Origin of the sequence: Zhihengliuella sp. (assembly GCF_031178195.1) — a bacterium.
Taxonomy (GTDB): Bacteria; Actinomycetota; Actinomycetes; order Actinomycetales; family Micrococcaceae; genus Zhihengliuella.
Window position 1 is genome coordinate 113,631 of record NZ_JAPSJL010000008.1, and the last position, 46,178, is coordinate 159,808.

46 protein-coding genes and 1 riboswitch (1 of these 47 only partly in view) are annotated in these 46,178 nt (G+C 70.5%); of the genes, 30 read left to right on the plus strand and 16 right to left on the minus strand.

Going from position 1 to position 46,178, the window contains the following annotated elements:
• Positions 1–1,406: the 5' portion of a chromosomal replication initiator protein DnaA gene (dnaA, locus tag RIN46_RS11855; protein WP_309081851.1), read on the minus strand. It extends 46 nt beyond the left edge of the window; 1,406 of the gene's 1,452 nt are visible here — the first part of the coding sequence; its start codon is at positions 1,404–1,406; its stop codon lies beyond the left edge, outside the window.
• Between the two features lie 700 nt (positions 1,407–2,106).
• Between dnaA and rpmH the strand changes: the two genes are divergently transcribed.
• From rpmH to RIN46_RS11895, 8 genes are all read left to right on the plus strand, one after another.
• Positions 2,107–2,244, plus strand: a complete 138-nt coding sequence (gene rpmH / locus RIN46_RS11860; RefSeq protein ID WP_309081787.1) for a 50S ribosomal protein L34 — start codon at positions 2,107–2,109, stop codon at positions 2,242–2,244.
• 51 nt (positions 2,245–2,295) lie between these two features.
• Entirely contained in the window at positions 2,296–2,694 is a 399-nt protein-coding gene (gene rnpA / locus RIN46_RS11865) for a ribonuclease P protein component (protein WP_309081788.1), read from the plus strand.
• Positions 2,687–3,088: a membrane protein insertion efficiency factor YidD gene (yidD, locus tag RIN46_RS11870; protein ID WP_309081789.1), complete on the plus strand. Its 402-nt coding sequence runs from the start codon at positions 2,687–2,689 to the stop codon at positions 3,086–3,088. Before rnpA ends, yidD begins: the two co-directional genes overlap by 8 nt.
• Before the next feature lie 5 nt (positions 3,089–3,093).
• Positions 3,094–4,065, plus strand: coding sequence for a membrane protein insertase YidC (gene yidC / locus RIN46_RS11875; RefSeq protein WP_309081790.1), 972 nt, complete (start codon positions 3,094–3,096; stop codon positions 4,063–4,065).
• 2 nt (positions 4,066–4,067) lie between these two features.
• Entirely contained in the window at positions 4,068–4,583 is a 516-nt protein-coding gene (locus tag RIN46_RS11880) for a R3H domain-containing nucleic acid-binding protein (RefSeq protein ID WP_309081791.1), read from the plus strand.
• Positions 4,584–4,685: 102 nt separating this feature from the next.
• Positions 4,686–5,333 (plus strand): 16S rRNA (guanine(527)-N(7))-methyltransferase RsmG, encoded by a 648-nt coding sequence (gene rsmG / locus RIN46_RS11885; RefSeq protein WP_309081792.1) that lies wholly within the window; start codon positions 4,686–4,688, stop codon positions 5,331–5,333.
• Between the two features lie 80 nt (positions 5,334–5,413).
• Complete coding sequence (locus tag RIN46_RS11890; RefSeq protein ID WP_309081793.1) at positions 5,414–6,310, plus strand: ParA family protein; 897 nt, start codon at positions 5,414–5,416, stop codon at positions 6,308–6,310.
• Positions 6,311–8,506: 2,196 nt separating this feature from the next.
• On the plus strand, positions 8,507–9,859 hold the full coding sequence (locus RIN46_RS11895) for a ParB/RepB/Spo0J family partition protein (RefSeq protein WP_309081794.1): 1,353 nt from the start codon (positions 8,507–8,509) through the stop codon (positions 9,857–9,859).
• Between the two features lie 200 nt (positions 9,860–10,059).
• Here RIN46_RS11895 and trxA read toward each other — a convergent pair whose 3' ends face one another.
• From trxA to RIN46_RS11920, 5 genes are all read right to left on the minus strand, one after another.
• A complete protein-coding gene (gene trxA / locus RIN46_RS11900; protein WP_309109467.1) occupies positions 10,060–10,383 on the minus strand; it encodes a thioredoxin in 324 nt (107 codons plus the stop codon).
• A 32-nt stretch (positions 10,384–10,415) separates the two neighbouring features.
• The gene (gene trxB / locus RIN46_RS11905; protein WP_309081796.1) at positions 10,416–11,420 is read right to left on the minus strand and encodes a thioredoxin-disulfide reductase; all 1,005 of its coding nucleotides are present in this window, start codon (positions 11,418–11,420) and stop codon (positions 10,416–10,418) included.
• Between the two features lie 188 nt (positions 11,421–11,608).
• Positions 11,609–13,594: a hypothetical protein gene (locus RIN46_RS11910; protein WP_309081797.1), complete on the minus strand. Its 1,986-nt coding sequence runs from the start codon at positions 13,592–13,594 to the stop codon at positions 11,609–11,611.
• A gap of 108 nt (positions 13,595–13,702) precedes the next feature.
• Positions 13,703–15,421 (minus strand): murein biosynthesis integral membrane protein MurJ, encoded by a 1,719-nt coding sequence (gene murJ / locus RIN46_RS11915; protein WP_309081798.1) that lies wholly within the window; start codon positions 15,419–15,421, stop codon positions 13,703–13,705.
• Entirely contained in the window at positions 15,411–15,896 is a 486-nt protein-coding gene (locus RIN46_RS11920) for an NUDIX hydrolase (RefSeq protein WP_309081799.1), read from the minus strand. The genes murJ and RIN46_RS11920 overlap by 11 nt, the downstream gene beginning before the upstream one ends.
• Positions 15,897–16,059: 163 nt before the next feature.
• Between RIN46_RS11920 and RIN46_RS11925 the strand changes: the two genes are divergently transcribed.
• Together RIN46_RS11925 and RIN46_RS11930 are read left to right on the plus strand one after the other, a co-directional pair.
• The gene (locus RIN46_RS11925; RefSeq protein ID WP_309081800.1) at positions 16,060–17,505 is read left to right on the plus strand and encodes a CCA tRNA nucleotidyltransferase; all 1,446 of its coding nucleotides are present in this window, start codon (positions 16,060–16,062) and stop codon (positions 17,503–17,505) included.
• Positions 17,506–17,649: 144 nt separating this feature from the next.
• The gene (locus RIN46_RS11930) at positions 17,650–18,231 is read left to right on the plus strand and encodes a histidine phosphatase family protein (RefSeq protein WP_309081801.1); all 582 of its coding nucleotides are present in this window, start codon (positions 17,650–17,652) and stop codon (positions 18,229–18,231) included.
• Here the strand turns inward: RIN46_RS11930 and RIN46_RS11935 are convergent.
• Complete coding sequence (locus RIN46_RS11935) at positions 18,228–19,574, minus strand: DUF418 domain-containing protein (RefSeq protein WP_309081802.1); 1,347 nt, start codon at positions 19,572–19,574, stop codon at positions 18,228–18,230. The two genes, RIN46_RS11930 and RIN46_RS11935, sit on opposite strands and share 4 nt — an antisense overlap.
• A 290-nt stretch (positions 19,575–19,864) precedes the next feature.
• On the opposite strand from RIN46_RS11935, the gene RIN46_RS11940 reads away from it, so the two are divergent.
• The 5 genes from RIN46_RS11940 (at position 19,865) to RIN46_RS11960 (ending at position 23,036) form a co-directional block, all read left to right on the plus strand.
• The gene (locus tag RIN46_RS11940; RefSeq protein ID WP_309081803.1) at positions 19,865–20,014 is read left to right on the plus strand and encodes a hypothetical protein; all 150 of its coding nucleotides are present in this window, start codon (positions 19,865–19,867) and stop codon (positions 20,012–20,014) included.
• 63 nt (positions 20,015–20,077) lie between these two features.
• A complete protein-coding gene (locus RIN46_RS11945) occupies positions 20,078–20,263 on the plus strand; it encodes a hypothetical protein (RefSeq protein WP_309081804.1) in 186 nt (61 codons plus the stop codon).
• Positions 20,263–20,400, plus strand: a complete 138-nt coding sequence (locus RIN46_RS11950) for a hypothetical protein (RefSeq protein ID WP_309081805.1) — start codon at positions 20,263–20,265, stop codon at positions 20,398–20,400. Before RIN46_RS11945 ends, RIN46_RS11950 begins: the two co-directional genes overlap by 1 nt.
• A gap of 379 nt (positions 20,401–20,779) precedes the next feature.
• The gene (locus RIN46_RS11955; RefSeq protein ID WP_309081806.1) at positions 20,780–21,301 is read left to right on the plus strand and encodes a hypothetical protein; all 522 of its coding nucleotides are present in this window, start codon (positions 20,780–20,782) and stop codon (positions 21,299–21,301) included.
• A 67-nt stretch (positions 21,302–21,368) separates the two neighbouring features.
• Positions 21,369–23,036 (plus strand): formate--tetrahydrofolate ligase, encoded by a 1,668-nt coding sequence (locus RIN46_RS11960; RefSeq protein ID WP_309081807.1) that lies wholly within the window; start codon positions 21,369–21,371, stop codon positions 23,034–23,036.
• 103 nt (positions 23,037–23,139) lie between these two features.
• Here the strand turns inward: RIN46_RS11960 and RIN46_RS11965 are convergent, their stop codons facing one another.
• On the minus strand, positions 23,140–24,225 hold the full coding sequence (locus RIN46_RS11965; protein WP_309081808.1) for an inositol-3-phosphate synthase: 1,086 nt from the start codon (positions 24,223–24,225) through the stop codon (positions 23,140–23,142).
• 157 nt (positions 24,226–24,382) lie between these two features.
• Between RIN46_RS11965 and RIN46_RS11970 the strand changes: the two genes are divergently transcribed.
• The 12 genes from RIN46_RS11970 (at position 24,383) to rplI (ending at position 35,641) form a co-directional block, all read left to right on the plus strand.
• Positions 24,383–25,408: an ROK family protein gene (locus tag RIN46_RS11970; protein ID WP_309081809.1), complete on the plus strand. Its 1,026-nt coding sequence runs from the start codon at positions 24,383–24,385 to the stop codon at positions 25,406–25,408.
• Positions 25,409–25,448: 40 nt separating this feature from the next.
• On the plus strand, positions 25,449–26,960 hold the full coding sequence (locus tag RIN46_RS11975) for a glycosyltransferase 87 family protein (RefSeq protein WP_309081810.1): 1,512 nt from the start codon (positions 25,449–25,451) through the stop codon (positions 26,958–26,960).
• A gap of 74 nt (positions 26,961–27,034) precedes the next feature.
• On the plus strand, positions 27,035–28,621 hold the full coding sequence (locus RIN46_RS11980) for an NAD(P)/FAD-dependent oxidoreductase (RefSeq protein WP_309081811.1): 1,587 nt from the start codon (positions 27,035–27,037) through the stop codon (positions 28,619–28,621).
• A gap of 195 nt (positions 28,622–28,816) precedes the next feature.
• On the plus strand, positions 28,817–30,211 hold the full coding sequence (locus RIN46_RS11985; protein WP_309081812.1) for a histidine kinase: 1,395 nt from the start codon (positions 28,817–28,819) through the stop codon (positions 30,209–30,211).
• Positions 30,201–30,863, plus strand: coding sequence for a response regulator transcription factor (locus RIN46_RS11990; RefSeq protein WP_309081813.1), 663 nt, complete (start codon positions 30,201–30,203; stop codon positions 30,861–30,863). The genes RIN46_RS11985 and RIN46_RS11990 overlap by 11 nt, the downstream gene beginning before the upstream one ends.
• A 10-nt stretch (positions 30,864–30,873) precedes the next feature.
• On the plus strand, positions 30,874–31,035 hold the full coding sequence (locus tag RIN46_RS11995; RefSeq protein WP_309081814.1) for a hypothetical protein: 162 nt from the start codon (positions 30,874–30,876) through the stop codon (positions 31,033–31,035).
• 63 nt (positions 31,036–31,098) lie between these two features.
• Positions 31,099–32,448 carry a M18 family aminopeptidase gene (locus RIN46_RS12000; RefSeq protein ID WP_309081815.1) on the plus strand — a complete coding sequence of 450 codons (1,350 nt, stop codon included), beginning with the start codon at positions 31,099–31,101 and terminating at the stop codon, positions 32,446–32,448.
• A gap of 362 nt (positions 32,449–32,810) precedes the next feature.
• The gene (locus RIN46_RS12005) at positions 32,811–33,575 is read left to right on the plus strand and encodes a transglycosylase family protein (RefSeq protein ID WP_309081816.1); all 765 of its coding nucleotides are present in this window, start codon (positions 32,811–32,813) and stop codon (positions 33,573–33,575) included.
• A 324-nt stretch (positions 33,576–33,899) separates the two neighbouring features.
• On the plus strand, positions 33,900–34,205 hold the full coding sequence (gene rpsF, locus RIN46_RS12010; RefSeq protein WP_309081817.1) for a 30S ribosomal protein S6: 306 nt from the start codon (positions 33,900–33,902) through the stop codon (positions 34,203–34,205).
• 45 nt (positions 34,206–34,250) lie between these two features.
• Complete coding sequence (locus RIN46_RS12015) at positions 34,251–34,859, plus strand: single-stranded DNA-binding protein (protein ID WP_309081818.1); 609 nt, start codon at positions 34,251–34,253, stop codon at positions 34,857–34,859.
• A gap of 63 nt (positions 34,860–34,922) precedes the next feature.
• Positions 34,923–35,162 (plus strand): 30S ribosomal protein S18, encoded by a 240-nt coding sequence (gene rpsR / locus RIN46_RS12020; RefSeq protein WP_309081819.1) that lies wholly within the window; start codon positions 34,923–34,925, stop codon positions 35,160–35,162.
• Between the two features lie 17 nt (positions 35,163–35,179).
• Positions 35,180–35,641: a 50S ribosomal protein L9 gene (rplI, locus tag RIN46_RS12025; protein ID WP_309081820.1), complete on the plus strand. Its 462-nt coding sequence runs from the start codon at positions 35,180–35,182 to the stop codon at positions 35,639–35,641.
• A gap of 169 nt (positions 35,642–35,810) precedes the next feature.
• Here rplI and RIN46_RS12030 read toward each other — a convergent pair whose 3' ends face one another.
• Positions 35,811–36,164, minus strand: a complete 354-nt coding sequence (locus RIN46_RS12030; RefSeq protein WP_309081821.1) for a hypothetical protein — start codon at positions 36,162–36,164, stop codon at positions 35,811–35,813.
• A gap of 185 nt (positions 36,165–36,349) precedes the next feature.
• Positions 36,350–36,468, plus strand: a riboswitch (SAM riboswitch).
• A gap of 51 nt (positions 36,469–36,519) precedes the next feature.
• Here RIN46_RS12030 and RIN46_RS12035 point away from each other — a divergent pair.
• Complete coding sequence (locus RIN46_RS12035) at positions 36,520–37,041, plus strand: flavin reductase family protein (RefSeq protein ID WP_309081822.1); 522 nt, start codon at positions 36,520–36,522, stop codon at positions 37,039–37,041.
• Positions 37,042–37,059: 18 nt separating this feature from the next.
• Here RIN46_RS12035 and RIN46_RS12040 read toward each other — a convergent pair whose 3' ends face one another.
• A complete protein-coding gene (locus RIN46_RS12040; protein WP_309081823.1) occupies positions 37,060–37,497 on the minus strand; it encodes a hypothetical protein in 438 nt (145 codons plus the stop codon).
• A 10-nt stretch (positions 37,498–37,507) separates the two neighbouring features.
• Positions 37,508–37,828: a hypothetical protein gene (locus RIN46_RS12045; protein WP_309081824.1), complete on the minus strand. Its 321-nt coding sequence runs from the start codon at positions 37,826–37,828 to the stop codon at positions 37,508–37,510.
• Between the two features lie 449 nt (positions 37,829–38,277).
• Here RIN46_RS12045 and dnaB point away from each other — a divergent pair, with 449 nt between their 5' ends.
• Entirely contained in the window at positions 38,278–39,648 is a 1,371-nt protein-coding gene (gene dnaB, locus RIN46_RS12050) for a replicative DNA helicase (protein WP_309081825.1), read from the plus strand.
• Between the two features lie 10 nt (positions 39,649–39,658).
• Here dnaB and epsC read toward each other — a convergent pair whose 3' ends face one another.
• From epsC to RIN46_RS12075, 5 genes are all read right to left on the minus strand, one after another.
• A complete protein-coding gene (gene epsC, locus RIN46_RS12055) occupies positions 39,659–40,234 on the minus strand; it encodes a serine O-acetyltransferase EpsC (RefSeq protein ID WP_309081826.1) in 576 nt (191 codons plus the stop codon).
• Positions 40,235–40,251: 17 nt separating this feature from the next.
• Positions 40,252–40,782 carry a GyrI-like domain-containing protein gene (locus RIN46_RS12060; protein ID WP_309081827.1) on the minus strand — a complete coding sequence of 177 codons (531 nt, stop codon included), beginning with the start codon at positions 40,780–40,782 and terminating at the stop codon, positions 40,252–40,254.
• Positions 40,783–40,894: 112 nt separating this feature from the next.
• Complete coding sequence (locus tag RIN46_RS12065) at positions 40,895–41,191, minus strand: MoaD/ThiS family protein (RefSeq protein ID WP_309081828.1); 297 nt, start codon at positions 41,189–41,191, stop codon at positions 40,895–40,897.
• 3 nt (positions 41,192–41,194) lie between these two features.
• Entirely contained in the window at positions 41,195–42,361 is a 1,167-nt protein-coding gene (locus RIN46_RS12070) for an exo-alpha-sialidase (protein ID WP_309081829.1), read from the minus strand.
• A 53-nt stretch (positions 42,362–42,414) separates the two neighbouring features.
• A complete protein-coding gene (locus RIN46_RS12075) occupies positions 42,415–43,209 on the minus strand; it encodes an SDR family oxidoreductase (protein ID WP_309081830.1) in 795 nt (264 codons plus the stop codon).
• A 164-nt stretch (positions 43,210–43,373) separates the two neighbouring features.
• Here RIN46_RS12075 and aceE point away from each other — a divergent pair, with 164 nt between their 5' ends.
• Positions 43,374–46,094: a pyruvate dehydrogenase (acetyl-transferring), homodimeric type gene (aceE, locus tag RIN46_RS12080; RefSeq protein WP_309081831.1), complete on the plus strand. Its 2,721-nt coding sequence runs from the start codon at positions 43,374–43,376 to the stop codon at positions 46,092–46,094.
• The last annotated feature ends 84 nt before the right edge of the window (positions 46,095–46,178 follow it).

The following is a 46,178-nucleotide window of genomic DNA, read 5'->3' on the forward strand; positions in this document are numbered from 1 at the left end:
ACCTGGTTGAACACGGAGCGCCGCTCGGCCATGAGCTCGCGGATCTTGCGGTCGGCGTGGATGACCGTGGTGTGATCGCGGCCGCCCAGCACGGCGCCGATCTTCGGCAGCGACATGTCCGTGAGCTCGCGGAGCAGGTACATCGCGATCTGCCGTGCCGTGACCAGGGTTCGTGTGCGCGACTTGCTGTTGAGCTCCTCGATCGTGAGGCTGAAGTACTCGGCGGTCTGGGCGATGATCGCCTGCGGTGTGATCTCCTGTGCGTCCTCGTCGGTGATGAGGTCCTTGAGCACGGTCTCGGCCAGGGCCATGTCCACGGCCTGGTTGTTGAGGGAGGCGAAGGCCGTCACACGGATCAGCGCGCCCTCGAGCTCGCGGATATTGGTCGAGATCTTCGACGCGATGTACTCCATCACGTCGTCGGGCGCGCGCAACCCCTCCGCCTCCGCCTTCTTGCGGAGGATCGCGATGCGCGTCTCCAGCTCCGGCGGCTGGATGTCCGTGATCAGGCCCCACTCGAACCGCGAGCGCATGCGGTCCTCGAACCCGGCGAGCTGCTTCGGGGGCAGGTCGGAAGTGATGACCACCTGCTTGGTGTCGTTGTACAACGCATTGAACGTGTGGAAGAACTCCTCCTGGGTCGCATCCTTGTTCGCCAGGAACTGGATGTCGTCGATCAGCAGGATGTCGACGTTGCGGTACGTCTGCTTGAAGCTCGTTCCCTCGTCGTCACGGATGGAGTTGATGAAGTCGTTGGTGAACTCCTCCGAGTTCACGTAGCGGACGCGGATCCCGTTGAACAAGTGCCGGGCGTAGTGGCCGATCGCGTGCAGCAGGTGCGTCTTGCCCAGTCCGGAGTCGCCGTAGATGAACAGCGGATTGTAGGCCTTGGCCGGCCCCTCGGCCACGGCCGCGGCCGCGGCATGGGCGAACCGGTTGGAGGCTCCGATGACGAACGTGTCGAAGATGTACTTGGGGTTCAGCCGCCCCATCTCCTGGGAGTTCGACGGCGGCGTCGGCATGGGGGTCGGACCCGTCCGGGGCCGTGAGCCCTCGGCGCGGTACTCCGCGACGTTCTGCAGCACCCGGTTCTGGTCCGCCGCGTTGGCGATGCCGCGATTCTCCTCCGGCTGGTTTTCGGTGCTCGCCACTGCGGCGCGGACCGGCTCCGGGTCCGGGTCCCGCTGCTCGCGCAGCGAGGAGTCGACGCTGAACGCGCAGCGGATATCGGCCTCGAAGACCTGCTGCAGAGCGCTGGAGAGCGGCTCCGAGAGCTGCGTCTGGAGTACATCGCGGGTGAGGTCGTCCGGCACGGCGACCAGAAGGGTGGTGTCGATCAGCCCCTGCGGCTGGGCGAAGGTCACGAACGCCCGCTGGCGTGGGCTGACCCGGTCGTTCTGCTCCATGAGGTAGACGACCTGGCGCCACTGAGAGCCGAGATCGTTGGAGGCGTCCGAAGTCACGTGCCTGAGTTCCCTTCGAAGAAGTACGTCGAGCTGGCGAGGCGCCACCGGGGGCGTCCTCCCGGCACTGGTGGTGCTCGGGCCGGAGCACCCACTGTAGTCGATATCCACAGTCTTATTCACAGCCGTGGATAACTCTTGAGGTGAGCTGCGGCTGCGTCGGCCGTCCGCTCCTACCTACTTACACGCGTGTCATTCCGGTGGCGGAGGCGTGATCCACAGAATCCACAGGCGGTGTGGACAGGCTGTGGACAACGGCGCGCCGTCCACACCTGTGGACTTCGGATCCACACATTGTGGAGCGCCCCCAGGGACTCTCGCTCTGGGCGGTTCTCATGGCTGCCCCCCGTCGGTCAGAGGCGCGGCTGAGGGAGACGCCGGGGTCCCCCACGGCGCTCACCGGCGGGTCCATTTGACGGGCCGGCGCGGCGTCCCCTATCGTTGTTTAGTCCTGTGTGTCCGCTTTTGGTGGATTCTCATGCCCACGCTCGCAGCGGGGAGGACCGGGGGAACCCGGACCATCCGCCCGGCCGACGGGGCAGGGGAGCCCGAGAAGTCGGCACCGAATACGAGCGTCAGCCTGTTCTTCCCCCCTGTAGCAACGGGTTAAGGCGCATCAAATGATCGTCTTGGAGTTACTACTGTGAGCAAGCGGACTTTTCAGCCGAATAACCGCCGTCGTGCCAAGAAGCACGGCTTCCGTCTTCGTATGCGCACCCGTGCCGGCCGCGCCATCCTGGCCGCCCGCCGTGGCAAGGGCCGCAGCGACCTCGCTGCCTAAATCCGAGCAGTCCTCGCCGGCGCACCGATAGAACCGGACAGGTCGACAGACATGTTGCCGAAGGTTCACCGCGTGCGCACCGCGCGAGACTTCTCCACCACCGTACGTTCCGGCGCCCGCTCTGGGCGCCGGAACGTCGTGCTATATGCACACCGTCACGAGGGCGCCACGCGGTTCGGCTTCATCGTCTCCAAGGCGGTGGGGAACGCGGTCACCCGCAACCTCGTCAAGCGGAGGCTGCGCGCCATCGCGGCCGAGCTCCTGCACGAGTACCCTGACGGCTACGACGTCGTGGTACGCGCCCTGCCCGCAGCGGCCGACGCCGGTTGGGCCGAGCTCCGCGACGGCGTGCGCGCGGCCCTGCGCTCCGGCGTGAAGTCCGCTGCCCAGCGGGCGTCCCACACCGGGGCCGGAGGGAGAGCTCGACATGAGCGGGCAGCAGATGAGTAAGGACCGTGGGCCGGCCGACGCCGTCGTCCCCGGTCCCCCTCGGCCCGGACCGCTGGCACTGCTGCTGGACCTGCCGCGTCTGGCGCTGATCGGCCTGCTCAAGGCCTACCGCGCCGTGATCTCCCCGGTCTACGGCGACGTCTGCAAGTACTTCCCCAGCTGCTCCGCCTATGCTCTGGAGGCCGTGACGGTCCATGGAGCGGTGCGCGGACTGTACCTGGCGGTGCGACGCATCGGCCGGTGCAACCCCTTCAGCCACGGCGGGATCGACCACGTGCCGCCCGGCCGCCGGATTTGGCCGGAGGGCCGCACCCCCAAGATCATGGTGTTGAATCATCCACCGATTCCCGCCGACGATGAAGATGACGCCGCGAGCGCGGCACGAGGAGCTTGAGAGTAATGGGATTCTTCGACACGATCCTGTGGCCGTTCCGTATGGCCGTTTCCTGGGTCCTGCGTGTCTGCCACGAGGGCTTGGGCTTCCTGGGTCTGGACCCGCAGTCGGGCTGGAACTGGGCGCTGTCGATCGTGCTCCTGGTGATCGTCATCCGGTCCGCGCTCATTCCGGTCTTCGTCAAGCAGATCAAGGCCCAGCGGGCCATGCAGGCGCTCCAGCCGGAGCTGCGCAAGCTGCAGGCCAAGTACAAGGGCAAGAAGGACCAGCTCTCGCAGCAGGCGATGATCGCCGAGCAGCGCGAGCTGTTCAAGAAGCACAAGACGAACCCGCTCTCGTCGTGCCTGCCGCTGCTGATCCAGATGCCGTTCTTCTTCGCGCTGTTCACGGTGCTGAACAACGCGCACGTCGCCTCCGATGCCGGCGAGGGCATCGGTGCTCTCACGGCGGAGCAGACGCACAACTTCGCCGTCTCCTCGATCTTCGGTGCGGGCCTCTCCGAGACCTTCCTGGGCACCTTCAACTCCGGGTCGCCGCAGGTCCAGGTCATCGTCCTGTCGGTCGTCATGATCATCGCCATGGTGGCGTCGCAGTTCATCACGCAGCGCCAGATCATGACGAAGAACATGACCAAGGAGGCCCTCGAAGGCCCCTTCATGCAGCAGCAGAAGATGATGCTCTACATCCTGCCGCTCGTCTTCGGCATCGGTGGCATCAACTTCCCGATCGGCGTCCTCATCTACTGGACCGCCACCAACGTGTGGACGCTCGCCCAGCAGTACTACATCATCCGGCGCAACCCGACGCCCGGTTCCCAGGCCGAGCGCGAGCTCAACGAGCGCCGGGCCGCCAAGGGCCTGCCGCCCATCGGGCAGAAGCGCAAAGACGAGGCCGAGGCGGCCCAGGCACGGGCCGTCGCCATCGAGGCCAAGGGCCAGCGCGCGCAGCCGCAGCGCAAGAACCGTAGGAAGAAGTAGCCATGACCGAGGCCCAGGAAGTCCTGCCCGACGAGGAGTCGAGCGGCTCGCGTCTCGAGGAGGAGGGCGACGTCGCGGCGGACTACCTCGAGGAGCTGCTCGACATCGCCGACATCGACGGCGATATCGACATCGAGATCCGCAGCGGACGCACCTACATCTCGATCGTCCAGGAGGACGGCGACGAGTCGGCCCTCCGGGAGCTGCTCGGCCGCAACGGCGAGGGGCTCGAGGCCCTGCAGGAGCTCGTGCGGCTCGCGGTGCTCACCACCACGGGGAACCGCTCGCGGCTCGTGCTGGACATCCTCGGCTACCGCCGCGGCCGGACCGCCGAGCTGACCAAGCTGGCGGAGAACGCCGTGGCCCAGGCGAAGGACTCCGGCGAGGAGGTGGCGCTCGAGCCGATGTCGGCCTACGAGCGGAAGATCGTGCACGACGTCGTTGCGGATCTGGGCCTGCAGAGCGCGTCCGATGGCGAGGGGCCGGGGCGTCACGTCGTCGTCTCGGTCGAGGCGTAGCACCGACGTCGCGTCGGAACGAGCACGCCCACGGGCCGCGTGCCCGCATGCAGCGGGGGAGCGACGAGTTCCCGCGCGGAGACCGGCTGGAAGGAAACACGAGTGGTTGAGAATTTCACGCCGACGGACGCCGAGCGCGTTGCGGCCCAGACCGTCTTCGGCGACCGGCTGGAGCTGGCGGAGCGGTACGTGGAGCATCTGGCGACGTCCGGTATCGAGCGCGGCCTCCTCGGGCCCCGTGAGGTGCCACGGCTGTGGGGACGGCATGTGCTGAACTGCGCGGTCGTCACTGAGCTCATCGCTCCGGACGCCACCGTGGCGGACGTCGGCAGCGGTGCCGGTCTTCCAGGTCTGACCTTCGCCTTGGCCCGCCCCGACCTCGACATCACACTGATCGAGCCGTTGGAGCGCCGGTGCATCTGGCTCAACGAAGTCATCGATGACCTCGGTCTCTCGAACGTGAGAGTCCTGCGGGGCCGCTCGGAGCAGTTCTTCGACGACGTCGAGGTCGACGTCGTGACCGCGCGCGCCGTGTCGGCCCTGGCGAAGCTGGCCGGTCTCACTATCCCGCTGCTCGGTGGCCGGGGAGAACTCCTGGCACTCAAGGGTCGCAGCGCCGCCGAGGAAATCGAGAAGGCCGCGAAGGTCATCCGCAGACTCGGCGGTCGCGACGCCGAGGTGCTGACGACGGGTGCGGCCGTTCTGGACGAGCCGACCACGGTCGTCCGTGTCCCGGTGGGCGCGGCCTGAACCGATAGTCTGTATGCGCGTCCGCGTACGCCGCACACGGAAGTGAACCCCTTCTGGAAGAGTCTCGAGTTCGGAACAAGATGGACACCATGGATGACAGCACCCCGCTAGCCAGCCAGCTGCTCAACGAGAGCAAGCGGCGCGAGCGCCTCAAGGGTCGTGCGTTGCCAGAGCCGGATCGGACCCGCTTCTTCACCATCAGCAATCAGAAGGGTGGCGTCGGCAAGACGACGACGACGGTTAACGTCGCGGCTGCGCTCGCTCAGGCCGGTTTGAACGTCCTCGTGGTTGATATCGACCCTCAGGGCAATGCTTCGACGGCTCTTGGCATCGAGCACCATGCCGAGGTGGAGAGCATCTACGACGTTCTGATCAACGACGTCCCGCTCGAAGAGGTCATCGCCCCGTGCCCCGACTTCGAGACGCTCTGCGTGGCTCCAGCGACCATTCACCTGGCAGGTGCCGAGATCGAACTGGTCTCCCTCGTCGCACGCGAGCAGCGTCTGCGCCGCGCACTGGACGAGTACGCCAAGTACCGCGAGAAGCAGGGCATGCCGCGGCTCGACTACGTGTTCATCGATTGTCCACCGAGTCTGGGACTGCTCACGGTGAATGCGTTCGTCGCCGCTCGTGAGGTCCTCATCCCCATCCAGTGCGAGTACTACGCACTCGAGGGACTGAGCCAGCTGCTGAAGAACATCGAGATGATCCAGAAGCATCTCAATGGCGAACTGGTGGTCTCCACCATCCTGCTGACGATGTACGACGGCCGTACCAACTTGGCGGCACAGGTTGCGCAGGAGGTGCGTGAGCACTTCCCGAACGAGGTGCTCGAGGCCGTGATCCCGCGCAGCGTGCGCATCTCGGAGGCGCCCAGCTACCAGCAGACGGTCATCACCTACGACAAGAGCTCGACGGGTGCACTTTCCTACATGGAGGCCGCGGCTGAGATCGCTGATCGGGGCGTTACGGCCTAGCCGTAGAGGCTTGGTCAAGGCCCGCCCGGCATCGTGCCTGGCGGGCCTTGTCGTGGGCTGTAGGTCAGAAGCGTGGAGAGTCTGCCCCCTGCGCCCTGTTCCGTAGGTCGTTTCACGTGAAACGGAGAGCAGCTCGTGAGCGCTAGCTGTCACCCTGAAATGCACGCGCATCTCTCGTGGGCGCCGGTGTAGAAGGCGTCGTGTGGGATCACTGCGTCTTTACGGGAGTTCCCCGGTGCTGCCCTTCAAGGAATGCGTTTCACGTGAAACGATGCCTCGGGACGCGCACCTGCTCCTCCTGCGGCGCCGCCCTCTGAGCAGTCTAATGATGTGCGAGACGTCCGTAGCTTGTCTACGGGCTTGCGGCTGCGTGCTGAAGGGCCTGATCCGCCCGGCCTATCGGCCCGGTCGCGGGACGTGAGGGCCGCACCTGGGGAGCCCCAAACCAACCCACTGACTCTGCACGGAACCAGTGGCACGGCCACGGTCAGGGCGGAAGCGGCGAGCTGCTCGCCTCCGACGCAATGCGAGTTGCTTCGAGAGAGCCTATGGAGACGTAGCGTCGTTTCACGTGAAACGACATCTTCTCCGGGGAGAACGCGGAGGACGACCGTCAGAAATCGGTCTGAGTCGACCGCGCAGGGGTGGGTCGAGGGCGGGCACTGCGGACCCGGCGTCTGCGAACTCGGTCGGATCCGGATTGAGTCCGCGGCCAGCGGCCCAACACCGGGTCGGGATCGGGAATCGCTGTTGTCGTCCCGGTCTCGCCTGGCTGACAGAGCGCTCCGACAGCGCCGGTCGCGGGGCTGGGAGAGCTTCGCCCCCTGAGATTGCGGCCCGGACCGAGGATGCGCGAGCTCGTACTCAGAGGCAGCGGGGGAGATGTTCGCCATTGGGTCCGTTTCGCTTTGATGTGCCGGTCCTGTGACTTCTCGGCCGAGCTCTACCATCACCGTTGGATGGTGCCTCTGACGCTCGCGATGAGGCGCTGGAGGTGTTTCACGTGGAACCGATTCTCGCTGGGGACGTATGAGATGAGTTCGGCGAGTGCGGGCGCGGTTGATGTGGCCGGGGGACTGACGCACGGTGGATGCGGGGATCGCTCCGGTTTGACCAAGTACGGGAGGCGGTGTGCTGGCGCTAGGGGCGCATCGGAAGGCGCCTGGGAGCGTGCCTCCGCCGAGGGAACACGGGACGGCACCTCGTCCGCGAAGAAGCAGACGAGACGTGAATTGACAACTGTCGCTGGGCGAAAGCCAGAGTGGCTGAGCCTAGCGAGCCAGGTACCGCGCGGCAAGCAGACACGTCAAGTCCCCACTCGCTGAGCATGCACGCCGGAAGTGTGCTCTGTAGGTTGCGCCCTGTGAGAACCAAGTCGATCTCGTAGCGATTCACTGGGGGTGAGCGACCGGATGAGGGTCGGGGGGAGGGGGCGAACACCGGAGCGACATTCATTGGTACGCACTGGGGCTTCGGGCTGCATCGCTCCTTAAATGAACTGTGCGTGGTGGGCCGTCGTGCGCCGACGACCCGTACTGAATGGAGTACCTGTCACCGGTGGCTGGAATCTGCTCCGGTCGGCCCCTTGCGCGTGTTTCACGTGAAACGAGAGATGCCGAGCTGGACACCGACGCGGCGGTCGTAGGTCGTTGCCCAGCGAATGGGGTAGAAGGCACCAAGGGGATGGAGTCCCACCGGGAGCCGAACGCCTCGAGCACACCATCGAGGCAGTCACCGAACACAGACTGGCTGTACCTCAAGCTCGCGCGAACGCTTCGAGGGAGTATCAAGACCTGCTTCCTCGCAGACCGTCGTTTCACGTGAAACGATCGATGCCTCATGATCGGCCGCGCGAGAACGGAACCCGCAGCCGCTCATCGCACACATCCATACCGGGGCGCACCGACGAGACCACAGCTCGCTACCCCGATCATCGCGCCAGCGGCCTCCCAGGAACTCCGACGGGGCGCGGCGTCTACGAGTCGGCAACCAGGCCGATACGCGATGCGATCACCAGCGTTTCACGTGAAACCAGCGGCCGGGCCGGTGCCGCGCCGCTTCGTGCTCGGCCGCGGCGCCCTGCGCCCCTGGATAGGGGACCGGTATGTCCACAGGTTCGACTCGCGGGCCAGTAAACTAGGCGAAGGGCTGGGGCGGACTTTCCGCCCGCGGTGGTGCACTTCGAGAGGGAGTTGAATGACTGAGAAGCGACGGGGTCTAGGACGGGGTTTGGGAGCGTTGATCTCGAGCACGCCTCCGGCCGACCAGGAGGGCGAGGACACAGGGGTTGCCCTGTCGACGTCGCGTGCCGGCGAGCCGAAGGCCGAGAGTACCGATGTCATCGTCGGCGAATCGACGGCTCTGCGGGCCAAGCCCGCTGAGAAAGCCCTGAAGGCCCCTCAGAAGGACTCAAAGAACCCCGGCGGGACCCCGGCCGCGGGAGACCCCAAGACATCCCAGAATGGCCGCCGCAGGGCTCGGCCCGTCGATATGTTTTTCACCCCGGGGCCGGCCGCAGCGCCTGGAGTCGAGGCGTCCCCACCGAGCAAGAAGTCCACCGGCAAGGCCTCCGGAAAGCGTCCCGCCATGCCGGACGTGATCGGACAGGCCCGTGCGCGGTCGGCGTCGTCGGCCCCTGAAGCGGACCCGGTGCAGAATGTAGCGCCCGATGCGGTCGCCGAGGAGCTGGGCGACGACGTCAGCGAGGTTTCACGTGAAACGCTAGTCCCCGTACCCGGAGCTTCCTTCGCGGAGATCCCGGTCTCCAGCATCCACCCGAATCGCAAACAGCCCCGCCAGGTCTTCGACGAGGACGATATGGCCGAGCTGGTGCACTCGATCAGGGAGGTCGGCCTGCTCCAGCCGATCGTGGTGCGCCCCTCTCCAGAGGACGGAGCGGAGCAGTACGAGCTGGTCATGGGTGAACGCCGGTGGCGTGCCACGCAGGAGGCTGGGCTCGACACCATTCCGGCGATCGTCCGGCAGACAACCAACGAGGATCTCCTACGCGACGCCCTCCTCGAGAACCTGCACCGTTCGCAGCTCAACCCCCTGGAGGAAGCTGCCGCCTACCAGCAGCTACTGGAGGAATTCGGGTGCACGCAGGAGGAGCTCTCGGCGCGCATCGGGCGTTCTCGGCCGCAGATCTCGAACACTATCCGCCTCATGAAGCTGCCGCCCCTGGTGCAGCGACGCGTGGCTGCCGGCGTGTTGAGCCAGGGTCATGCGCGCGCCCTCCTCGCGCTGACGGACCCGGCCGAGGTGGAGCGGCTGGCGCAGCGGATTGTGGCCGAGGGACTCTCGGTGCGGGCCACCGAGGAGATCGTCGCGATGAGTGACGGGGTAGAGCAGAAGCGCAAGGCCTCCAGGCCGCGGTCCAATGCCCGCCACGAGCGCCTCGACTATCTGGCGACGTCACTGTCCGATCGACTGGATACCAACGTCAAGATCACGCTCGGCGCCAAGAAGGGCAAGGTCGCCATCGAGTTCGCGAGTGTGGATGACCTCAATCGCATCATGGGACTCATCGCGCCCGAAGCGGACCAGTAGTAGGTCGAACGTCTGGACACCACCGCCATGCCGTCCTCACGCGGGTTCGGCCAGGGTGTTGCGGGCCGAACGGTGCGTTACCAAACGAACTAGGTTGTGAATCGGAGCAAGTTCGTTCGGCGGTCCCGTATGGGGCTTAAAAGACGGTGGGCGGCAATCCCTTCTCGGGATTGCCGCCCACCGCTGCTTCACAGAACTCTCTACAGGTAGTCGGCGAACTCCTGCTCGATGACCTGCTTGGGCTTCGCGCCGACAGAGCTGGCGACGTGCTCGCCGCCCTTGAAGACGTACACCGCCGGGATGGAGGTGATGCCGTACTTGGCCGCGATACCCGGGTTCTCGTCCACGTTGACCTTCACCACGTCGACCTTCTCGGCGTGTTCCTCGGCGATCTGGTCGAGGATGGGGGAGAGCATGCGGCAGGGACCGCACCACTCAGCCCAGAAGTCGACGATGACGGGCTTGCTGTTGTCCAGCACGTCCGCCTGGAAGGTGGCCTCGGTGACATCTTTGGCAGTGCTCATTCTGTACCCCTTTCGGTGTGGGCTTCGGAGAATCAGAGGGAGGCGGTCGCGGATGCGTCTGCCTCGTCTTCGGCGCCCAGATCGTGCGAGACGCCCAGGTTGCCGAGGTAGTGCTCGACGTCGACGGCGGCAGCGCAGCCCGAGCCGGCGGCCGTGATGGCCTGACGGTAGGTCGAGTCGATGACGTCGCCCGCGGCGAAGACGCCGGGAAGGCTCGTCTTGGAGGTGCGGCCCTGAACGGCGATGTTCCCGTCCTCCGTGAGGTCCAGCTGGTCCCGGACCAGATCGACCCGCGGATCCGAGCCGATGGCGACGAACAGACCGGTGACGGGCAGATCGGTCGTCGTCCCATCGACGAGGTTCCGCACCTTCACGCCCGTGAGCTTTCCGTCGCCGTCGAAGCCCTCCACCGCGCTGTTCCAGATGAAGTCGATCTTGGGGTGCTGGAGCGCACGGTCCGCCATCGTCTTGGACGCGCGGAGCGCGTCGCGACGGTGGATGACGGTGACCTTCGCGGCGAACTTCGTGAGGAAGAGGGCCTCCTCCATGGCAGAGTCGCCACCACCGACGACGGCGATCTCCTGGTCGCGGAAGAAGAACCCGTCGCACGTCGCGCACCAGGAGATCCCGTGGCCGGAGAGCTCCTTCTCGCCCGGGAGGCCCAGCTCACGGTAGGCCGAGCCGGTCGACACGATGATCGCGCGCGCCTTATAGACCTTTCCGCTGGCCAGCGTGACGGTCTTGATGGGAGCTGCCAGCTCCAGGCTCGCGACGTCCTCGTACTGGATCTCCGCACCGAACCGGTCGGCCTGCTGGCGCATGTTCTCCATGAGGTCGGGGCCCATGACGCCCTCGGGGAACCCGGGGAAGTTCTCGACATCGGTCGTGTTCATGAGATCGCCACCGGCGGTCACGGAGCCGGCGATGACCAGCGGCTCCAGATTGGCGCGCGCGGTGTAGATGGCGGCCGTGTATCCGGCCGGACCGGAGCCCACGATGATGACGTTGCGGATCGACTCTGCTGCTTCAGTGGCCACTCGGGGTGAACCTTCCTGGTACGAGTCTCGACACGGGAGCGTCGAGGGGATGGGACGCCCCGCCCGCGGCGCTCAGCGCGGCGGGCAGGGCCGTTTCTGCCTACGTCAACCCTAAGCCGTCGGCGTCTATTCCCTCTACGCGGGGCCACCGGCGAGTAACGGAGCGCCGCCGGTGGCCCCGCAGCGGGTCAGCTGACCCTGAACTCGGCCAATTGGAGACCGTAGGGGCGCGAGTCGTTGTACGGGTTCGCCAGACGTGGGAGCTCCGTGACGTTGAAGAACACGTACTGTCCCTCGACGCCCTCGCCCTCGCTGCCGACCGGCACCGTCACGCTCGGACCGGTGAAGGACCCCTGCGTGATGGTCTGCGCGGACCCGAAGTCGTCGGACTCGCCGACGGCGATCTCGTACGAACCACCCGATCCGTTCAACCCGGAGAGCTCGATCTGGTTGATGGCGGAGACCTCCTCTAACTCCACGACGAGGATCATGTTGGACGCGAAACCGCCGAAGTCCGGCTGCGTGAAGGACAGCGAGCGGTAGAGGCTGGCCTCGTTGCCGTCGATGAGGTTCGGCAGCGTGTCGTCCGTCTGCGCATTGAGGTCCTGGGCGCCGGGGACGACGCGTTCGACGTCGCTCGCCACCGGAGCAACGGCCTGCTCGGTGGGCGAGGGGGCCGCGGAGGGTTCCTCCGTGGCGGAGGGCGACTCCTCCGACGTCGGAGTGTCGCCACCGGCCGTGGGCTCCTGCTCGTCGCCGCCGAGGGTGTTGAAGGCGAAGATCACGGCGACGATCAGGACCAGGCCCAGCAGGGCGCCGGCCACCAGGCGGGTCCAGCGCGGACCGCTCTCGGCCTCGTCCTCCTCCTCGTCCCGATAGCCAGCACCGGCACCGGCACCTGCTCCGGCCGCTGCCGCGTCGTCGTCCTGGAAGTTGCGCGCAGCCTCGGGGAAGACCGACGGCGCGCGCTCGGCGCCGGCGGCACCGGCAACCACACCCGCGCCCGCCGTCGCGTGGCGGCTGGACTCCGCCGCGTGGCCCGCCGGGGCCGAGCGAGGCGACGGCCCGTCCTGAGCCTCCGCCTCGGCGGGGCTCTCGACGCGCGGCTGAGCGCTCGTCGGAGCGGGGGGCTGCGGGCTGCCTGCCGCGGCACCAGCCGCTGCGGCCCCCGCCGCCCCTGCGGCGGCCCCGGCGGCGGCGGCGCCGAACCCCGGGCCGGACGCCTCCGGCTGGTCCTCATCCTCGTAGACGGTCACCTTGTCCGAGACGGCCGGGCCGGCCGCCGTCGGCGTCGGCTCCGCGACGGCGTGCTCCGCCGTGCGGGCGTCCGTCTCCTCTGCCGGTTCCTGCGCGGTCGCTCCACCGACGGCCTGCGCCTGGGTCTGCTGCTCGCCGGTGTCGAACTCGTCCGCCACGTAGTGGGTGGCGGCGTCGTCGCCCCCGTACTGGCCCGTGGCGTACGGGTCGGACGTGTAGAGCGCCGCGCTGTCCGGGGCGCTCTCGGGGGCGTCGTCGACGTCCTGCTGGTGGTTGTCCTGCTGGTGCTCGGCGGTGCCGACGTCCTCGCGGTCCTGGTCGGCCTCGCTCCGACGGCGCGCCGCGGCACTGCCCGCCGCCGCGGCGGCACCGGCCATGCCGGCGGCCGCGGCACCGCGCGCCTTGGAGAGGCGGGAGCGAAGGCCCGCGATGCGGTCCGAGAGGTTGATCTCCGGCAGCCGCTCGCCCAGCGGGCTCTGGCGGTCGTTCTCGTCGAGCTCGGCGTAGTACTCCGGATCGTCCTCGTACGTCTGCGGCTCGCGGGAACGGCTCTCGCCGAAGATCTCCGAGCCCAGCGTGTCCGTGTAGAAGGGCTCCACGTAGGGGCCCTCGGTCGCCACCATCAGGTCCAGCAGGTCCGTCGGCTCGGCCAGGTTGGTGATCAGGTAGGTCGCCCCGTCGGAGACTCCGAGGTCCAGCACCTGCACGCTGCTGTAGCGCTCGCCCGTGGCGATCTCGCGCGCGCTGGTGGTCATCTGCTCGGCGTTCTCGGGAGCGGCGACCGCGATGCTCACCGTGCGGTTGAGGACCTGGTCGATACCCTGGAGGACGACGTCGCCCTCGGCTGACGTCAAGACGCTACTGGTCACCTTGTACCGGCCGCCGAGAACGGTGCCGACGTCGATGGGCTGCGACACTATTGACTCCCAAGATTGTCTTCCGGGTACAGAGGACCCCTGTCGAATGCTGTGACCATGCTACCGGCCAGCCCCTGACTCGCGGGGAAGCGCGGTGGTCCGCCGTGATCAGCGGCGGCGGAGGCGGGAGACGTCCGGGATGCGGCGGGAGAGCGGGCCCAGGAACTCGCCGAGCTCCTCCACCTGGGCGGCCCGGAGCAGCAGGAGGTACACGAGTGTCATCGCCGTGCCCGAGGCCGCGAGCGAGACCAGCGCGGGGAGGATGCCGGAGAACGCGAAGCCGCCGTCGTACCCGCCCAGGAGCCAGAGGACCAGGCCGCCGGCGAGACCGGAGGCGACGGCGATCCAGCCGACGCGGATGTACGTGCCGGCGACGCGGCCGACCTCGTAGTCGCCGTGGCGGCGCACCACCAGCACGTGGGCGATGACGGCGCTGAGCACGTTGGTCACGCCGTAGAGCAGGGCGATCCCGACGACGATCCGCGTCGGCGGGACGACCGCGGACATCGTGAAGGCGGCGACGAGGCCGACGACGGCGATGGCCGTCTGGATGAGCATCGGCGTCTTGGTGTCCTCCTGCGCGTAGAAGACGCGGATCAGGAAGAAGTGGATGCTCTTGAACGGCAGGCCGAGCGCCGTCAGGACCAGGAGCTGGCCGATCGCCGCGCCGGCCGCGGCGCCGTTCTCCGAGGTGCCGCCGAAGAGGCGGCCCAGGGGGCCCGCGAGGACCACGATGGCGACGGACGCGAAGACGATCGGCACCGCCGTCGTCCGCAGTCCCTTGGAGACGAGCGCCGGGACGTCGCCGGCGCGGTGGTCGTGGAACGCGCGGGTGAGCTGGTTGAAGAGGACCGTGGCGAGGGAGAGCGCGAAGATCGAGTGCGGGAGCACGGTGATCAGCTGGGACGTGTTCAGCGCGTACTCGCCGGCGACGGTGCTGGCGCCGGACTCGAGCTGCTCGCGGGCCGCGGTGGCCTCGGAGGCGATGCGCGAGTAGAGCAGGGAGGCGAGGTTGCCGACCATCATCGAGGCGAGCGTCCAGGCGGCGATCTTCCCGACGTGCGTCAGCCCCATACCGCGCCAGCGGAAATTGGGGCGGATGCGCAGGCCCGAGGTGCGCAGCGGCCAGAACAGGACGATGGCCTGCAGGGCGATGCCGAGCGTCGAGCCGCCGGCGAGCAGCGCGGTCTGTGCCGGCGTCCAGGCGGCGAGTTGGTCGTCGCCGACCCGGAAGGCGCCGAAGAGGCCGATGTACGTCCCGATGACCGCGATCTGCACCACGTTGTTGACGACGGGCGCCCACATGAACCAGCCGAAGCGACCGTGGGCGTTGAGCACCTGGCCCACCACCGAGTAGACGCCGTAGAAGAAGATCTGGGGCAGGCACCAGTACGCGAAGGCCGTGGCGAGCGAGAGCATCGGCGGCGTCCAGCCGACCGTCAGGGCGTTGATGATGGGGCCCGCGAGCAGGGTCATCAGGCCCGCCGCCGCGGCCATGAAGACGACCGTGAGCGTGATGAGCTTGGAGGTGTACTCCGAGCCCCGGTCCTCGTTCTTGGAGGCCTTGATCAGCTGGGGGACGAGCACGACGTTGAAGACGCCGCCGGCGACGAGCATGAAAATGATCGTCGGGATGACGTTCGCCTTCTCGAAGATGTCGGCGATGGGGGTGACGGAGCCGATGGCGACGGCGAGCAGCGCCGTCCGCACGAAGCCGAGGACGCGGGAGACGGTGGTCCCGCTGGCCATGAGCGCGTAGGCGCGGGAGTTCTGCGCGGCCTCGCCGTCCTGCTCGGTGCCCGAACGGGTGGAGCCCTCAGTCGACATGCCGCGGAAGGACCTCACGGGCGAGCTCGGCGATGCGCCGCTCGTTGGGGAAGGAGAGGCGTCGGCCGAGGTCGCGCAGCGGCACCCAGTCGACGTCGACGGCCTCGTGGTCCGGATCGTTCTCCACCGTCAGCTCGCCGCCGGTGGCGCGCAGCAGGAAGTGGTGGACGGTCTTGTGGACCCGGTAGGTGGAGACGGTGAACCAGTAGTCGATGCTGCCCAGCGGGGCCAGCACGTCGCCCTGGATGCCGGTCTCCTCCTCGACCTCGCGGACCGCGGCCTCCTCGTTGGACTCGGCGCCCTCCGGGTGGCCCTTCGGCAGGCACCACTCCAGGCGCCCGCCGCGGTTGTACCGGGCGATGATCGCCACGGGGAGCTCCGCCTTGGCGACGTCCACGATCACACCGCCGGAGGAGACCTCCTCCACGGTCGGGAGCGTCTGCTGGCCCTGCTGCTGCGCGTGCGCGTGCGCCATTGACGCTGTCAACGGCGTGCGCTTGGGTGCGCGGGGTACAGGATGGGCCATGCATTCCACTCTAGCGAGGATTTCCACCGGGGTGCGTTCTTGCCCACGTCGGACGCGAGTCACCCGTCGTTCGGCCCCCGGACACCTGGATATCTGACACCATTAAGGAACTATGCAGCAGCTCCCCGCACCCGCCGCCCTCCAGCGCGCCCTGCCCGGCGTCGTCTTCGACCTCGCAGCACGCTTCACGGCGGCCGGCCACGAGCTGTCCCTCGTCGGCGGCCCCGTCCGCGACCTGTTCCTGGGGCGTGTCTCGCCGGATCTGGACTTCACCACGGATGCGACGCCGGAGCAGACTCTGGAGGTCGTCTCCGGGTGGGCGGACGCCGTCTGGGAGATCGGGCGCGAGTTCGGGACCATCGCGTTCCGCGTGGGCGGCGAGACCATCGAGGTCACCACGTACCGGGCCGAGGCCTACGACCCCGAGTCCCGCAAGCCCGTGGTGGCGTTCGGCTCGAGCCTGGAGGACGACCTCTACCGCCGCGACTTCGCGATGAACGCCATGGCGCTGCGCCTGCCGCAGCTGGAGCTCGTGGATCCGTTCGGCGGGTACACCGACCTCGAGGCGGGCGTGATCCGCACGCCGGGCGCGCCGGCGTCGTCCTTCTCCGACGACCCGCTGCGCATGATGCGCGCCGCGCGCTTCGCCTCCCAGCTGGGCATGGACGTGCACGACGACGTCCGGCGGGCCATGGTGGACATGGCCGAGCGGATCGCCATCATCTCCGCCGAGCGGGTGCGCGACGAGCTGGTCAAGCTGATCTGCGGGGACGCGCCGCGCGCCGGTGTGGACCTGCTGGTGGACACGGGGCTGGCGGAGAAGGTCCTGCCCGAGGTCTCCGCGCTGAAGCTGGAGACGGACGAGCACCACCGGCACAAGGACGTCTACCAGCACTCGCTGCAGGTCCTCGAGCAGGCCGCCGGCCTGGAGACGGACGCCGACGGGCCGGTGCCGGCCCCGGACTTCGTGCTGCGCTTCGCGGCGCTGATGCACGACGTCGGCAAGCCCGCCACGCGCCGGTTCGAATCCAACGGGGCGGTCACCTTCCGCCACCACGACGTGGTGGGGTCCAAGCTGGTCAAGAAGCGCATGCGCGCGCTCCGGTTCGACAACGACACGATCAAGGCGGTCGCGCGCCTGGTGGAGCTGCACATGCGGTTCTACGGGTACGGCGAGGCCGGCTGGACGGACTCGGCGGTGCGCCGGTACGTGAACGACGCCGACGACCTGCTGGAGCGGCTGCACCGGCTGACCCGCTCCGACGTCACCACGCGCAACCGGCGCAAGGCGGAGCGGCTGGCGCACGCCTACGACGACCTGGAGCGGCGCATCGCCGAGCTCGCCGAGGAGGAGGAGCTCGCCGCGGTCCGCCCGGATCTGGACGGCGAGGCCATCATGGCGCTGCTCGGCATCCGGCCTGGTCCCCTGGTGGGCCGTGCGTACCGGCACATGCTGGAGCTGCGCCTGGACCACGGTCCGCTGGAGCGCGAGCGGGCGGAGGCCGAGCTGCGGGCGTGGTGGGCCGAGCAGCCCGAGGCCGCCGAGCCGGCGGAGTAGTCCCGCGCGGTGCGACTCCGCGCTGCGGCGCCGGAGGGGCAGGGGCCGCTCCCGTCATGCGGCGGGTGCCGCCCCGCAGCGGTGACGTAGAGTACGGACCGGATCCCGGGTGGGCCCGGGCCGACGCGAACTGAGGAGCGATCTGTGCCGAACCAGCCCCGACTCTGGGTGGTCCGCCACGGCGAGACCGAGTGGTCCCGCAGCGGCCAGTACACCGGATTGACCGACATGCCCCTGACGCCGGACGGCGAGGCCCAGTCGCGCGTGGTCGGCCAGAAGCTCGCCAACTTCGGCATCGAGTTCAACCTGGTGCTCACCAGCCCTCTGGGCCGCGCGCGGAGCACCGCGGAGCTCGCCGGCTTCGCCGGGGCCGAGGTGGTGCGCGAGGCGCACGAGTGGGACTACGGCGACTACGAGGGCATCGAGTCCAACGAAATCCGGCGGCGGACGCCGTCGTACGTGATCTGGGACGACGGCGTGCCGAACGGCGAGCTGCTCGACGACGTCGCGGCCCGCGCCGATGCCGTCATCGAGCGCGTGCGCACCGAGCTCGACGACGACGGCCACGCGCTGCTCTTCACCCACGGCCACTTCAGCCGCGTGGTCGCGGCCCGCTGGCTGGGGCTGCCCGCGGACCGGGGCCGGCACTTCGTGCTCGGCACCGCACAGGTCTCCCGGCTCGGCTGGGACAAGAAGACGCCCGTGATCGAGGCCTGGGGGCTCTAGCCCCGGACGGGCTCCGGCTCGGGCGCGCCCCGCCGCCAGGACGGGCGCTGCCAGTAGGTGAGCGCGCGCAGCAGGCCCTCCACCGGCCCGCGCGCGAAGCGCCGCATCCACAAGGCGCTCAGCACCAGCTGCGCCGCGAAGACGGCCCCGCAGATCCCCAGCGCCGCGAACGGATGGACGCGGTTCGCCAGGTCCAGGCCGTAGTCCGTGTAGATCGCCACCATCACCACGGACTGCCCCAGGTAGTTGGACAGGGCCATCTGGCCGGCCGGTACGAGCGCGTTCCGCACGCGCCGGCCCGGCCCGCTGCGGAACAGGAGCAGCAGGGCCGCGACGTAGGCCGCGGTCAGGAACGGGCCGGTCAGTGCCGCCACCCCGAACGCGGCCGTGCTGCCGACCAGCGGGTGCAGGCCCACGTACGCCCACGCGGTCGCGGCCGCGCCCGGCAGACCCACGGCAGCGCCGACGAGCAGCACCCGCAGGAGCGTCCGGCGGGTCAGCCGCTCGAACCAGTGGTCCTTCGCCGCGGACAGGCCGACGAGGAAGGCCGAGAAGGCGACGGGCCCCTGGACGAAGACCATGCTGGCCAGCGTGCTCGGGTATATGCCGATCAGGAACTGCGCGTACGGCTGCGCCAGGAGATTCGCCGTCGCCGAGAGCTCGCTCTGCAGCATCGACTCGAACTCGGGTGCGGACAGCGCCAGGCCCATCAGCGCGGCGATCGCCACCATGCCGGCACCGACGACGCCGATGATGATCGCCGCCGTGACGCGCGCCGCCCGGGGGCCGATGTAGCGGAGCCCGAGCAGCAGTGTGCCGGCCAGCGCGTACGTCAGCAGGATGTCGCCGGTGAAGAGCAGCAGCCCGTGCGCCAGCCCCAGGACGAAGAGCCCGGCGAACCGGCGCAACGCGACGGCGGCGAAGTCGTCCGGGCGGCCTGCCGCCGCGGCCCGTCGCGCCGTGGCCTGCCACAGCAGCGCGAAGCTGTAGCCGAAGAGGAACGAGAACAGGATGTAGAACTTCCCCATGAGGAGACCGGCCACCAGCGCGTGGGCGGCGGTCCCGGCGGCATCGGTGGGGGAGGGGGTGCCGAGCAACGAGGCCGGATCGGCAAACGTCTGCACGTTGACCAGGAAGATGCCCAGCAGCGCGAACGCGCGGAGGGCGTCCAGGTCCACCAGTCGGTACAAGGTCGTCGCGCGGCCGCACGGCCCGGGGACCTCGGACGCACGGCCCATGGCCGTGGTGTCCACGGGCGCATGTCCCTCGGCGGGTGGGCCGGACGGCTCGGCGCTCGGTGCGCCGGCGCGCGGCGTGGCGGGGTCCTCTGCCTCGTGGCTCATGAGCTCCAGCGTAGAGAGCAGCGGGTCCGGTGGGTATCCGCCGAACGGCTGATCTTCCGAACCGCTCGCGCCCTCCCTCGATCCGGAGAAGTCGGCCGGGAGACGCCGGCCGCCGGGGGCGGGCGCCCCGCAGCGCTCTCCGAGGAGCATCCGCAAAAATTTTCGGATCACCACTGGCGCTCGCCGGGGCTTCGGCGTACAGTGATGCTTGCGATTGAGTTTCCTCAATCTGACATTGCAGGCATTCGAGCGCCGGGAGACCGGTGCTCGCGAGTGAAGGAGGTGGATTCGTGAACAAGAACATGGCGCTTAACGCAGTGGCACTCTCCCCGATCTACGCGGGCGGAGGAATCACCGCCGCGACCGGCTTTACCACCGGCCGGACCGACGACCGTCGTCGTTTCCGTTGCACGAACCGCCTCCGGGGCAGCCTGACCTAGAACGCTCACGCTGCTCCCGGGGCCTCTCCCATACACCGAGGCTTACCACCAGGAAGAGCAGCAATGTCCTCCCAGCAGACGTCGTTCCACTCGCAGGCCCCCCGTTCCCTCAGCGCCCAGATCGGCACCGAACGCGCCGGAATCGAGTTCTACTTCTCCGGCCCAGACTTCATCAGCGCCCGCCGGCACCACGCGGTGCGCGATGACCAGATCTCCGCCCTCCTCGAGCGAGAGGAGGTGAAGTACTGATGAAGCGCCGCAAGCAGTCCGGCAAGGCCAAGCAGATCAACCGGCCCGAGTTCGTCGACCAGCACAAGATCAACGCCGAGTCGCTGAAGGGCCACCGGCCCAACGTGCCCCACGAGATGTGGTTCCGCGTCAGGTGACGTCGCTGGAATCGGCGACCCCTGACCGGGATCTTCCAGCCTGAGCAACCGCTCGGGACCGCCGCAGCGGCGGTGCCGCCGAAGGAGAGGAGGAGTACAACATGATTGATTTTGCACCGGAGGCCTTCGCCTCCTGAGTTCCGCAGGAACCGCACGACGACGTCGCAGCCGTCCCGCGGAACCGAGCCCGGGCCCGTCGCCGCACCGAGAAGTGCACGCGGCGGGCCCGGTGCCGTTCGTCGCCCCGGCGTCCGCTCGCCCAGCATGCCGCGGGTCGGGCCGGCCGGCCTCGCCAGACCCTCCTTCGCGGGGCACACTGAGAACACGGGTCACGCAGGGACGCCTGACCGATACAGGGATACCGCCGAGGATGTGCCGAATGATGGAGTCCGCGACACGTGCGCAACCGGTGTGCGCCGGGGTGCTGGCGATGGCCGCGCTCCTCCTGGTCTCCTGCAGCGCGACGCCTGGACCCCGACCCGCGCCGGAGTCTGCGTCCGGGACGGTGCTGGCTTTCGACGGAGCCCCTGAGTTCGTCGCCGGGACCTACACGCCCCTGGAGGGGTCCCCGGACATCCTGCGGCAGGGAGCCCTCCGTCCGGATGCCGCCGGCTGCCTGACCCTCGTCGAGGTAGACGGGACGGCCCACCCGATCCTGTTCCCCCGGGGGACACGGGTGTTGGAGGACGGAACGCTCCAGGTCCCGGGGAGGCTGGTGCACCGACCGGACGAGGCCGCGGATCGGGGTCGGGAGACGGTCGAGTACCGGGTCGGGGAAGAGATCACCGGGAGCGGCCCGGAGATCAGCGGGGCGCGCGCTCGTGAGGGCGCCGAGGGCGCCGTGCTGCCCGATGGGTGCTATCCGGCCGCCGAGCCCAGCTACTACCTTCTGGTCCCCTGATACGTCCCGAGGGGGCGCCGGGTCCGGGCCCCTATCCGCTCCGCGGGTTCGTTGGTAGCGTCGGAATGTGAGCACCGACACACCCGTAGGGGTTTCCAGCACCAGCGCCGGCGTCAAGGCCGGCCCCAGGCCCATCGCCGAGATCGCCGCGGCCGCGGGCATCCCCGAGTCGGCCCTGGAGCCGTACGGCCGGCACCTCGGGAAGATCGACGTGGACCAGCTGCCGCCGGGCGATCCGACCGGGGCCGTCGTCCTCGTCACCGCGGTCTCGCCGACGCCGGCCGGCGAGGGCAAGTCCACGGTCACCGTCGGCCTCGGCGACGCGCTCGCGGCGGCCGGGCACCGCACCGTGATCGCGCTCCGCGAACCGTCACTCGGCCCGGTCTTCGGCATGAAGGGCGGCGCCACGGGAGGCGGCGAGGCCCAGATCATCCCGATGGACAGGATCAACCTTCATTTCACTGCTGACTTCCACGCCATCACCAGTGCCAACAATCTCCTGGCCGCGATGCTCGACAACCACCTCCACCACGGCAACTCCCTCGACATCGACCCGGGCTCCATCGGCTTCAAGCGCGTGCTCGACATGAACGATCGGGCGCTGCGCCGGTTCCGCCTCGACTCCGGCGGTGGACGCGAGACAGGATTCGAGATCACGGCCGCGAGCGAGGTCATGGCCGTCCTGTGCTTGGCTCGTGACATCCCGGATCTCCGCCTGCGTCTGGGCCGGATCACCGTCGGGTTCACGCGCAGCGGAACCCCGGTGACGGCGGACGACCTGCGGGCGGCCGGGGCCATGACCATGCTCCTGAGGGAGGCCTTCAAGCCGAACCTGGTGCAGACCCGGGCGGGGACGCCGACGCTGGTGCACGGCGGGCCGTTCGCCAATATCGCGCACGGCTGCAATTCGGCCGTCGCCACTAACACGGCCCGGAGGCTGGCCGACGTGGTGGTGACCGAGGCCGGCTTCGGCGCCGACCTCGGCGCGGAGAAGTTCCTGGACATCAAGGCGAGGGCCGCCGACTGCGCGCCGACCGCCGTCGTGCTGGTGGCGACCGTCAGGGCGCTGAAGATGAACGCCGGCCGGGCGAAGGACGAGCTGGTCGACGCCGACCCGGCCGCCGTGGAGGCCGGGCTGCCCAATCTGGCCCGCCACGTCGCCAACGTCCGCCGCTACGGCTACGACCCGGTGGTGGCCGTGAACCGGTTCGGCACCGACACCGCCGCCGAGCTGGCCGTGATCGAGCGGTTCTGCGCCGAGAACGGCGTCCGCTGCGCGCTCACCGAGGTCCACGCGCGTGGAGCGGACGGGGGCGCCGAGCTCGCCCATCACGTGGGCGAGCTGCTGGACACGACGCCGTCCTACCGGCCGATCTACCCGCCGGAGGCGGACGTCGAGGAGCAGCTCGAGGCGATCGTGCGGACCGTCTACGGCGGCGACGGCGTCGAGCTGGCACCCACGGCCCGCGCGCAGCTCGAGCGGATCCGGGCCCACGGCTGGGAGCGGCTGCCCGTCTGCATCGCCAAGACGCAGTACTCCTTCAGCGACGACCCGTCGCTGCTCGGCGCCCCCAGTGGCTTCACCGTGCGCGTCCGGGAGCTGATCCCGCGGACCGGAGCCGGGTTCATCGTCGCGCTGACCGGGACGATCATGACCATGCCCGGCCTGCCGTCCGTCCCGGCCGCCGAGGGCATGGACGTGCTCGACGACGGGAGCGTGACCGGGCTCTCCTGAGGCCCGGCGCAGCCGGGCACCGCTCGGGCACGGCGGGACACGGCAGAGGCCGGCCCCTCCCGGCTGCGGGAGGGGCCGGCCTCTGGGCGAACGGGTGCCGGCGCTACTGGTCGGCGTCGCCGCGGATGAAGGCCTCGACCTTCTCGTGCGCGACGTCGTCGTTGTACTGCTCCGGCGGGGACTTCATGAAGTAGCTGGACGCGGAGAGGATGGGGCCGCCGATGCCGCGGTCCTTGGCGATCTTCGCGGCGCGGACGGCGTCGATGATCACGCCGGCGGAGTTCGGGGAGTCCCAGACCTCCAGCTTGTACTCCAGCGAGACGGGGGCGTCGCCGAAGTTGCGGCCCTCGAGGCGCACGAACGCCCACTTGCGGTCGTCGAGCCAGGAGACGAAGTCGGACGGGCCGATGTGGACGTCGTCCGCGCCGAGCACGGCGTTCGTGTTGGAAGTGACGGCCTGGGTCTTGGAGATCTTCTTGGACTCGAGGCGCTCGCGCTCGAGCATGTTCTTGAAGTCCATGTTGCCGCCGACGTTCAGCTGGTACGTGCGGTCCAGCGTGACGCCGCGGTCCTGGAACAGGCGGGCCATCACGCGGTGGGTGATGGTGGCGCCGATCTGGGACTTGATGTCGTCGCCCACGATCGGCACGCCGGCCGCGGTGAACTTGTCCGCCCACTCCTTGGTGCCGGCGATGAACACGGGCAGGGCGTTGACGAACGCGACCTGGGCGTCGAGGGCGGCCTGCGCGTAGAAGTGCGCGGCGTCCTCGGAGCCGACGGGCAGGTAGCAGACCAGCACGTCCACCTCGGCGTCCTTGAGGGCTTGCACGACGTCGACGGGCTCGGCCGTGGACTCCTCGATGGTCTGGCGGTAGTACTTGCCGAGGCCGTCGAGGGTGTGGCCCCGCTGGACCGTCACGCCGGTGGCGGGGACGTCCGCGATCTTGATGGTGTTGTTCTCGGAGGCCACGATGGCGTCGGCGAGATCCAGCCCGACCTTCTTGGCGTCGACGTCGAACGCGGCGACGAACTGGACGTCGTTGACGTGGTAGTCGCCGAACTGGACGTGCATGAGGCCGGGGACGCTGGCCTGGGGGTCGGCGTCCTTGTAGTACTCGACGCCCTGAACAAGTGACGCGGCGCAGTTGCCCACGCCCACGATTCCTACCCGGATGGGGTTACCCGACAACGTGACTCCTCAAGAGAATTTCGCGAAAAAAGGTGGACAGGGCATGGCAGGGCCGTGTCCACAGTCTTAATGAGTCTAAGTGACCACGGGGGCGGCGTATTCCCGGCGCGCGGAGTGACCCCCGTCTCGTCCGGGGTGGATCGGGGAGAATGCCGGGATGACCCAGAACCAGTTCCAGGGGCCCGGCGGAGCACCTTCGAGCGACGGCGGCCCGGCCATCGGCATCGACGTCGGCGGCACCAAGATCGCCGCGGGCCTGGTGGATGGCGGCGGACGGGTGCTCGAACGGACCGTCCGCCTCACGCCGCGCCCGGCCGGGGACCCGGCCTCCGAGGAGATGAAGGCGGAGGCCGTGGAGGCGGCCGTCGTCGCCGTCGTGCAGGAGCTCGGGGCGAGCGCGCCCGATGCGCCGGTGGGCGTCGGTGCCGCGGGCTGGATGGACCGCTCCGGCCGCGAGGTCCTCTTCAGCCCGCACCTCGCCTGGCGGAACGAGCCGCTGCAGGAGCGGCTCGAGTCGGCGCTCGGGCGGCCGGTGGTCCTGACCAACGACGCCGATGCGGCCGCCTGGGCCGAGTGGAGGTTCGGTGCCGCCCGGGACGAGTCGCACGTCGTGTGCCTGACCCTGGGGACGGGGATCGGCGGGGCGACGATCGTCGACGGCCGCATCCAGCGGGGCCGGTTCGGCGTCGCCGGAGAGTTCGGGCACCAGACGATCGTCCCGGGCGGCCACCGCTGCGCCTGCGGCAACCGCGGCTGCTGGGAGCAGTACGCGTCCGGCAACGCGCTCGGTCGCGAGGGCCGCGGGCTCGTCGAGGCGGGCTCGCCGGTGGCGCACGCGCTGCGGGCCGCGGTCGACGACGACGCCGCGCTCGTCACCGGGGCCCTCGTCACCCGGCTCGCGGAGGAGGGGGATCCCGCCTGCCGCGACCTGATCGAGGAGATGGGCCAATGGCTGGGGCTGGGAATCGCCAACCTGGCCGCAGTCCTGGACCCGGGGGTCTTCGTGATCGGCGGAGGCCTCGGCTCGGCGTCGACGGCCCTCCTCGAGACGGCCGAGCGTTCCTACCGGCGCTCGCTCAGCGGCCGCGGCTACCGGCCGTTCGCCCGGGTGGCGCAGGCGGAGCTCGGAGCCGACGCGGGGCTGATCGGCGCGGCCGATCTGGCGCGGGCACGCCGGACCTGACCCGGTCCCGGGCCGGGCGGCGCGCCGATAGGCTGGCCGCATGGCATCGACGTCGCCCCGCCCCCGGACCCCGGCTCCCCGGACCACCGCCGGCCGGACCCCTGCCGCCCCGGCGCCCGCGCGGATCACCGCTCCGTCGCGCAACGACTCCCTGCTGCGGCGCTTCACCGAGGTCGTGGGCGGCCCGCTGGGCCGGCACACCGAGCCGGGCGTGACGCCCACGGGCTTCTGGACGATCGACCGGGTCCTCATCGCCCTGACCATGCTCGGCGCGATCCTCGCCGTGGGCGTCAAGAACGCCTGCCGGGTGGGCGGTTGGACCGGCCTGAACGCCTACCAGTGGGCCTGCTACTCCGACTTCCCGGCCCTCTACTACGCGCGCGGCCTCGCCGAGAACCCGCTGGCGCCCTTCCTCGCCGGCTCGGACTTCGAGTACCCCGTGCTGATGTCCGCCGTCGCCTCCTTCACCGCCGCGCTGGTCACGCCGGGCGACTACGACCGATCGCTGGCGTTCTTCGACGTCAACGTCCTCTTCATCGCGGTGCTGTGGGCCGCCGTCGTGCTCCTCACCGCCCGGACGGCCGGACGGCGGCCGTGGGATGCGGCGATGGTCGCGCTCGCGCCCGGGATGATCCTCGCCTCGACGATCAACTGGGACCTCTGGGCGGTCGCCGCGCTCGCCGGGGCCATGTACGCGTTCGGCCGCGAGCGCACGCTCCTCGCGGGCGTCCTGATCGGGCTCGGCACGGCCACCAAGCTCTACCCGGTCCTGTTCCTCGGGGCGGTCCTGGTGCTGGCGCTGCGCACGGGCCGGTGGAGGGCCTTCGGCACGACGGCGGCCGGCGCCGCGGGTGCGTGGCTCGCCGTGAACCTGCCCGTGATGGCCTTCAACTTCGAGGCGTGGAGCGTGTTCTGGACGTTCACGCGGGAGCGCGAGGCCGGCTGGTCCTCGCTGTGGCACGCCTGGAACACGGTGGCCCGGGGCGTCGGCGCGGAGGGCCTGTCCGCGGAGACCATCAACTCCGCCGGGTTCTGGCTCTTCTTCCTCGCCTGCGTCGCCGTCGCCGTCCTCGGCCTGGCCGCGCCCCGGCGTCCGCGCATCGCGCAGCTGGCGTTCCTGATCGTCGCGAGCTTCATCCTCTTCAACAAGGTCTACTCGCCCCAGTTCGTCGTCTGGCTCGTCCCGCTGGCCGTCCTGGCGCTGCCCGGCTGGCGGGACTTCCTGGTCTGGCAGTTCTTCGAGGTCCTGCACTTCTTCGCCATCTGGGCGTACCTGTACTCGTTGGACGCCCAGCTCGAGGCCACGAACGCACTGGCGCCGTCCGCCTATGTGCTCGCCGTCGCCGGCCACATGCTCTCCCTGCTGTATCTCATGGGCCGGGTGGTGCACGGCATGCTCGCCCCGGAGGCGGATCCCGTCCGGCGCACGGGCGCCGGCAACGTGGTCCAGGACGATCCGGCCGGCGGGCCGTTCGCCGGCGCCGCGGACCGGCTGACGCTGGCCTCCCTGCGGGCAGGGCTGCGCCCCGCCGCGCGCGGCGCGGACCGCTGACGGGCCCGTGGACGACCAGCGTGAGCGACCACCGGGGGCGACCACTCTGGGGAAGCGGGGGCGAGGAGCGGGCCGTGCTCCCTGACCCCGGCGTCGCCCCCGGCTCCGCCGCGGGACTGGAGGCGGCCGTCGTCGGCTCCGGCCCCAACGGCCTCGCCGCGGCCGTCACGCTGGCCCGCGCCGGCGCCCGGGTCACCGTCTACGAGGCGGCCCCCGCGATCGGCGGCGCGGCCCGGACCGCCGTGCGCGACGTGCCGGGCGTGGGGGAGGTGCACTACGACGTCGGCTCCGCCGTCCACCCCACCGCCCTCGTCTCCGAGTTCCTCGCCGGGGTCGGGCTGACCGAGCGGGTCGAGTTCGCCCGCCCGGAGATCTCCTACGCCCACCCGCTGCCGACGGGCGGGGACACGGCCCGGGGCCGCGGCGGGACGGGGCCCGGCGGCTCCGGGGCGGCGGCCGGCCTGGCCTGGCGGGACCCGGACCGCACGCTGGCCGGACTCGCCGCCGCGGCGCCCGCCGAGGCGGACGCGTACCGCCGCATCGTCCTGCCGCTGGCCCGCCGGACGGAGGACCTCGCCCGGCTCCTGCTGCACCCGGTCCTGCCGCTGCCCGCCCTCGGCCCGCGCGGACGCGGCGCGACGACGGCCGCGCGCCTGGCGCTGGCCTCCGCGGCGCTCGCCGTCCCACCCCTGCACGGGGCCCTGACCCGCCGCGCGCCCGTGGTCGCCGCGATGCTGGCCGGGTTGCGCGCCCACCTGCCCGGCGGCGGGACCGGCCCCGGGGCGCAGGGGGCCGCGCTCCTCCTCGCCGCGCTGGCGCACGGCCAGGGATGGGCGATCCCGCGCGGCGGCTCGGGGGCCATCACGGGTGCGCTGGCCGCGGTCCTGGCCGAGGCCGGCGGACGGATCGAGCTCGGCCGCCGGATCGACGACCGGCGGGAGCTGCCCCAGCCCCTCGTCCTGTTCGACACCGCCCCGGAGGCCTTCGCCGCCGCGGTCCCGGGGCTGCCGGCGGCCGTGGAGCGCCGCCTGCTGGAGCGTCGGCGCGGACCCGGCGCCGCCGTCGTGCACTTCGTGACCGGTGCGCCCGTCCCGTGGGCCGACCCGCGCCTCGGCGCCGCCGGCACCCTGCACCTCGGCGGAGGCGCCGTGGAACTCGCGGCCTCCGAACGGGCGAGCCGGAGCCGCTTCCCGGCGGAGAACCCGTACGTGCTGTTGAGCCAGCCGTCCGTGGTCGACCCCGGCCGCGCCCCCGCCGGGCACCACGTGCTCTGGACATACACCCACGTCCCGCCGGGCGGTCCCGGGGCCGAGGCGGTGCGTGCCGCGGTGCAGGCGCAGATCGAGCGGCACGCCCCCGGGTTCGGCGCCACCGTGCTGGACGCGTGGGTCGAGGGCCCGGCCGACCTCGAGGCGGGCAACCCGAACTTGGTCGGCGGGGACATCGCCGGCGGCGCCGTCGACACGCGCGGGCTGCTCCTGCGCCCCGGATTCGGCCTCCGCTCGTCCCTCGGCGGCGCGCCCTGGCGCTCGCCGGCGGCCGGCGTCTACCTCTGCTCGGCGTCCACGCCGCCCGGTCCCGCGGTCCACGGGATGGCGGGCCACCTGGCCGCGCGGGCCGCCCTGGCCGACGCGCGTCTCCTCCGCAGGGCTGATCTTTGAGTCGAAGGGGCGCCATACGGCCGATTCCGTTCGCCGTTCGCGGCCGTAACACGCTAGCGTTGGAGAAACTGTTGCAGATGTCTCGGCCGGGTCGGGCCTGGAGACGCACAGTCCACAATCCGCGTTTGCCGGGGCAGAAACGAACGGCTGCCCCGGCAGACGCCTCCTTCTGAAGCGGAAGACCGGGCGCGGACGATGAGCCAGCCACAGGCCTACGATGCGGCCGACGTCAGCTTCGCCGAGCTGGCGGAGCGCCGCCGCGGGCCCCTGCTCCGCTTCCTGCGCCGGCATCCCCGCGGCACCGACGCACTGGTCGTCGCCTTCTACCTGGTCTCCGCGGGCATCCTGCTGACCCTGGCCGCCGGCCCCGTGCCGTGGCCGGCCCTCGGCTGCATCGTCCTCATCGCGGCCGCGCTCTGGTTCCGCCGCGCGGCCCCGTTCGCGGTGCTCGCGCTGGTCGCCGTCGCGACGCTCGCGCTCATGGTGGTGGACCCGTTCCACGGCATCTTCAGCCTGGGGCTCTGGCTGGCGCTCTACACGGCCGGGACCCAGTACACCTGGTGGCGCACGGCCGCGATGGCCATCCTCATGAGCGCCGTCCAGGTGCTCATGACCGCCCTGTGGGTCCTGCCGCACCTCATGGACCGGCAGCACGAGCCGCATATGGACGTGCAGATCGGCAGCTTGCCGGACGCGATCCTGCTGACCTCGGCCCTCACGGTCTCCGCGAACCTCATCTCCGTCGGCCTCGGCGCGGCGGTCCGCAGCAGCCGGCTGCACCAGGCCGAGCTGGCGAACTGGGGCCTGCGCGTCCAGCGGCTGGCCCAGATCCACGAACGGAGCCGGATCGCCCGGGAGATGCACGACGTCGTCGCGCACTCGCTCTCCGTGATGATCGCCCTCTCCGACGGCGCGGCGGTGGTGGTCAGGCGCAGCCCCGACCGCGCGCAGGAGGTCCTCGGCGAGCTCTCCACCACGGGCCGGCGCGCCCTGCGGGACATGCGCCGGGTGATCGGCGTCCTCCGCGAGGGGTCCGCCCCGCTGGAGCCGCAGCCCGCCGGGGCGACGCTGAACCAGATGCTCGAGGGCTTCCGCGTGGCCGGACTGCCGCTGGAGTACAGCGCGTCCGGCTGCGAGCTCCCCGACGACGCCGGGCTGCGCCTGACCGTGCACCGGATCATCCAGGAGTCGCTCACCAACGTGCTGCGCCACGGCCGCGACGTCACCCGGGTGACGGTGGAGTGCGCGGTCGCCGGGCACCCGTCCGGCGGCCATGCGGTCCGGCTCCGCGTGCACGACGACGGCCGGCCGGCCGGGCGCGGCGAGCCCCGCGGGCCGGAGGGCCGGGCGGCCCCGGCCGGGGGGCCGGGCGCCCCGGACGGCTCCGCCGCGGACGCCGCCGGGAGGCCCGGCCGCGACGGCGGCCCGCCCGGATCGGGCCAGGGGCTGCGCGGCATCGCCGAGCGCGTCGCCATCTACGACGGCACGTTCCGTGCGGGGCCGGACCCCGCCGGCGGGTGGAGCGTCGAAGCCGAACTCAGAGTCACCGCAGAAATATGCCCAGGGGGGAATACGGAAGATGACCAGTGAGATCAGCGTCCTGCTGGCGGACGACCAGCACCTGATCCGGATGGGCTTCTCGCTCATCCTCGACGGCGAGGAGGACCTGGCCGTGGTGGGCGAGGCGCCCGACGGCGCGGCCGCCGTGGAGGAGGCGATGCGGCTGCGCCCCGACGTCGTCCTGATGGATGTGCGGATGCCCGTCCTCGACGGGATCGAGGCGACCCGGCGGATCACCTCGGCCCTGCCGGACACGCGCGTGATCATCCTGACCACCTTCGGCCTCGACGAGTACGCGTACAGCGGGCTGGAGGCCGGGGCGTCGGCGTTCCTGCTCAAGGACGTGACCCCGCCGCAGCTCGTGGCCGCCGTGCGCGCCGCCGCGAACAGCGACGCGGTCGCCCCGCAGGAGACCAAGCGGCTGTTGGCCGAGTTCGGCCGCACCCGGGCCGAGGACCCGCTGCTGCAGGATCTGACCCGGCGCGAGCGCGAGGTGCTGGAGGCGATGGCCGAGGGGCTCTCCAACGCGGAGATCGCGCGGAAGTTCTTCGTCTCGGAGGCCACCGTGAAGACGCACGTGCGCCGGATCCTGACCAAGCTCCACCTGCGTGACCGGGTGCAGGCCGTGGTCTACGCGTACGAGACCGGCCTGGTGGTCCCCACCCAGGGCCTGGACTACTGAGGCGGCCGGCGTGAACATCGAATTCCTGCGCAGCCCCTGGTTCCTGCTCGCCGTGCTGCTGCTCGCGACGGGCGCCTTCCTGCTCACCGCCACCGCCTGGAACGTGGCCGGGTGGGCCCTGGTGGTGGTCGGCCTCGCCGCCGTCGGGTTCGCCCGCTACCGGCAGGGCTGACCTCCGGTCGGTAGGATCGGCTCCCAAGGACCTGAAACGAACGCTTGAGGAAGAGGAACCACCGTGGTCGACCAGCAAGCACTCAACGCCGCCCGGGACGTCGAGCCCACCGCGCTCGACCACGTCGAGGACCTCGCCGCGTTCGTCGCCGCGTCACCGTCCAGCTACCACGCCGCCGCGGAGGGCGCCCGCCGGCTGGCCGCCGCCGGCTTCACCGGTCTGGACGAGGCGGCGGACTGGCCAGCCCCCCCGGGTCGCTACTTCGTGGTGCGCGACGGCGCGCTCGTCGCCTGGGTGACCCCCGAGGACGCCGGGCCGCGGACCGGCTTCCATCTGCTGGGGTCCCACACCGACTCGCCCTCGTTCAAGCTCAAGCCGCGCCCGACCACCGGCGCGCACGGTTGGCTGCAGGCCGGCGTCGAGGTCTACGGCGGGCCGCTGCTGAACTCGTGGCTGGACCGCGAACTCCTGCTGGCCGGCCGGCTGGTGCTGCGCGACGGCACCGAGGTCCTGACCCGGACCGACCCGCTGCTGCGCTTCCCGCAGCTCGCCATCCACCTGGACCGCCAGGTCAACGAGGGCCTGACGCTGGACAAGCAGCGCCACATGAACCCGGTCTGGGGGACCGGGGCGCCGGCGCAGGAGGACCTGCTCGGGGTGCTCGCCGCGGCGGCGGGCGTCGCCGCCGCGGACATCGGCGGGTACGACGTCGTGGTCGCCGACTCCCAGGCCGGCGCGGTGTTCGGGCACGAGCAGGCGTTCTTCGCCTGCGGGCGACTGGACAACCTCTCCTCGATGCACGCGTCGTTGGTGGCGCTGATCGAGCATGCCGAGTCCTTCGCCGGGGCCGCGGCCGAGGGCGCGGGGGAGCCCGGCGGGGGCCGGCGGATCGCCATGCTCGCGGCCTTCGACCACGAGGAGATCGGCTCGGCCTCCCGCTCCGGGGCGTCCGGGCCCTTCCTGCAGGAGGTGCTGGAGCGTGTCTCGGGAGGGCTCGGCGCGACCGCGGCCGACCGCTACCGGGCGTACGCGGACTCCGTCTGCATCTCGGCGGACGCGGGCCACTCGATCCATCCGAACTACCCGGAGCGCCACGACCCCGCGAACCAGCCGCTCCTCGGGGCGGGCCCGCTGCTGAAGATCAACGCGAACCAGCGCTACGCGACCGACGGGGTCGGCGCGGCCCTGTGGGCCCGGCTGTGCGGGGAGACCGGCGTCCCGTACCAGGAGTTCGTCTCGAACAACGTCATGCCGTGCGGCTCCACGATCGGCCCGCTCACGGCCACACGTCTCGGGATCCGGACGGTCGACGTCGGCATCCCGCTGCTCTCCATGCACTCGGCCCGCGAGCTGTGCGGCGTCGCCGACCCGTGGCGCCTGGCCCGGGTCGCGGCCGGCTTCTTCGCCGCCTGAGCCCCCACCGACTGAAGCCCCCGCCGATCGAGGCCTGCCGGCCGGGCCTCGTCTGAGGGCTCCACCGGCGGATCCCGGATGGCCCAGGGACGGCCTCGCGTGCGCGCGAGGCCGTCCACTCGAACTTAAGCGCCAGCTGAACGCCCCGTGTGAATCCGGGCGACGGCTTGACCCGCCCGGCCGCCGTGACCGTATCGTTATTAAGTCACGTTTTGGTAACTGCCTATCTGGCGCCAAAACCGGAACGGCCCGTATCCCAGATCGTCCACGGGCCGTCAGGTCCTGAAGTCTATTCGGACGCCGGACGATCGCGCACTGAAGACCGGGGACGGTCTGAGCGTCGGGATGGCCCCTGGAGAGCTGTGATCCAGAAGAACAAGAACACCAAGAACTTCTCCCGTGCCGGCCTCGCCGGCGGTGCGGCAGTCCTCGCCCTGGCAGCGGCCGGCGTCGCGGCGGCGCCCGCCAACGCGGCCCCGACCTCCACGTGGGACGCGCTCGCCTCCTGCGAGTCCGGTGGCGACTGGTCCATCAACACGGGCAACGGCTACTACGGCGGCCTGCAGTTCAGCATGAGCACGTGGCAGGCCTTCGGCGGCACCGGCAACCCGGCCGACGCCTCCAAGTCGCAGCAGATCGCCGTCGCCGAGAAGGTCCTGGCGACGCAGGGCTGGGGCGCCTGGCCGGCCTGCTCCGCCAAGCTCGGCCTCTCCGGTACCGAGGCCTCCACCAGCAGCGACATTCAGGTCGAGGCCCAGGCGGAGAGCACACAGTCCGAGTCCGGCCAGAGCGCGGCCGCTGAGGCCGAGGCCCAGGCCCAGGCCGAGGCGGAGGCTGCCGAGGAGCAGGCCGCCGCCGAGGCACAGGCGCAGTCCACGGCCAAGCACCGGGCCGAGGGCCCCGCCTCGACCGAGAAGGCCACCGGCGGCGCCGGCAAGCACGTCGCCGAGGTCCAGGCCGAGGATTCCGGCGAGGACCACGAGGTCGCCAGCGGCGAGACCCTGGCCACCATCGCCGAGGACCACGGCATCAGCGACTGGCGCGCGATCTTCGCGCTGAACACCGACGTCGTCGCCGACCCCGACGTGATCTTCGTCGGCGAGACGCTCGACCTGCCGGTGAAGTAGTACCGGCCGATCGACCGACCGACTCCGTCGGGCGGGATCTCCGGGCAGGCCTGCCCGGTCCAGTGGCGGACCGCTTCCGAGCGGTCCGCCACTGGCGTGTCCGGGCGCCGCGCCGCCGTCGCGCTGTGCGCTGACGACGGCGTCGCGGCCGCCGGCACTGTTGTCCACACCTCACGCCGTCCGTCCCGGCGACGCCCTCGCGTCCGGTAGGATGGTGGAGGTTGTTTTTGCCCGCCCGCACATCGGGCGCGGCGTCCGACCAACGCAAAGAACCTCCTGTTACGGAGAGACCGTGACCGTTTAGCCCAAAGGAGGTGGGTTCACATGCGTAATTACGAACTTGCGGTGCTGATCGACCCTGAGGTCGATGAGCGTACCGTCGAGCCGACTCTCGAGAAGTTCCTGAATGTCGTTCGCAACGATGGTGGGACCATCGACAACGTCGACATCTGGGGCCGTCGCCGCATGGCTTACGAGATCCAGAAGAAGTCGGAGGCCATCTACGCCTTCGTCAAGTTCACGGCAACCCCGGCGACCTCCGCGGAGCTCGACCGCCAGCTGTCTCTGAACGAGAACATCCTGCGCGTCAAGATCTTCCGTCCGGAAGAGCCGAAGGCCGAAGCGAAGTAATTCGCCTCGAGTCCGCATCAGAAGAACCGATAGTCAGGAGACGTCATGGCAGGCGAAACCGTGATCACGGTCGTCGGTAACCTCACCGGCGACCCGGAACTGCGTTTCACTCCGTCGGGTTCCGCGGTGGCGAACTTCACCATCGCCTCCACCCCGCGGACGTTCGACCGGCAGACCAACGAGTGGAAGGACGGCGAGACGCTGTTCCTCCGCGGATCGGTCTGGCGCGAGGCCGCTGAGAACGTCGCCGAGACGCTGACCAAGGGCATGCGCGTCATCGCCCAGGGCCGGCTGAAGTCGCGTTCTTTTGACACCAAGGAAGGCGAGCGGCGCACCGTCATGGAGCTGGATGTCGACGAGATCGGCCCCTCCCTGCGCTACGCCTCGGCCAAGGTCACCCGCACCCAGCGCAACGCTGGCGGCAACCAGGGCGGCTTCGGCGGCGGCAACCAGCAGCAGGGCGGCTTCGGCGGGAACCAGGGCGGCGGCTTCGGCGGCGACTCCGGTTTCGGCGGCGGCACGGCTGCACCGGCCGGTGGCAATGGCGGCGGCTGGGCAGCTCCCGGCGCCGACAGCAACCCGTGGTCCACTCCGTCCGGCGGCAACGCCTCCGGTGGCGGCTGGGGCCCGGGCAGCGACGAACCGCCTTTCTAAACACTCACTATTCACCATCCCGCAGAAGACTCTGCGGGCTCCATAGAAAAAAGGAGCTCCACGATGGCTAAGGCTGATATCCGTAAGCCCAAACCAAAGTCCAACCCCTTGAAGGCCGCTGACATCACCGTCATCGACTACAAGGACGTCGCACTGCTGCGCAAGTTCATCTCCGATCGCGGCAAGATCCGTGCTCGTCGGGTGACCGGCGTGAGCGTTCAGGAGCAGCGCAAGATCGCGCAGGCCATCAAGAACGCCCGCGAGATCGCCCTGCTGCCCTACTCCGGCGCTGGCCGCGGCTAAGGGAAGGGACCCACAACATGGCAAAGCTCATTTTGACCCACGAAGTGACCGGTCTCGGCACCGCAGGCGACATCGTCGAGGTGAAGAACGGTTACGCCCGTAACTACCTTCTGCCGCGCGGTTTCGCCGTCACCTGGTCCAAGGGTGGCGAGAAGCAGGTCGAGTCCATCCAGGCCGCTCGCGAGGCTCGCGCCGTCGCGTCGCTGGAGGAGGCCAAGGAGCTGGCTGCGAAGCTGGCCTCCAAGCCGGTGAAGGTCCAGGTGAAGACCGGCGAGTCCGGCCGCCTGTTCGGCACCGTCAAGGTCGACGACATCGCGAAGGCCGTCGAGGCCGCTGGCCTCGGCTCCATCGACAAGCGCAAGGTCGAACTGCCGGAGCACATCAAGTCCACCGGTAACTTCGAGGCCACCGTGCGCCTGCACGAGGACGTCTCGGCGACCATCGCCCTGCAGGTCGTCCCGGCGGCCAAGAAGAAGTAGTCCCGCGCGGCACCAGCCGCACGGTTGCTTCAGCGCGGCGACAGCGCGCATCGACGAGGCCCCACCCCTTCGCGGGGGTGGGGCCTCGTCGCGTCGGGGGTGCCGGCGTCGCGTCGGGGGTGCCGGCATCGATGCATCGTAGTGTCGGCCTCGAGGCCGAGGGGCCGGGTCAGCGTCGGCGACGCGTCGCCAGCCACGCGAGGACCCAGCCGGCCTCCACGGCGGCATCGGCCAGATAGATCCGGCGGATGCGGCCGGACGAGCCGTAGAAGAGATCCACCAGACCGTAGGCCAGCGCGGAGCCCACGCCGAGGCGACGGGCCGTGCGGCGTCCCTCCTCGGTCGGCGTCGAGCGCAGGAGGGCGTAGCCGACGGCGATCGAGAATCCCGCGACCGTCTGGACGAGCCAGCGATCGGCCTTCGGGCCGGTGACTGCCACGAAGCTGCGGTAGTGGACCAGCGGCCACAGCCCCGCCGCCAGATCGAAGAGCCCGTGCGCCGTGGACAGTCGCCTCCACGCCATGCGTTCCCGCCTCCCCACTCGTTCCCCGGTCCCGGTCGGTTCCGGTTGCGGCTACCCTAGCGCGCGGCCCCCGCGAGCGATACGGGCACGCTCCTCGGGCCCGGCCGCCCCCGTGTGTCCCCGGCTTGCGAAATGTTGCGTCCGCCGTTGTCACAGAGGCGTCCCCGCACGTAACGTGGGGAGCGAATCAAGAGATTCAACGTCAAGCCCTGGCTCGTTGAACGGCAACCCTCCCTTTGCGGTAGTGGGGTGCTCCAGGTGATGATTCGGCCTTCCGGAACACGCCGGTGGGCAAGTACCGCGTCGCGGCCCGGCTTCCTCCGCCGGGTGGGCGCCACGACCACAGGCGGTGGCCATGACTGCACCCGAACCCGACCTCTCGACCGACCTCTCCGCCGGCGCGCTCCGGCAGGCCTTCGCGCGTCACCCCTCCGGGCTGGCGGCGCTCTGCGCCGTCGTCGACGGCGAGCCGCAGGGCATCGTGGCCTCCTCCTTCACCGTCGGCGTCTCCCTCGATCCGCCGCTGGTCCTGTTCGCGGTGCAGAAGGGCTCGCGCACCTGGCCGAGGATCCGCGGGGCGCTGCGCATCGGCGTCTCCGTCCTGGGGGCGACGCACCACGACGTCTGCCGGCAGATCGCCGCGCGCGACGGCGACCGCTTCGCCGGCGTCCGGTTCGACACGAGCGACGCCGGGGCCCTCTTCCTGCACGATGCGGCGCTCTGGCTGGAGTGCAGCATCGACCAGGAGGTCGACGCCGGCGACCACGCGGTGGTCATCCTCCGGGTCCACCGCCACGCCACGCACGACGGGGCCCACCAGCCGCTCGTGTTCCACGACTCGGCCTTCGCCACGCTCGCCGCGCCCGCGTACGTCTGACGCGGGCCACGCCGCCGGTCAGTGCCGCCGGATGTCGTCGACGAGCCGTTTGGCGTCCGCCAGACCGACGCCGGTGTCCTGGCGAACCTTCTTGATCGCCTCGACGAGTTTGCCCTCCTGGACCAGGCGCACCACCGCGGCGTAGTCCGCCTGGCCGGCCGGGCGCGTGGCGGGCGCGGCACCGACACCGGCCTGCGCCGTCGGATCGACCACCGGCGCGGTCGGCGTGCGCTGAGCGGTGGGCATCCGCTGCTGCGTCTCGTGGCGCACCCGCTCGGCCTCCCGCCGCTGCTCCTCGCGGTGCTGCACCCACTGCGCGTTGAGCCGCTGGATGTACTGCTCCTCCTCGCTGAGCTGCCCGGTCTTGGTGCGGCTGAAGACATACCAGAGGGCCCCGACGATCCCCGCGAAGACGGCGACGACGATGAATGCTTCGAGAAGCCCGAGCGAGAACATGGTGACCATCCTAGGTGGGCGGGGCGGCGCGGAGGTCTCCGCGGGAGCGATCGTCCGGCGCCGGGGCCCCCAGCACGCTGCGCGCGTGCTCGTAGCCCTCGCGGACCAAGCGCCGGAGCACGTCGGCATCGCCCTCGCGTCCCGAGGCGTACCGGTAGTGGTAGGACCCGTAGCCGACGATGGACGGTCCCCACAGGACGGGCGGCTCACCGGTGACGGACGCGAAGAGCTCCAGCAGTGCCTCGGCGTCGGCGCGGCGCCGGGCGTGCTCGACGGCGGCCACGAAGGCGTGGGCGTCGGCGGAGGTGGGGCGCATCACGGTCTCCGGCATGGACTCAGTATTCCAACGGGGCCGTGCGCCCACAAGGCCGTCGGGCACACGGCGGGCCACGTGTGGAGAAGCGGGGCTCTGCTGTGGATAAACGGGCGCGCGGTGGGTGTCCCGGTACCCCATTAGGAGCCTCAAGTGCCGCATCAACGTTCGGGAATCCACGCAGAATTTAACTTACCCACACCCGTGTATGAATGAAATACCTAGTCAGATAGGGTTGGGAAAGAGTCTTTCCCAACAATCCACAGCTGAGTCCCCAGACTGTGCACATGTCCACCGGCGATCCCCACAGGTTGCCCACATGGCCTGTGGACAAGGGGCTTTGAGGGGTACCCCCTCGGGTCTACTCTTACGGGGTCACGCGCGTAGTCCGGCGGAGCCGACGGCCCCGTCCGCGCCGCGTGGCAGGCGCCGTCGAGCGCCGCGACGGGCATGGTGAAAGGACTTCGGTGGCTCTGGCACGAACGGATGTAGAGGAGACCGGCAGCGCCGAGTTCGGCCGCACGCCGCCTCAGGACATCGTGGCCGAGCAGTCCGTGCTCGGCGGCATGATGCTCTCCAAGGACGCCATCGCCGACTGCGTGGAGGTCCTCCGCGGGCAGGACTTCTACCGGCCGTCCCACGAGTTGATCTACGAGGCCGTGATCGACCTCTACGGCCGGGGGGAGCCGGCCGACGCCGTGACGGTCGCGGACCTGCTCACCAAGCGCGGGGACATCAGCCGCGTCGGCGGACCGGCCTACCTGCACACCCTGATCCAGTCGGTCCCCACCGCCGCCAACGCCGGCTTCTACGCCGAGATCGTCCGCGAGCGCGCCGTCCTCCGGCGCCTGGTGAACGCGGGCACCAAGATCGTCCAGCTGGGCTACGCCCAGGACGGCGAGGTCGATGCGATCGTCAACGAGGCCCAGGCGGAGGTCATGTCGGTCGCGGAGCGCCGCGGCGCCGAGGACTACGTCCCCCTGCGCGACATCATCGAGGGCACCGTCGACGAGATCGAGTCCGCGGGCAGCCGTGGCGAGGGCGTCATCGGCGTCCCGACCGGCTTCTACGAGCTCGACGAGCTGACGCAGGGCCTGCAGGGCGGACAGATGATCGTCGTCGCGGCCCGTCCCGCCGTCGGCAAGTCGACGTTCGCGCTGGACTTCGCGCGTTCCGCGGCGATCAAGAACAACATGACCACCGTCTTCTTCTCCCTCGAGATGGGCCGGAACGAGATCGCGATGCGCCTGCTCTCCGCGGAGGCGAGCATCGGCCTGCAGGACCTGCGCAAGGGCACGGTCAAGGACGAGCAGTGGGCCAAGATCGCCAGCACCATGGGCAAGCTGAACGACGCCCCGCTGTACATCGACGACTCGCCCAACATGTCGCTCATGGAGATCCGCGCGAAGTGCCGGCGGCTGAAGCAGAAGCACGATCTGAAGCTCGTGGTCCTCGACTACCTGCAGCTGATGAGCTCCGGCAAGCGCGTCGAGTCCCGCCAGCAGGAGGTCTCCGAGTTCTCCCGCGCGCTGAAGCTCCTCGCCAAGGAGCTCGACGTGCCGGTCATCGCGCTCTCGCAGCTGAACCGCGGCTCCGAGCAGCGCACGGACAAGAAGCCGATGGTCTCCGACCTCCGCGAGTCCGGCTCGATCGAGCAGGACGCCGACATGGTCATCCTGCTCCACCGCGAGGACATCTACGACAAGGAGTCCCCGCGCGCCGGCGAGGCGGACGTGATCGTCGCCAAGCACCGCAACGGTCCCACCAAGACGATCGTCGTCGCCTTCCAGGGCCACTACTCTCGGTTCAGCAACATGGCCCCCGAGGGCAGCCTCTAGCGGCGGGTCCTCAGAGCAGGAAGGCCGGGTCGATCAGGTCGGTGCGGGGGTCCAGCGCGTAGTCGCTGTCCTTGTGCCGGTGGACGGCGGGCAGGCCGATCGCGATCGACTCCGCCGGGACGTCCCGGACGACGACGGCGTTGGCGCCGATCGCGGTGTCGTCGCCGATGGTGACCGGTCCGATGATCCGGCAGCCGGCCCCGAGCATCACCCGGTCCCCGACGATCGCGTGCCGCCGCGCCCCGAGGTCGACCGGGACGTGCAGGGTCCGACCGCCGATGGTGGTGCCCTGGTACATCATCACGTCGTCCCCGATCACGGTGGTCTCGCCGATGACGATCTCCGAGCCGTGGTCGATGAAGGGGCGCCGCCCGATGCGCGCCCCGGGGTGGATCTCCACGCCGGTGAGGAACCGGGCGCCCTGGCTGACCAGCCGGGCCAGCCCCCGGGTCCCCTCGCGCTGCCAGAGCGCGTGCGCGACTCGGTACGCCCAGATGGCGTGCACCCCGGAATAGGCCAGGGCGACCTCGGCGTCGCTGCGCGCGGCGGGGTCCTGGGCGCGGGCGGCCTTGAGGTCTTCCCGCATGAGGGAGAGCAGGCGCCTCATCCGCGGCGGTGGTGCTCGTCGGCGTCCGCGCCGGCGACCGGGACGAAGAGGTCGGTGCGCAGCTCCTCCGGGCCCATCTCCGGGCGCGGCTCCGTCACGTACAGCTCCCAGAACGGCAGCGACGCGGTGTAGCCCTTCTCGGCGATCCAGCCCATGAACTGTTCCCAGGCGCCCGCGAGCTCGTCGAAGGAGCCGAGGTGGGAGGTCACGGCGGTGGGCCCGCCGGGGATCTCCGAGGGCACCACCTCGACGCCGCTGGACGCGGTGCGCGTCCCGACCAGCGCATGGTCGACGGCGAAGCCGACCTCGAGGTCCAGTGAGTCCGTCGGCTCCCGGGTCATCAGGCCGAAGCCGGGCCCCACGGGGATGAGCCCCTCGGCCTCCAGCACCTCGGCCAGGGCCGCGAACGCCGAGTCGTAGAACTCGCGCAGGTCCTCGAACCGGATGTCCTGGCCGCGGACGACGGCGGTGCGCGCACTGGAGAGGCTCACGATCTCCGGGCTCTGGTGCGGTTCGGTGCGGAACATGGCGGCCTCCTGGGGTTGGTCGGGCGTCACCTTGAACTCTGATTCGACCCCGGGGCGGTGTCAAGGCCGCGACGGCGTGCGACGTCGGCCGTCCGCGCGGGTCCGGCGCGGGTCAGCCGCCGGCGACGGACTGGACCACCAGGACGTCCGTCCCGGCGGGCACCGCGGTGTCCTGACCGGAGAGGTCCCGGATGTTGTCCGCGCCCACGAAGACGTTGACGTAGCGGCGGACCTCGCCGCGCTCGTCCCGCACCCGGCGCCCGAACCGCGGGTACTCCTCGGCGAGTACGTCGAGCAGGCGGCGGACCGACGGCGGCCCGGCGTCGGCGTCGTACGGGACGTCGACCTCCCGCCGGCCGCCCAGGCCCGCGGCGAGCACCGCCGGGACCCGGACCGTCACGTGCGCCATCGCCTACTCCTCGGGGAACTGCGGGACGTACGGCTCCGAGCCCTGGGGGAGCGGCGCCCGCGGCACCACGGCGGCCTGGACGCTGAGGATGTCCGGCAGCCGCTCGGCGACCCGGACGAACGTGCCGCCCTCGTCGCCGCTGGCGTACACCTCCCCGGCGCGCGTGCCGAAGTAGACGCCCGTGGACTCCGGGTGGTCGTCGACGGCGGCGGCGTCGCGCAGGACGGTGTTGTAGTCGCGGTCCGGCAGCCCGTCGTGCTGCTCGGTCCACGTCTCGCCGCCGTCGTCCGTGCGGTACATGGACAGCCGGGCGTTCGCCGGCTTCCGGTCGATGTCCGCGCCCATGGGCAGGACCCAGCCCGTGCCGCCGCGGCGCGGGTGGGTGAGGAACGTGAAGCCGAAGTCCCCGGGGAGGCCGTCGGCGATCGAGGTCCACGAGTCGCCGGCGTCGTCCGAGCGGAAGACGCCGCCGTGGTTCTGGGCGTACAGCCGGTCCGGGTTCTCGGCGTCGCGGGCGATCCGGTGGACGCATTGGCCGAACTCGGGCTGCTCGTCGGGCAGGAAGCCGGCGACGATCCCACGGTTCTTCGGCGCCCAGGTCGCCCCGCCGTCGTCGGACCGGTAGACGCCGGCCGCCGAGGCGGCGATGTGGATCTGCTCGCGCGTCGGGTCCGGGGCCACCGTGTGCAGGCACGGGCCGCCGCCGCCGGGCTGCCACTGCGCGCGCTGCGGGTGGTTCCACAGGCCCTCGTTCAGGGCGAACGTCTCGCCGCCGTCGTCCGAGCGCCACAGCGAGTGCGGCTCGGCGCCCGCCCAGACGACGCCGGGCCGGTCCGCCGAGTCGGGGCGGAGGTGCCAGACCCGCTCGAGCGCGGTGTCCGTCTCGGGTGGGAACTTGATGGCCCCGTGCTCGGGCTCGGACCACGTGGCGCCCAGATCGTCGCTGGTCACGACGGTCGGGCCCCAGTGCCAGTCGAGGAGGCCGGCCAGGACGCGCGGCCGGTCGGAGCGGTTGTCGATGGCCACGGAGGATGCCTCGAGGACGAGGAAGTGCGGATCGGACAGGGTCCAGTGCACGCGGTCGTCGCTTGCCGCGAGCCAGAGGCCCTTCTTGGTGCCGATCGCCAGCAGAACCATGGTCTCCGGCGGAGCCGGTGCTGGTGTGCTCATGGCCACAGTCCAGCACCGCGGCCCCGGCGTGGCAAGACCTGCGCCCGGGTTCGTCAGCCGCGGCCCACGAACGGCATCCCGGCGGCCGTGATGGTCAACTGGTTCACGCTCGCGCTCGCCGGCAGGGAGGCGAGGAACTCGATGGTGCGGGCGGCCTCGTCCAGCGGGAAGGTCGGCTCCGTCCGGCGGGATCCGTCCGCCTGGAGCGCGCCGGTGCCGGTCCCGATCGCGGCCATCATGTCCGTCGCCGTGTTGCCGATGTCCAGCTGCGTGCAGGTGATGCCGTGGGCCCGGCCGTCGAGCTCGATCGACTTGGTCAGGCCCGCGATGGCGTGCTTGGTGGTCGTGTAGGCGACGGAGCGGGGCCGCGGCGCCTGGGCGGAGATGGAGCCGTTGTTGATGATCCGCCCGCCCGCCGGGCGCTGGTCCCGCATCCGCCGGAAGGCCTCGCCGGCGCAGAGCACGGCGCCGGTGAGGTTCACGGCGACGACGGCGTCCCACTCCGCGGCGGTCAGGTCGCCGACGTCGACCGCCGGGCCGAACGTGCCCGCGTTGTTCACGAGCACGTCGACGCGCCCGAAGCGTGCGACGGCGGCGTCGAAGAGGGCCGCGACCGAGTCCGGTTCCGTCACGTCCGCGGGCACCGCCAGGGCCTGCGGATGCCCGTCCGCGGTCGCCTCGAGGGGTGCGCTGCGGCGGCCGGCCAGGACCACGTTCCACCCGGCTGCGAGCAGCCGGCGGGCGCTGGCGGCCCCGATTCCGGAGCCGGCGCCCGTGATGACCGCGGTCCGCGGCTCGGGCTGCTCGGACGCGGGGCGGGGGGAGTCGGTGCGGTCGCTCGCGGTCATGGAGGGCTCCTCGGTCGGGGTCTCGGAGGGACGCTTTCGTGTCGGCACGTTGACATCGGGGACGTGACGGCTTTCACTAGGATACTACTGTGCGAAAAAACAATTCCGTATAGCGGTAACTGGATCGCATCGGCGAAAACCGCCGTTGTCCTCGGAGGGAAGACATGACCATCATCGATGAGCCCCGGTTCGCATCCGAACCGGACGCGGAGGAGCGGGCGGAGTGGATCGAATCGTTCGACTCCCTGCTGAAGGTCGGTGGCGCGGACCGCGCCGGCACCATCATGACCAGCCTGCTGGAGCGGGCCCGTGAGCGGCAGGTCGCCGTCGCGGCCGCCATCAACACCGACTACGTGAACACCATCCCGGCCGACCAGGAGCCCGAGTTCCCGGGCGACGAGGAGGTCGAGCGCCGCTACCGGGCGTGGATGCGCTGGAACGCCGCGGTCATGGTGCACCGCGGCCAGCACCCGGACATCGGCGTCGGCGGCCACATCTCCACCTACGCGGGCGCGGCGACGCTGTACGAGGTGGGCTTCAACCACTTCTTCCGCGGCAAGGACCACCCGTGCGGCGGCGACCAGGTCTTCTTCCAGGGCCACGCCTCCCCGGGCATGTACGCCCGGGCGTTCCTCGAGGGGCGCCTGAGCGAGCAGGACCTCGACGGGTTCCGCCAGGAGAAGTCGAAGGAGGGCCATGCCCTGCCCTCGTACCCGCACCCGCGGAACATGCCCGAGTTCTGGGAGTTCCCGACGGTGTCGATGGGCATCGGCCCCATGAACGCCATCTACCAGGCGCAGTCCAACCGCTACCTGCACAACCGCGGGATCAAGGACACCTCCGACCAGCAGGTCTGGGCCTTCCTCGGTGACGGCGAGATGGACGAGCCCGAGTCGCGCGGCCTGCTCCAGCTGGCGGCGAACGAGAAGCTCGACAACCTGAACTTCGTGATCAACTGCAACCTGCAGCGCCTCGACGGCCCGGTCCGCGGCAACGGCAAGATCATGCAGGAGCTGGAGGCCTTCTTCCGCGGCGCCGGCTGGAACGTCATCAAGGTCGTCTGGGGCCGCGAGTGGGACTCCCTGCTGTCCAGCGAGCACTCCGCAGCGCTCGTCGACATCATGAACCGCACGCCCGACGGCGACTACCAGACCTACAAGGCCGAGAACGGCGGATTCGTCCGCGAGCACTTCTTCGGCAAGTCGCAGGCCACCAAGGAGCTCGTCGCGGACCTGGGCGACGACGAGATCTGGAACCTCAAGCGCGGCGGCCACGACTACCACAAGGTTTACGCCGCCTACAAGGCCGCCACCGAGTTCAAGGGCAAGCCGACCGTCATCCTGGCCAAGACCGTCAAGGGCTACGGCCTGGGCCCGCACTTCGAGGGCCGCAACGCGACCCATCAGATGAAGAAGCTGACCCTCGACGACCTCAAGTCGTTCCGCGACTACCTGCGGATCCCGATCACGGACGAGCAGCTCGAGGCCGACCCGTACCGACCGCCGTACTTCCACCCGGGACCCGACGCGCCCGAGATCGAGTACCTCCTCGAGCGCCGCCGCGCCCTCGGCGGGTTCCTCCCCGAGCGCCGCCCCCGGCACACCGACGTCGTGCTCCCCGAGGAGAAGACGTACGCGATCGCCAAGCGCGGCTCCGGCAAGCAGCAGGCCGCCACCACCATGGCCTTCGTCCGCCTGCTCAAGGACCTGATGCGGGACAAGGGCTTCGGGAGCCGGATCGTGCCGATCGTCCCGGACGAGTCGCGCACCTTCGGCATGGACGCGTTCTTCCCGACGGCGAAGATCTACAACCCGGGCGGCCAGGAGTACCTGTCCGTGGACCGGGACCTGGTCCTGGCCTACAAGGAGTCGCCTGCCGGGCAGCTGATCCACCCCGGGATCAACGAGGCCGGCGCGGTCTCGGCGTTCACCGCCGCGGGAACCGCCTACGCCACCCAGGGCGAGCCGCTGGTCCCGGTCTACGTCTTCTACTCGATGTTCGGGTTCCAGCGCACCGGAGACTCCTTCTGGGCCGCCGCGGACCAGATGACGCGCGGCTTCGTCATCGGCGCGACCGCCGGACGCACCACGCTCACCGGCGAGGGCCTCCAGCACGCCGACGGGCACTCGCCGATCCTCGCCGCGACCAACCCGGCCGTGATCACATACGACCCGGCCTACGGCTACGAGATCGGGCACATCATCCGGGCCGGCCTCGAGCGCATGTACGGCGGGAACCACCCGGACCCGAACGTCATGTACTACCTCACCGTCTACAACGAGCCGTACGTGCAGCCGGCCGAGCCCGAGGGCGTCGACGTCGAGGGGATCCTCGGCGGCATCCACCGGGTCGCCGTGGGCGGGCAGGAGGGACCGAAGACGCAGCTGCTGGCCTCCGGCGTCGCGGTCCCGTGGGCCATCGAGGCCCAGCGCATCCTGGCCGAGGAGTGGGGCGTCTCCGCGGACGTCTGGTCCGTGACCAGCTGGACGGAGCTGCGCCGCGATGGGCTGGCCGCCGAGCGCGAGGCGTTCCTGGATCCGACGGCGGAGAACGCGCGGGAGCCCTTCGTCACCCGGCAGCTCGCCGGGGCCGAGGGCCCGATTGTGGCGGCCACGGACTACATGTCCCAGGTGCCGGACCAGATCCGGCAGTACGTGCCCAACGAGTGGGCCACGCTCGGGGCCGACGGCTTCGGCTTCTCGGACACCCGTGCCGCGGCGCGCCGGTTCTTCAACATCGACGCGCACAGCATCGTGGTCCGAGCCCTGCAGCTGCTCGCCCGCCGCGGCGAGGTCCCCGCCGAGGCACCGGCCCAGGCATTCGAGCGCTACCGCCTCGACGACGTCAACGCCGGCACCAGCGGCAACGCCGGCGGCGACAGCTGACCGGCAGCGCATGACAGAGGAGCGGGGCCCCCGCCCGGGCGGGGGCGGCGCGCGCCGGGGGGGGGCCGCGGCCGGCGGCGGGGG

Bases quoted from the DNA above. Each gene is read 5' to 3' on its own strand.
- yidC (WP_309081790.1), top strand. From the start codon at position 3,094: ATGGGATTCTTCGACACGATCCTGTGGCCGTTCCGTATGGCCGTTTCC.
- RIN46_RS11895 (WP_309081794.1), top strand. From the start codon at position 8,507: ATGACTGAGAAGCGACGGGGTCTAGGACGGGGTTTGGGAGCGTTGATC.
- trxA (WP_309109467.1), bottom strand. From the start codon at position 10,383: ATGAGCACTGCCAAAGATGTCACCGAGGCCACCTTCCAGGCGGACGTG.
- RIN46_RS11990 (WP_309081813.1), top strand. From the start codon at position 30,201: ATGACCAGTGAGATCAGCGTCCTGCTGGCGGACGACCAGCACCTGATC.
- rnpA (WP_309081788.1), top strand. From the start codon at position 2,296: ATGTTGCCGAAGGTTCACCGCGTGCGCACCGCGCGAGACTTCTCCACC.
- rpsR (WP_309081819.1), top strand. From the start codon at position 34,923: ATGGCTAAGGCTGATATCCGTAAGCCCAAACCAAAGTCCAACCCCTTG.
- yidD (WP_309081789.1), top strand. From the start codon at position 2,687: ATGAGTAAGGACCGTGGGCCGGCCGACGCCGTCGTCCCCGGTCCCCCT.
- rplI (WP_309081820.1), top strand. From the start codon at position 35,180: ATGGCAAAGCTCATTTTGACCCACGAAGTGACCGGTCTCGGCACCGCA.
- aceE (WP_309081831.1), top strand. From the start codon at position 43,374: ATGACCATCATCGATGAGCCCCGGTTCGCATCCGAACCGGACGCGGAG.
- RIN46_RS12070 (WP_309081829.1), bottom strand. From the start codon at position 42,361: ATGAGCACACCAGCACCGGCTCCGCCGGAGACCATGGTTCTGCTGGCG.
- RIN46_RS11970 (WP_309081809.1), top strand. From the start codon at position 24,383: ATGACCCAGAACCAGTTCCAGGGGCCCGGCGGAGCACCTTCGAGCGAC.
- RIN46_RS11985 (WP_309081812.1), top strand. From the start codon at position 28,817: ATGAGCCAGCCACAGGCCTACGATGCGGCCGACGTCAGCTTCGCCGAG.
- RIN46_RS11945 (WP_309081804.1), top strand. From the start codon at position 20,078: ATGTCCTCCCAGCAGACGTCGTTCCACTCGCAGGCCCCCCGTTCCCTC.
- RIN46_RS12045 (WP_309081824.1), bottom strand. From the start codon at position 37,828: ATGCCGGAGACCGTGATGCGCCCCACCTCCGCCGACGCCCACGCCTTC.
- RIN46_RS12065 (WP_309081828.1), bottom strand. From the start codon at position 41,191: ATGGCGCACGTGACGGTCCGGGTCCCGGCGGTGCTCGCCGCGGGCCTG.
- RIN46_RS11975 (WP_309081810.1), top strand. From the start codon at position 25,449: ATGGCATCGACGTCGCCCCGCCCCCGGACCCCGGCTCCCCGGACCACC.
- RIN46_RS12075 (WP_309081830.1), bottom strand. From the start codon at position 43,209: ATGACCGCGAGCGACCGCACCGACTCCCCCCGCCCCGCGTCCGAGCAG.
- RIN46_RS11920 (WP_309081799.1), bottom strand. From the start codon at position 15,896: ATGGCGCACGCGCACGCGCAGCAGCAGGGCCAGCAGACGCTCCCGACC.
- rpsF (WP_309081817.1), top strand. From the start codon at position 33,900: ATGCGTAATTACGAACTTGCGGTGCTGATCGACCCTGAGGTCGATGAG.
- RIN46_RS11950 (WP_309081805.1), top strand. From the start codon at position 20,263: ATGAAGCGCCGCAAGCAGTCCGGCAAGGCCAAGCAGATCAACCGGCCC.
- RIN46_RS11880 (WP_309081791.1), top strand. From the start codon at position 4,068: ATGACCGAGGCCCAGGAAGTCCTGCCCGACGAGGAGTCGAGCGGCTCG.
- RIN46_RS11955 (WP_309081806.1), top strand. From the start codon at position 20,780: ATGATGGAGTCCGCGACACGTGCGCAACCGGTGTGCGCCGGGGTGCTG.
- RIN46_RS11890 (WP_309081793.1), top strand. From the start codon at position 5,414: ATGGACACCATGGATGACAGCACCCCGCTAGCCAGCCAGCTGCTCAAC.
- RIN46_RS12040 (WP_309081823.1), bottom strand. From the start codon at position 37,497: ATGTTCTCGCTCGGGCTTCTCGAAGCATTCATCGTCGTCGCCGTCTTC.
- RIN46_RS12035 (WP_309081822.1), top strand. From the start codon at position 36,520: ATGACTGCACCCGAACCCGACCTCTCGACCGACCTCTCCGCCGGCGCG.
- RIN46_RS12060 (WP_309081827.1), bottom strand. From the start codon at position 40,782: ATGTTCCGCACCGAACCGCACCAGAGCCCGGAGATCGTGAGCCTCTCC.
- RIN46_RS12030 (WP_309081821.1), bottom strand. From the start codon at position 36,164: ATGGCGTGGAGGCGACTGTCCACGGCGCACGGGCTCTTCGATCTGGCG.
- RIN46_RS11935 (WP_309081802.1), bottom strand. From the start codon at position 19,574: ATGAGCCACGAGGCAGAGGACCCCGCCACGCCGCGCGCCGGCGCACCG.
- epsC (WP_309081826.1), bottom strand. From the start codon at position 40,234: ATGCGGGAAGACCTCAAGGCCGCCCGCGCCCAGGACCCCGCCGCGCGC.
- murJ (WP_309081798.1), bottom strand. From the start codon at position 15,421: ATGTCGACTGAGGGCTCCACCCGTTCGGGCACCGAGCAGGACGGCGAG.
- RIN46_RS11925 (WP_309081800.1), top strand. From the start codon at position 16,060: ATGCAGCAGCTCCCCGCACCCGCCGCCCTCCAGCGCGCCCTGCCCGGC.
- RIN46_RS12015 (WP_309081818.1), top strand. From the start codon at position 34,251: ATGGCAGGCGAAACCGTGATCACGGTCGTCGGTAACCTCACCGGCGAC.